The sequence below is a fragment of the Sciscionella marina DSM 45152 genome (assembly GCF_000379465.1).
Lineage (GTDB): Bacteria > Actinomycetota > Actinomycetes > Mycobacteriales > Pseudonocardiaceae > Sciscionella > Sciscionella marina.
Genome location: NZ_KB905391.1, coordinates 1 through 56,467, shown reverse-complemented (window position 1 = coordinate 56,467; position 56,467 = coordinate 1). Strand labels below are relative to the sequence as shown.

The 56,467-nt window shown below is 69.1% G+C and carries 58 protein-coding genes and 1 pseudogene (1 of these 59 cut by a window edge); 22 read left to right on the top strand and 37 right to left on the bottom strand.

Annotated features, from left to right (window positions below; translation table 11 throughout):
- Positions 1-505: the final stretch of a cytochrome P450 gene (locus A37U_RS0116555; RefSeq protein ID WP_020497770.1), read on the top strand. The gene continues 833 nt to the left of window position 1, outside the view; the window shows 505 of its 1,338 coding nt (coding positions 834-1,338); the start codon falls outside the window, past its left edge; it ends in the stop codon at positions 503-505.
- A 48-nt stretch (positions 506-553) separates the two neighbouring features.
- On the opposite strand, the gene fabI is transcribed toward A37U_RS0116555, so the two are convergent.
- The 8 genes from fabI to A37U_RS0116515 form a co-directional block, all read right to left on the bottom strand.
- On the bottom strand, positions 554-1,321 hold the full coding sequence (gene fabI, locus A37U_RS0116550; RefSeq protein WP_020497769.1) for an enoyl-ACP reductase FabI: 768 nt from the start codon (positions 1,319-1,321) through the stop codon (positions 554-556).
- A 41-nt stretch (positions 1,322-1,362) separates the two neighbouring features.
- Positions 1,363-2,061, bottom strand: a complete 699-nt coding sequence (fabG, locus tag A37U_RS0116545) for a 3-oxoacyl-ACP reductase FabG (protein ID WP_020497768.1) — start codon at positions 2,059-2,061, stop codon at positions 1,363-1,365.
- A gap of 91 nt (positions 2,062-2,152) precedes the next feature.
- Positions 2,153-3,136 carry a VWA domain-containing protein gene (locus A37U_RS0116540; RefSeq protein ID WP_020497767.1) on the bottom strand — a complete coding sequence of 328 codons (984 nt, stop codon included), beginning with the start codon at positions 3,134-3,136 and terminating at the stop codon, positions 2,153-2,155.
- Positions 3,136-4,077: a DUF58 domain-containing protein gene (locus A37U_RS0116535; protein ID WP_026197284.1), complete on the bottom strand. Its 942-nt coding sequence runs from the start codon at positions 4,075-4,077 to the stop codon at positions 3,136-3,138. Before A37U_RS0116535 ends, A37U_RS0116540 begins: the two co-directional genes overlap by 1 nt.
- A 5-nt stretch (positions 4,078-4,082) precedes the next feature.
- Positions 4,083-5,189 carry an AAA family ATPase gene (locus tag A37U_RS0116530; protein WP_020497765.1) on the bottom strand — a complete coding sequence of 369 codons (1,107 nt, stop codon included), beginning with the start codon at positions 5,187-5,189 and terminating at the stop codon, positions 4,083-4,085.
- Between the two features lie 113 nt (positions 5,190-5,302).
- Positions 5,303-6,058, bottom strand: coding sequence for a 3-oxoacyl-ACP reductase FabG (gene fabG / locus A37U_RS0116525; RefSeq protein WP_020497764.1), 756 nt, complete (start codon positions 6,056-6,058; stop codon positions 5,303-5,305).
- 26 nt (positions 6,059-6,084) lie between these two features.
- A complete protein-coding gene (locus tag A37U_RS0116520) occupies positions 6,085-7,296 on the bottom strand; it encodes an acyl-CoA dehydrogenase family protein (protein WP_020497763.1) in 1,212 nt (403 codons plus the stop codon).
- A gap of 68 nt (positions 7,297-7,364) precedes the next feature.
- Positions 7,365-7,628 carry a hypothetical protein gene (locus tag A37U_RS0116515; RefSeq protein WP_020497762.1) on the bottom strand — a complete coding sequence of 88 codons (264 nt, stop codon included), beginning with the start codon at positions 7,626-7,628 and terminating at the stop codon, positions 7,365-7,367.
- A 247-nt stretch (positions 7,629-7,875) separates the two neighbouring features.
- Here A37U_RS0116515 and A37U_RS0116510 point away from each other — a divergent pair, with 247 nt between their 5' ends.
- The gene (locus A37U_RS0116510; RefSeq protein ID WP_020497761.1) at positions 7,876-10,014 is read left to right on the top strand and encodes an EAL domain-containing protein; all 2,139 of its coding nucleotides are present in this window, start codon (positions 7,876-7,878) and stop codon (positions 10,012-10,014) included.
- An 11-nt stretch (positions 10,015-10,025) separates the two neighbouring features.
- Here A37U_RS0116510 and A37U_RS0116505 read toward each other — a convergent pair whose 3' ends face one another.
- Genes A37U_RS0116505 through A37U_RS0116490 form a run of 4 tightly spaced genes read right to left on the bottom strand, consistent with a single transcriptional unit; the run spans position 10,026 to position 14,684 of the window.
- Positions 10,026-12,416, bottom strand: coding sequence for an ATP-binding cassette domain-containing protein (locus A37U_RS0116505; RefSeq protein ID WP_020497760.1), 2,391 nt, complete (start codon positions 12,414-12,416; stop codon positions 10,026-10,028).
- The gene (locus tag A37U_RS0116500) at positions 12,413-12,823 is read right to left on the bottom strand and encodes a VOC family protein (protein WP_026197282.1); all 411 of its coding nucleotides are present in this window, start codon (positions 12,821-12,823) and stop codon (positions 12,413-12,415) included. Before A37U_RS0116500 ends, A37U_RS0116505 begins: the two co-directional genes overlap by 4 nt.
- A gap of 5 nt (positions 12,824-12,828) precedes the next feature.
- On the bottom strand, positions 12,829-13,272 hold the full coding sequence (locus A37U_RS0116495; RefSeq protein WP_026197281.1) for a helix-turn-helix transcriptional regulator: 444 nt from the start codon (positions 13,270-13,272) through the stop codon (positions 12,829-12,831).
- Positions 13,273-13,307: 35 nt separating this feature from the next.
- The gene (locus A37U_RS0116490; RefSeq protein WP_020497757.1) at positions 13,308-14,684 is read right to left on the bottom strand and encodes an MFS transporter; all 1,377 of its coding nucleotides are present in this window, start codon (positions 14,682-14,684) and stop codon (positions 13,308-13,310) included.
- A gap of 58 nt (positions 14,685-14,742) precedes the next feature.
- On the opposite strand from A37U_RS0116490, the gene A37U_RS0116485 reads away from it, so the two are divergent.
- On the top strand, positions 14,743-15,255 hold the full coding sequence (locus tag A37U_RS0116485; protein ID WP_169526885.1) for a MarR family winged helix-turn-helix transcriptional regulator: 513 nt from the start codon (positions 14,743-14,745) through the stop codon (positions 15,253-15,255).
- A gap of 11 nt (positions 15,256-15,266) precedes the next feature.
- On the opposite strand, the gene A37U_RS0116480 is transcribed toward A37U_RS0116485, so the two are convergent.
- Positions 15,267-16,037 (bottom strand): ABC transporter permease, encoded by a 771-nt coding sequence (locus tag A37U_RS0116480; RefSeq protein WP_020497755.1) that lies wholly within the window; start codon positions 16,035-16,037, stop codon positions 15,267-15,269.
- Positions 16,034-16,981 carry an ATP-binding cassette domain-containing protein gene (locus A37U_RS0116475; RefSeq protein WP_020497754.1) on the bottom strand — a complete coding sequence of 316 codons (948 nt, stop codon included), beginning with the start codon at positions 16,979-16,981 and terminating at the stop codon, positions 16,034-16,036. The genes A37U_RS0116480 and A37U_RS0116475 overlap by 4 nt, the downstream gene beginning before the upstream one ends.
- Before the next feature lie 76 nt (positions 16,982-17,057).
- Between A37U_RS0116475 and A37U_RS0116470 the strand changes: the two genes are divergently transcribed.
- Positions 17,058-17,813 carry a TetR/AcrR family transcriptional regulator gene (locus A37U_RS0116470; protein ID WP_020497753.1) on the top strand — a complete coding sequence of 252 codons (756 nt, stop codon included), beginning with the start codon at positions 17,058-17,060 and terminating at the stop codon, positions 17,811-17,813.
- Between the two features lie 14 nt (positions 17,814-17,827).
- Here A37U_RS0116470 and A37U_RS0116465 read toward each other — a convergent pair whose 3' ends face one another.
- A complete protein-coding gene (locus A37U_RS0116465) occupies positions 17,828-19,033 on the bottom strand; it encodes an LCP family protein (protein WP_020497752.1) in 1,206 nt (401 codons plus the stop codon).
- Between the two features lie 180 nt (positions 19,034-19,213).
- Between A37U_RS0116465 and A37U_RS0116460 the strand changes: the two genes are divergently transcribed.
- The gene (locus A37U_RS0116460; protein ID WP_020497751.1) at positions 19,214-20,050 is read left to right on the top strand and encodes an alpha/beta fold hydrolase; all 837 of its coding nucleotides are present in this window, start codon (positions 19,214-19,216) and stop codon (positions 20,048-20,050) included.
- A gap of 11 nt (positions 20,051-20,061) precedes the next feature.
- Complete coding sequence (locus A37U_RS0116455) at positions 20,062-20,790, top strand: MgtC/SapB family protein (protein ID WP_020497750.1); 729 nt, start codon at positions 20,062-20,064, stop codon at positions 20,788-20,790.
- Positions 20,791-20,797: 7 nt separating this feature from the next.
- Here A37U_RS0116455 and A37U_RS0116450 read toward each other — a convergent pair whose 3' ends face one another.
- Positions 20,798-21,022, bottom strand: a complete 225-nt coding sequence (locus A37U_RS0116450; protein WP_020497749.1) for a helix-turn-helix domain-containing protein — start codon at positions 21,020-21,022, stop codon at positions 20,798-20,800.
- A 199-nt stretch (positions 21,023-21,221) separates the two neighbouring features.
- On the opposite strand from A37U_RS0116450, the gene A37U_RS0116445 reads away from it, so the two are divergent.
- Both A37U_RS0116445 and A37U_RS0116440 read left to right on the top strand, forming a co-directional pair.
- Entirely contained in the window at positions 21,222-22,001 is a 780-nt protein-coding gene (locus A37U_RS0116445) for an ArsR/SmtB family transcription factor (protein WP_020497748.1), read from the top strand.
- Between the two features lie 47 nt (positions 22,002-22,048).
- A complete protein-coding gene (locus tag A37U_RS0116440) occupies positions 22,049-23,422 on the top strand; it encodes an MFS transporter (RefSeq protein WP_051111656.1) in 1,374 nt (457 codons plus the stop codon).
- Positions 23,423-23,432: 10 nt separating this feature from the next.
- Here A37U_RS0116440 and A37U_RS0116435 read toward each other — a convergent pair whose 3' ends face one another.
- The 6 genes and pseudogenes from A37U_RS0116435 to A37U_RS44030 form a co-directional block, all read right to left on the bottom strand.
- On the bottom strand, positions 23,433-24,221 hold the full coding sequence (locus A37U_RS0116435; protein WP_020497746.1) for an SAM-dependent methyltransferase: 789 nt from the start codon (positions 24,219-24,221) through the stop codon (positions 23,433-23,435).
- Positions 24,218-24,520, bottom strand: coding sequence for a class I SAM-dependent methyltransferase (locus tag A37U_RS0116430; RefSeq protein ID WP_020497745.1), 303 nt, complete (start codon positions 24,518-24,520; stop codon positions 24,218-24,220). Before A37U_RS0116430 ends, A37U_RS0116435 begins: the two co-directional genes overlap by 4 nt.
- 80 nt (positions 24,521-24,600) lie before the next feature.
- Positions 24,601-24,901: pseudogene (locus A37U_RS54890) on the bottom strand (SAM-dependent methyltransferase).
- Positions 24,902-24,989: 88 nt separating this feature from the next.
- Positions 24,990-26,618, bottom strand: a complete 1,629-nt coding sequence (locus A37U_RS0116425; RefSeq protein WP_020497744.1) for an ABC-F family ATP-binding cassette domain-containing protein — start codon at positions 26,616-26,618, stop codon at positions 24,990-24,992.
- Between the two features lie 178 nt (positions 26,619-26,796).
- Positions 26,797-27,210: a hypothetical protein gene (locus A37U_RS44035; protein ID WP_157182869.1), complete on the bottom strand. Its 414-nt coding sequence runs from the start codon at positions 27,208-27,210 to the stop codon at positions 26,797-26,799.
- 103 nt (positions 27,211-27,313) lie between these two features.
- On the bottom strand, positions 27,314-27,928 hold the full coding sequence (locus A37U_RS44030; RefSeq protein ID WP_157182868.1) for a hypothetical protein: 615 nt from the start codon (positions 27,926-27,928) through the stop codon (positions 27,314-27,316).
- Positions 27,929-28,071: 143 nt separating this feature from the next.
- Here A37U_RS44030 and A37U_RS0116410 point away from each other — a divergent pair, with 143 nt between their 5' ends.
- Positions 28,072-29,076: a helix-turn-helix domain-containing protein gene (locus A37U_RS0116410; RefSeq protein WP_020497742.1), complete on the top strand. Its 1,005-nt coding sequence runs from the start codon at positions 28,072-28,074 to the stop codon at positions 29,074-29,076.
- Positions 29,077-29,086: 10 nt separating this feature from the next.
- Here the strand turns inward: A37U_RS0116410 and A37U_RS0116405 are convergent, their stop codons facing one another.
- Together A37U_RS0116405 and A37U_RS0116395 are read right to left on the bottom strand one after the other, a co-directional pair.
- Positions 29,087-30,625, bottom strand: coding sequence for a deoxyguanosinetriphosphate triphosphohydrolase family protein (locus A37U_RS0116405; protein WP_020497741.1), 1,539 nt, complete (start codon positions 30,623-30,625; stop codon positions 29,087-29,089).
- Between the two features lie 143 nt (positions 30,626-30,768).
- Positions 30,769-31,476 (bottom strand): class I SAM-dependent methyltransferase, encoded by a 708-nt coding sequence (locus A37U_RS0116395; RefSeq protein ID WP_020497739.1) that lies wholly within the window; start codon positions 31,474-31,476, stop codon positions 30,769-30,771.
- A gap of 472 nt (positions 31,477-31,948) precedes the next feature.
- Between A37U_RS0116395 and A37U_RS0116390 the strand changes: the two genes are divergently transcribed.
- Positions 31,949-32,545 (top strand): TetR/AcrR family transcriptional regulator, encoded by a 597-nt coding sequence (locus A37U_RS0116390; protein WP_020497738.1) that lies wholly within the window; start codon positions 31,949-31,951, stop codon positions 32,543-32,545.
- Between the two features lie 39 nt (positions 32,546-32,584).
- On the opposite strand, the gene A37U_RS0116385 is transcribed toward A37U_RS0116390, so the two are convergent.
- The 8 genes from A37U_RS0116385 to A37U_RS0116350 all read right to left on the bottom strand — a co-directional run bounded on the left by A37U_RS0116385 (position 32,585) and on the right by A37U_RS0116350 (position 39,655).
- Positions 32,585-32,989 (bottom strand): metal-sulfur cluster assembly factor, encoded by a 405-nt coding sequence (locus tag A37U_RS0116385; RefSeq protein WP_020497737.1) that lies wholly within the window; start codon positions 32,987-32,989, stop codon positions 32,585-32,587.
- Positions 32,990-32,997: 8 nt separating this feature from the next.
- Positions 32,998-33,447 carry a Fe-S cluster assembly sulfur transfer protein SufU gene (sufU, locus tag A37U_RS0116380; RefSeq protein ID WP_020497736.1) on the bottom strand — a complete coding sequence of 150 codons (450 nt, stop codon included), beginning with the start codon at positions 33,445-33,447 and terminating at the stop codon, positions 32,998-33,000.
- Between the two features lie 16 nt (positions 33,448-33,463).
- Positions 33,464-34,741, bottom strand: a complete 1,278-nt coding sequence (locus tag A37U_RS0116375) for a cysteine desulfurase (protein ID WP_020497735.1) — start codon at positions 34,739-34,741, stop codon at positions 33,464-33,466.
- Positions 34,738-35,511 carry a Fe-S cluster assembly ATPase SufC gene (gene sufC, locus A37U_RS0116370; protein WP_020497734.1) on the bottom strand — a complete coding sequence of 258 codons (774 nt, stop codon included), beginning with the start codon at positions 35,509-35,511 and terminating at the stop codon, positions 34,738-34,740. Before sufC ends, A37U_RS0116375 begins: the two co-directional genes overlap by 4 nt.
- Positions 35,512-35,552: 41 nt before the next feature.
- On the bottom strand, positions 35,553-36,704 hold the full coding sequence (gene sufD / locus A37U_RS0116365; protein WP_020497733.1) for a Fe-S cluster assembly protein SufD: 1,152 nt from the start codon (positions 36,702-36,704) through the stop codon (positions 35,553-35,555).
- Positions 36,705-38,168: a Fe-S cluster assembly protein SufB gene (gene sufB, locus A37U_RS0116360; protein WP_020497732.1), complete on the bottom strand. Its 1,464-nt coding sequence runs from the start codon at positions 38,166-38,168 to the stop codon at positions 36,705-36,707.
- Positions 38,165-38,920, bottom strand: a complete 756-nt coding sequence (locus A37U_RS44025) for a helix-turn-helix transcriptional regulator (protein ID WP_020497731.1) — start codon at positions 38,918-38,920, stop codon at positions 38,165-38,167. Before A37U_RS44025 ends, sufB begins: the two co-directional genes overlap by 4 nt.
- Positions 38,921-39,013: 93 nt before the next feature.
- Positions 39,014-39,655, bottom strand: coding sequence for a GntR family transcriptional regulator (locus A37U_RS0116350; RefSeq protein ID WP_020497730.1), 642 nt, complete (start codon positions 39,653-39,655; stop codon positions 39,014-39,016).
- A gap of 134 nt (positions 39,656-39,789) precedes the next feature.
- Here A37U_RS0116350 and A37U_RS0116345 point away from each other — a divergent pair, with 134 nt between their 5' ends.
- The 7 genes from A37U_RS0116345 (at position 39,790) to mptB (ending at position 47,088) form a co-directional block, all read left to right on the top strand.
- Positions 39,790-40,542 carry an HpcH/HpaI aldolase family protein gene (locus tag A37U_RS0116345; protein WP_020497729.1) on the top strand — a complete coding sequence of 251 codons (753 nt, stop codon included), beginning with the start codon at positions 39,790-39,792 and terminating at the stop codon, positions 40,540-40,542.
- Positions 40,539-41,873: an MFS transporter gene (locus tag A37U_RS0116340; RefSeq protein ID WP_020497728.1), complete on the top strand. Its 1,335-nt coding sequence runs from the start codon at positions 40,539-40,541 to the stop codon at positions 41,871-41,873. Before A37U_RS0116345 ends, A37U_RS0116340 begins: the two co-directional genes overlap by 4 nt.
- A 12-nt stretch (positions 41,874-41,885) precedes the next feature.
- On the top strand, positions 41,886-42,686 hold the full coding sequence (locus A37U_RS0116335; protein WP_020497727.1) for a carbon-nitrogen hydrolase family protein: 801 nt from the start codon (positions 41,886-41,888) through the stop codon (positions 42,684-42,686).
- Positions 42,687-42,833: 147 nt separating this feature from the next.
- The gene (locus tag A37U_RS0116330; RefSeq protein WP_020497726.1) at positions 42,834-43,436 is read left to right on the top strand and encodes a TetR/AcrR family transcriptional regulator; all 603 of its coding nucleotides are present in this window, start codon (positions 42,834-42,836) and stop codon (positions 43,434-43,436) included.
- Positions 43,433-44,599 carry an NADH:flavin oxidoreductase gene (locus A37U_RS0116325; protein ID WP_020497725.1) on the top strand — a complete coding sequence of 389 codons (1,167 nt, stop codon included), beginning with the start codon at positions 43,433-43,435 and terminating at the stop codon, positions 44,597-44,599. Before A37U_RS0116330 ends, A37U_RS0116325 begins: the two co-directional genes overlap by 4 nt.
- A gap of 18 nt (positions 44,600-44,617) precedes the next feature.
- Complete coding sequence (locus A37U_RS0116320) at positions 44,618-45,391, top strand: SDR family oxidoreductase (RefSeq protein ID WP_020497724.1); 774 nt, start codon at positions 44,618-44,620, stop codon at positions 45,389-45,391.
- A 53-nt stretch (positions 45,392-45,444) separates the two neighbouring features.
- Positions 45,445-47,088, top strand: a complete 1,644-nt coding sequence (gene mptB, locus A37U_RS0116315) for a polyprenol phosphomannose-dependent alpha 1,6 mannosyltransferase MptB (RefSeq protein WP_240437598.1) — start codon at positions 45,445-45,447, stop codon at positions 47,086-47,088.
- Here mptB and A37U_RS44020 read toward each other — a convergent pair.
- From A37U_RS44020 to A37U_RS0116305, 3 genes are read right to left on the bottom strand one after another with little or no spacing between them, the layout of a single operon-like run.
- Positions 47,072-48,286 (bottom strand): glycosyltransferase, encoded by a 1,215-nt coding sequence (locus A37U_RS44020; RefSeq protein WP_020497722.1) that lies wholly within the window; start codon positions 48,284-48,286, stop codon positions 47,072-47,074. The two genes, mptB and A37U_RS44020, sit on opposite strands and share 17 nt — an antisense overlap.
- A complete protein-coding gene (locus A37U_RS44015) occupies positions 48,255-49,166 on the bottom strand; it encodes a DMT family protein (protein ID WP_020497721.1) in 912 nt (303 codons plus the stop codon). The genes A37U_RS44020 and A37U_RS44015 overlap by 32 nt, the downstream gene beginning before the upstream one ends.
- On the bottom strand, positions 49,163-49,819 hold the full coding sequence (locus A37U_RS0116305) for a DUF998 domain-containing protein (RefSeq protein ID WP_157182867.1): 657 nt from the start codon (positions 49,817-49,819) through the stop codon (positions 49,163-49,165). The genes A37U_RS44015 and A37U_RS0116305 overlap by 4 nt, the downstream gene beginning before the upstream one ends.
- 141 nt (positions 49,820-49,960) lie before the next feature.
- Between A37U_RS0116305 and A37U_RS0116300 the strand changes: the two genes are divergently transcribed.
- The 3 genes from A37U_RS0116300 to A37U_RS0116290 are packed head-to-tail and all read left to right on the top strand — an operon-like array spanning position 49,961 to position 52,637.
- Positions 49,961-50,887, top strand: a complete 927-nt coding sequence (locus tag A37U_RS0116300) for an ABC transporter ATP-binding protein (protein WP_020497719.1) — start codon at positions 49,961-49,963, stop codon at positions 50,885-50,887.
- Complete coding sequence (locus A37U_RS0116295; protein WP_020497718.1) at positions 50,884-51,657, top strand: ABC transporter permease; 774 nt, start codon at positions 50,884-50,886, stop codon at positions 51,655-51,657. The genes A37U_RS0116300 and A37U_RS0116295 overlap by 4 nt, the downstream gene beginning before the upstream one ends.
- Before the next feature lie 26 nt (positions 51,658-51,683).
- Entirely contained in the window at positions 51,684-52,637 is a 954-nt protein-coding gene (locus A37U_RS0116290) for a COX15/CtaA family protein (RefSeq protein ID WP_020497717.1), read from the top strand.
- A gap of 9 nt (positions 52,638-52,646) precedes the next feature.
- On the opposite strand, the gene A37U_RS0116285 is transcribed toward A37U_RS0116290, so the two are convergent.
- The gene (locus A37U_RS0116285) at positions 52,647-52,955 is read right to left on the bottom strand and encodes a hypothetical protein (RefSeq protein WP_020497716.1); all 309 of its coding nucleotides are present in this window, start codon (positions 52,953-52,955) and stop codon (positions 52,647-52,649) included.
- Between the two features lie 50 nt (positions 52,956-53,005).
- Between A37U_RS0116285 and A37U_RS0116280 the strand changes: the two genes are divergently transcribed.
- On the top strand, positions 53,006-53,980 hold the full coding sequence (locus tag A37U_RS0116280; protein WP_020497715.1) for a quinone oxidoreductase family protein: 975 nt from the start codon (positions 53,006-53,008) through the stop codon (positions 53,978-53,980).
- Between the two features lie 305 nt (positions 53,981-54,285).
- Complete coding sequence (locus A37U_RS49740; RefSeq protein ID WP_240437597.1) at positions 54,286-55,125, top strand: C40 family peptidase; 840 nt, start codon at positions 54,286-54,288, stop codon at positions 55,123-55,125.
- Here the strand turns inward: A37U_RS49740 and A37U_RS0116265 are convergent.
- A complete protein-coding gene (locus A37U_RS0116265; protein ID WP_026197276.1) occupies positions 55,101-56,345 on the bottom strand; it encodes a glycosyltransferase in 1,245 nt (414 codons plus the stop codon). The genes A37U_RS49740 and A37U_RS0116265 overlap by 25 nt on opposite strands.
- Positions 56,346-56,467: the final 122 nt, after the last annotated feature.

Here is a 56,467-nt window from a genome sequence, read left to right as displayed (position 1 = left end):
GTGGCAGGACGCCTGCCGCGAGGAGGCCTTCGCCATCGGGGAGGACACACTCGGCTACGACCACCTCGAGGAGTGCGTCTCGGCGGGGCTGGCCATGAAGGAGGCGAACCGGCTGGTGACCCCGGTGCCCTCGCAGGCGCGGCAGACGATCGCGGACACCGAGATACTCGGGCATTTCATCCCGAAGGGCACGCTGCTGGCCCTGGACACCTTGTTCACCCACCACATGGGCGAGTACTGGCCGGATCCGGAGCGCTTCGACCCCGGCCGGTTCGCCGAGGATCGCCGCGAGGACAAGGTGCACCGGCACGCCTGGGTGCCCTTCGGCGGCGGGGTACACAAGTGCATCGGCATGCACTTCGCCGGAATGCAGGTCAAGGCGGTCATGCACCAGCTGCTGCGTCACTACCGCTGGTCGGGGCCGTCGGACTATGTGCCGGACATCGATTACACCGCGCTCCCGGTGCCCAAGGACGGCATGCCGGTGCGCCTGGAACACCTCTGAGCCGGTCCCCCGGTGCTCGGGGAACCGACCCTCGCCAACACAGCCGGCTCAGCTGCCGAGAGAGTGCACTCCCCCGTCGGCCATGACCATGGAACCGGTCGTGGCGGGCATCCAGTCGGACATCAGTGCGCAGATGGTGCGCGCGACCGGGCCCGCGTCGGTGGTGTCCCAGCCGAGCGGGGCGCGGTCGCCCCAGCTGTCCTCGAGCTCGCTGAACCCGGGGATGGAGCGGGCCGCCATGGTCTTGACCGGACCGGCCGCGACCAGGTTCACCCGGATCCCCCTGGGGCCGAGTTCCCGTGCCAGGTAACGGTTCGTGGACTCCAGCGCGGCCTTGGCAACGCCCATCCAGTTGTACGCGGGCCAGGCCACACGGGCGTCGAAGTCCATGCCGACGACCGAGGAACCGGAGCCCAGCAGCGGGAGGCAGGCATTGGCCACGGCCTTGTAGGAGAAGGCCGACACCTCGACGGCCTTCGCGACATCCTCGGCGGGCGCGTCCAGGAAGGGCGCGCCGAGGCAGCTCTGCGGCGCGAAGGCAATCGAGTGCAGCACCCCGTCGAGCCCGTCGACATGCTCGCGCACCCGGTCGGCGAGCGTGTCGAGGTGCTCGGTGTCCTGTACGTCGAGCTCCACCAGCGGTGCCGGGGTCGGCAGCCGCTTGGCGATGCGCTCGACGAGCGAGAGCCTGCCGAAGCCGGTGAGTACCACCTCGGCGCCCTGTTCCTGCGCCTGCTTGGCCGCATGGAAGGCGATCGAGGACTCGGTGATCACCCCGGTGATCAGCAGCCGCTTGCCCTCAAGCAGTCCGGACACGGTTGATTCCTCCAGTCTGTGCGCTAGTTCGTTCCGAAAACCTAGTGGCCCATGCCCAGGCCGCCGTCGACGGGGAGTACCGCCCCGTTGACGTAGGACGCACCGGCGAGGAACACCGCGGCCTCGGCGACCTCCTCGACATCGCCGAGCCGGCCCGCGGGGACGTTGCCGAGGATCTCCTCGTGCCTGCGGTCGGTGACGTCGTCGATCATGGCCGTCTTGATGAACCCGGGAGCGATCACGTTGGCGGTGATGTTGCGGCTGGCCAGTTCGCGGGTGATGGAGCGGGCGACGCCGATCAGCCCGGCCTTCGAGGCCGCGTAGTTGACCTGGCCCGGCGAACCGGACATCGCGACCACCGAGGAGAGGAAGATCATCCGTCCGTACTTCGCCCGCAGCATGCCGCGGGTGGCCCGTTTGGCGACGCGGTAGGCACCGGCCAGGTTCGTGTCCAGCACGCTGGTGAACTGCCCCTCGTCCAGGCGCATCAGCAGCGTGTCGTCGGTGACTCCGGCGTTGGCGACGAGCACCTCGACCGGTCCGTGCGTGGCCTCCACCTCCTTGAACGCCGCGTCGACCGATTCGGCGTCGGTCACATCGCAGGTCACTCCGAACAAATCCTCCGGCGCACCCGAACCCCGGTGCGTCACGGCCACCTTGTCCCCCTGCTCGGCGAACGCGCGTGCGATGGAAAGCCCAATTCCCCTGTTACCGCCGGTGACGAGAACCGACCGTGCCACGTGTTGTCTCCCTAAGGTTGTTCACTCCCGATACCGCGCGTCAGGTTATCGGGTTGAGCTACCGGCCGGTCATGTAGGAACTGCACAACAATCACGGTACGCGTTGGTTCAGCCCGATCGCGCCCGCGGCGGCGATGATCGCAAGCGCCGTGCCGAAGATCAGCCAGGGCCTGCTCGCATCGGCGACCCGCTTCTCATAGCCGATCTGCTCGCCGATCGTGTCGTAGACCTTCTTCAGCTCATCGGCGCTCGCGGCCTTGAAGAAGTTGCCCGCGGAGAGGTTGGCGATCTCGTGCAGTGACTCGTCGTCCACGTCCACCGGAACCGGGGTGCCGTCCACGTCCACCGAGGCTCCCACGGTGCCGAAGGAGATCGTGGACACCGGAACGCCCTGCTTCTTGGCCGCGCGCGCAGCGGTGTATCCGCCCCGCGGATCGTCCGGATTCCAGGTCGGCACCGTCTGCTTGCCGTCCGACATGAGCACGATCCGGGCCGGCGGCGGCCCGTTCGGCCCGGCGACCACCTCGCCGAAGCTCTTGATGGTGTGCAGCGCGGAGAAGATCGCCTCACCGGTGGCCGTGGAATCGGCCAGCTTCAGCGAATCGATCGAGCTGACCACCGGGCCCCGGTCGGTCGTCGGGGACACCAGGGTCACCGCGGAACCGGCGAACGAGATCAGCCCGAGGTTGATCCCCGGGGTGAGGTCGGTGACGAAGGACTTCGCCGCGACTTTCGCCGCCCCGATCCGGGTCGGCCGCACATCCGTGGCCTTCATCGACTGCGAGGTGTCGACCACCAGCATCACGATGGCCCGGTTCCGCGGCACCTTCTGCTCGGCGGTCGGCCCGGCCAACGCCACCGTGAGGACCAGCAGGGCGACACCGAGCACCGCCGCGGGACCGTGCCGCCACCAGTTCTGGCGTTTCGGGGCGACCTTGTCCAGCATCGCCAGATTGGTGAACCGCATGACGTTCCTGCGCCTGCGCCGCTGCACCAGCACGTAGCCGAACACCAGCGCGGCCACCGCCAGCAGCAGCAGGAACCACCACGGGTCGGCGAATCCGGAAAGACTCATCAGGCTCCGCTCCACCTTCGCTTGCGGGCCATCACGAACCGGACCATGTCGGCGATCCAGTCCGAATCGGTACGCAGCACCAGGTGCCCGGCGCCCACCGTGCGCAATGCCGAGGCGACCTCGGTCCGGTGCGCGGCCGCCGCGGCGGCGAACTCCTTGCGCAACAAGGGGGTGGTGTGCACCTCCCGTTGCCGGCCGCTCTCCGGATCGGCGAGTACTACGCTGCCGACATCGGGCAGCTCCACGTCCCGGGGATCAAGAATTTCGACGGCGAGCAGTTCGTGCCGGTTGCTCAGCCCGCGCAGCGCGCGCAGCCAGTTCACCTCGCCGAGGAAATCGGAAACGACCACGACCAGGCCCCGCCGCCTCGGTGGCCTGCGCAGTGCCTCGAGCACCTCCGCGAGATCACCGCGGGTGCCTTCCGGGGCCAACGGGGTCTCGGCGACCTTGCGCAGCAGCCCGCGGGCGTGCGCCAGCCCGCCGCGGGCCGGGTACCGGTCGGTGCGCTGGCCCGTCGCGACGACCGCGCCGATCCGGTTGCCGCCGCCCCTGGTGAGGTGGGTGACCGCGGCGAGCGCGCAGATCGCCAGGTCCCGCTTGGCGCACACCGCGGTGCCGAAGTCCAGACTCGGCGAGAGATCCATGCCGACCCAGGTCTCCAGCTCCCGGTCGGCGATCGTCTCCCGGATGTGCGGCTGGGTCATCCGCGCGGTGACCGCCCAGTCCATCCGGCGCACATCGTCACCGGGCTGATAGGGCCGTGCCTCCCCCGCCTCGCTTCCCGGCCCGGGAACCAGGCCGAGATGGTTGCCCTGCAGCAAACCGTCGAGCCGGCGCCGGACGTCGATCTCCAGGTTGCGCAGCCCCGCCTCCAGCCGGTCCCCGCTGAGCACCGGTGGCGCCCAGGGAGCCGCCCTTCGCTGCCGCGCCTGCTCCGCCACCAAGCTCAGGACCTGCCCGGAGCCTGCTGCGTCTGGGGCATCATCGCCTGCTGTGGCTGCTGCGGCTGGGCCTGCGGAGCCTGCGGGCGCGCGGCGACCTGCGGCAGCGGCACGGTCTGCAGGATGCGGGTGATCAGGTGGTCGAGCGGAACCCCATCGGCGAGCGCGTCGTAGGAGAGCACGATGCGGTGCCGGAGCACATCCGGGACCACGTCGACCACATCCTGGGGAAGCACGTAGTCCCGCCCGCGGACCAGCGCGAGCGCGCGGGCGCTGGCGATGATGCCGAGGCTCGCACGCGGCGAGGCTCCGTAGGCGATCCACTGCGCCACATCGGCCAGCCCGTGCTCGCCCGGCGCCCTGCTGGACGCGACCAGGCGCACTACGTAGTCGACGAGCGCGTGGTGCACGAAGACGTTGCTCGCCACCTCCTGGAGGCGGGTCAGCTGCTGCGGGGAGAGCACCTGCTGCGGGCTGGGCGGGGTGACGCCCATCCGGTACACGATCTCCCGCTCCTCCTCGACCGTCGGGTACTCCACGACGATCTTGAACAGGAACCGGTCACGCTGCGCCTCGGGCAGCGGGTAGACGCCCTCGTTCTCGATCGGGTTCTGGGTGGCGAGCACCAAGAAGGGATCCGGGGTCTTGAAGGTCTCGCCGCCGATGGACACGTGCCGCTCGGCCATCACCTCGAGCATCGCCGATTGCACTTTCGCCGGGGCGCGGTTGATCTCGTCGGCGAGCACGAAGTTGGCCATCACCGGGCCGAGCTCCACGTCGAAGCGCTCGCTGCCCTGCCGGTAGATCCGGGTACCGAGGATGTCCGCGGGCACCAGGTCGGGCGTGAACTGCACGCGTGCGAAGGACCCGCCGACCACCCGGGCGAAGGTTTCCACCGCGAGGGTCTTCGCGACACCGGGAACGCCTTCGAGCAGCAGGTGCCCCCTGGCGAGCAGACCCACGAGCATCCGCTCCACCAGCCGGTCCTGCCCGACGATGACCCGCTTGACCTCGAGTACCGTGCGCTCGAGCAGCTGCGCGTCGGCCGCCGGTGTGGCAACCGGGCCGCCCGCTTCCTGGCCCGTCCCGACTTGTTGGCCCTGATTGGTCACCGCGAAGTCCTCCCCGGATACGAGTGCCGCGACGGTTCCAGCGAAACCTACGCGGGGTGTAACGGGCGTGAACTGCCGCCCGCGCCCGTCACCCTAATAAGTCCGCGCCGCGTTCAGCAGAGGGGGCCACCGGCCACATAGATCACCTGGCCGGACACGAAACCCGCGCCCTCGCTGACGAGAAAGGACACGGTGTGCGCGATGTCCTCGGGCTGGCCGACCCTGCGCACCGGGATCTGCTCCGCCGAGGCCTTCTTGAAGTCCTCGAAGCCGACCCCGACCCGTTCCGCGGTCGCCGCGGTCATATCTGTCTCGATGAAACCGGGTGCGACCGAGTTCGCGGTGACCCCGAACCTGCCGAGCTCCTTGGCCAGCGTCTTGGTCAGCCCCTGCATGCCCGCCTTGGCCGCGGAGTAGTTCGCCTGGCCACGATTGCCGAGCGCCGAGGAGGAGGACAGGTTCACGATCCGGCCGTACTCGGCCTCCACCATGTGCTGCTGGACGTGCTTGGACATCAGGAAGGCCCCGCGCAGGTGCACGCCGAGCACCGTGTCCCAGTCGTCCTCGGTCATCTTGAACAACAGGTTGTCCCGGATCACCCCGGCGTTGTTGACCAGTACGGTCGGCGCCCCCAGCTCCTCGGCCACCTTCGCGACCGCGGCCTGCACCTGATCGTCCTTGGACACGTCCGCGCCGAGCGCGACGGCCTTGCCGCCCGCACCGGTGATCGCGGCGACCGTGTCCGCGCAGTTGGCCTCGGCGATGTCGAGCACCCCGACGGCCATCCCGTCGGCGGCCAGCCGTTTCGCGGTCCCCGCGCCGATCCCCCGCGCCGCTCCGGTGACGATCGCTACCCGCTGCTCTGCCATGTGTTCTCCTTACTCCATACCGTTGTTCAGCTGTACTGCTTGAGTTCCCGCCGGGCGAGGGATCGTTTGTGCACCTCGTCCGGGCCGTCGGCGAAGCGCAGGGTCCGTGCCTGCGCCCAGAGGAAGGCCAGCGGGGTGTCCTGGGATATCCCGCAGGCCCCGTGCGCCTGGATGGCCTTGTCCAGGATCCACTCCACCCCGGCGGGGGTGGCGATCTTGATCGCCTGGATCTCGGTGTGCGCGCCCCGATTGCCCACCGTGTCCATCAGCCACGCGGTCTTGAGCACGAGCAGGCGCAGTTGCTCGACCCGCACCCGAGCCTCGGCGATCCAGTCGGTGATCACCCCCTGCGCCGCGAGCGGTTTGCCGAACGCCTCGCGCCCGAGCACCCGCTTGCAGGTCAGCTCGATCGCCCGTTCGGCCATCCCGATCAGCCGCATGCAGTGGTGGATCCGCCCGGGCCCCAGCCTGGCCTGCGCGATCGCGAAGCCCTCACCCTCCCCCGCGATGATGTTCTCCGCGGGGACGCGCACGTTCTCGAACACGATCTCGGCATGCCCACCATGCGGGCCGTCGTCATAGCCGAACACCCGCATGCCGCGTTCCACGCGCACACCGGGAGTGTCCCGCGGCACCAGCACCATCGACTGCTGGCGGTGCCGCTCCGCGCCGGGATCGGTCTTGCCCATCACGATGAAGAGGGCGCAGTCCGGGTTCATCGCGCCGGAGGACCACCACTTACGCCCGTTGATCACGTACTCATCGCCGTCGCGTGCGATCCGGGTGCCGATGTTCGTGGCGTCCGAGGAGGCCACATCCGGCTCGGTCATGCAGAACGCCGAGCGGATCCGCCCGTCGAGCAACGGTTCGAGCCAGCGGCGCTGCTGTTCCGGGCTGCCGAACTGAGCGAGTACCTCCATGTTCCCGGTGTCCGGGGCGGCGCAGTTGAGCGCCTCGGGGGCCAGGTGCGGGCTGCGCCCGGTCAGCTCCGCCAGCGGCGCGTACTGGAGATTGGTCAGCCCGGCCCCGCGTTCGTCGTGCGGAAGGAAGAGGTTCCACAGCCCGCGTTCCCGGGCCGCGGACTTGAGGTCCTCGATGACCGGCGGCCGCGCCCACCGATCCGCTGCCGTGGCGACCTGCTCCGCGAAGGCGGGCTCGGCCGGGTAGACGTGCTCGACGAGAAAGCCGCTCAGCTTTTCCCGCAGCGCCTCCGTCTTGTCGTCATAACCGAAGTCCATGACCGGAGCATACTGACTAGTCGGTATGGCGCATAGTCACCGCAGCGCGTTCCCCACTCCGGAGCGGTTCAGTCCATCAGGAAGTACGCCCAGTCGCCGGTATCATCCCGGCCGAGCACATAGCGCGATTCGATCTTGGGCCCGCCGTGCAGATACACGTGCGTGAGCACCTGGCCCTCCTCCGGCTGGTGCAGCTGCTGGCTCCGTCCGTCCAGCGGCCCGCCGAGGCAGCGCGCGCTCGGTTCCGGGTCCACCCGTTCCGGGGTCCCGGCCGCGTTCGCGGCGAGTGCTGCCCAATCGCCGAGCTCTCCGGCGATGTCGTTGTCGGCCATGACTCCAGCCTGGCATGGTCCCCCAGGGCGCGCCAACCTCCACGGGAATGCGCACTCTTGGTGCCAGCGGGTAACCACTCAGAAGATCGTCTTCACTCGAACGGACCAACATCGTCCTTCGGGGTTCGCCGGATTAGGCGCCACGCCCGGTAGGTCCTAGAATCAACGGGCCTTGACCCGACCGTGTGTTTCATTCCTCTGGGTAAGACGGCCCCTACCGAACATATTTGAGCGAGAAGGATTTTCGTTGCACGGTGAAGCGCCCGCCGGCCACGACGACGGTCCCACCAGCGAAGTGATCGAGTCATTCGCCTCCTCGATCGCCAGCCTCGCCGCGGTGGACAGTAACCTCGCCGTACCTCCCGCGACGCTGCGCTCCCTGCTCACCGCGCAGTTCACCCGGCTGGTGGCCGCACTCCGGGAACCCGGCGACGACAAGCCCGCCGACCACGAGCTCGGCTACCGGATGGGTGCCGAAGTCCTCACGGTGAACCTCAACGGTCCGACCGCGTTACCGACCGTGCTCGCCGCCCTCCAGGCCGACGTCCTGTCACTCGCGGGTGTCCCGGACGGGGAGGACAATCAGTCCCGGCTGCGCACGATCACCGGTGGGTTCGCCGCCGGCTATGTACACGCGGTCCGGGAACGGCTGCTCGATGAGCAGGAGTCGATCAAACGCTCGGCGCTGCTGGCCAACGAGGCGGCGGAACGCTCCCGCCGCCGTTCCGAGGCACGGTTCCGCGCGGTGTTCACCAGGACCGGGATCGGCATGGCGCTCGGCGACGTGGAGGGCCGGTTCGTCGAGGTCAACCCGACCATCTGCCAGATCTTCGGGCGCAGCGCGGAAGAACTCGTCGGCCACGCGGTGCTCGAGTTCACCCACCCCACGGACAAGAAGCGGCTCACCGACTTCTACCAGGAACTCGTCACGGGCAAGCGCGAATCCTTCGCCGACGAGTTCCAGGTGATGAACGGCCAGGGCGAACCGGTGTGGACGCACGTGACCATGACGATGATGCCCGAATCGGAGAGCGGCGAGCGCTACGCGATCGGGACCGTGGAGAACGTGACAGATCTGCAGCTGCTGCGCGCGGAACACAACCGCACCGTCGAACACGACCGGCTGACCGGTCTGCCGAACAACGACCGGTTGCGCACCAGGATGAACGACCTGCTCGAGGACGCCGAACAGGGCGAGCAGGTCGCGCTGTGCTTCTTCGACATCGACGGGTTCAAGGTCATCAACGACGGACTCGGCGGAGAGGTCGGCGACAAGATGCTGCTGTCGCTGGCCACCGCGCTGCGATCCAAGTTCGGCGGCACCCGCAACACGGTCGCGCGGGTAGCCGGTGACGGTTTCGCCGCGCTCGTCCGCAATCCCTACTCCAGCAAGTGGCTCATCGATCAGGTCCAGGATCTGCAGTCGCTCGTCGGCGAGCCGTACTTCGTGGACAAGAAGCAGGACGGCGTCGCGCTCTCCCTCTCGACGGGCATCGTGATCCACGAGGCCACCACCATCGGACCCGATGAACTGATCCGCGCCGCCGAGATCACGCTGCACCGGGCGAAGGCCAAGGGCAAGGCGCAGTGGATGTTCTACGACGCCGAGCAGGACGCGATCGATCGCAGGCGGTACCACCTCGGCGCGATCCTGCCCGGCGCGCTCGAATCCGGCGAGTTCTCGCTGTTGTTCGAACCCGCGAAGCGGCTGGCGAGCAACGAGGTGCAGGCCTACATCGCCTCGCTGCGGTGGTGGCGGCGCGACACCGGATACCTGCGCGGTGAGGACTTCATGCCCCTTGCCGAGGAGACCGGCATGGTGGTCGAGCTCGACCGATGGGTGATCAACGAGGTCTGCGGGAACATCGCACGCTGGCAGAACGAGTTCGAGACACCGGTCCCGCTCATCTCCATCCCGATCGCCTCGCGCACCGCCCGCGATCAGGATCTGGTCGGCATCGTGCGGGAAGCCTTGCGCGCCAACAAACTCTCCGGCGAGGCGCTCGGCATGCTGGTGCCCATGCACGAACTCATCGATCCCGAATCCGATGCCGTCGAATCGGTCGAGGTACTCACCGATCTCGGTGTGCGGGTCAACGCCGACGGCTGCGGTGGCGGTCCGAGCCTGTTCGACCTGGAAAACGTTCCGGTGCGCACCCTGCGGCTGATTCCCGAGGTCGCCGCGCGCGTCACCACCCCATCCGTGCGGGCCGGGGTGGAAGCTTTCGTGACCATGGCGCACGGTGTCGGCCGCACCGTCGCGGCCAGCGGGGTCGACACCACCGAACAGCTCGAGGCGATGCGCGAGATCGGCGTGAATGTGGCCTGTGGCACGGCGATCGGCCAAGCCCTCTCCGCCCCGCAGCTGGCGGCCGGCCTCGGCTGAGGGCGCCGGGCTCAGCCGCCGACGTACTCCGCGAGGTGCTCGCCGGTACGGGTGGACCGGCCGGCCACGAGATCCCGCGGGGTTCCCTCGAAGACGATCCGTCCGCCGTCGTGTCCCGCACCCGGACCGAGGTCGATGATCCAGTCGGCGTGGGCCATGACGGCCTGGTGGTGTTCGATCACGATGACCGATTTCCCGGCGTCGACGAGCCGGTCGAGCAGTGCGAGCAACTGTTCCACATCGGCGAGGTGCAGTCCGGTGGTGACCTCGTCGAGAACATAGATCCCGCCTTTACCGCCCAGATGCGTGGCCAGTTTGAGCCGTTGCCGCTCGCCGCCGGACAGCGTGGTCAGCGGCTGACCGAGCCGCAGGTAGCCGAGCCCGACATCGGTGAGTCGCTCGAGGATGGCGCCCGCGGCCGGGGTGCGCGCCTCGCCCGCACCGAAGAACTCGGCGGCCTGGGCCACCGACATCGCGAGCACCTCGCTGATGTCGCACCCGCCGAGGTGGTGTTCGAGCACCGAGGCATCGAACCGCTTGCCCTCGCACTCCTCGCAGGTGGTGGCGACCCCGGCCATCATGCCCAGATCGGTGTAGACGACACCGGCTCCCTTGCAGCCCGGGCAGGCACCCTCGGAGTTCGCGCTGAACAGGGCCGGTTTCACGCCGTTGGCCTTGGCGAACGCCTTGCGGATCGGGTCGAGCACCCCGCTGTAGGTGGCCGGGTTGCTGCGCCGGGAGCCCTTGATCGGCGCCTGGTCGACCGCGACGACCCCGTCCCGCCCGGAGACCGATCCGTGGATCAGCGAGCTCTTGCCCGAGCCGGCCACCCCGGTCACCACCGCGAGCACGCCGAGCGGGATGTCGACGTCCACGGACTGCAGGTTGTGTTCGCTCGCGCCGCGAATCTCCAGCGTTCCCGTGGGCAAGCGGACCGTTTCCTTGAGTGCGGCCCGGTCGTCGAGGTGGCGTCCGGTGACGGTGTCACTGCCCCGCAGGTCCGCGACCCCGCCCTCGAAACAGACGGTGCCACCCGCGGTACCCGCGCCCGGGCCGAGGTCCACGACGTGATCGGCGATCGCGATGGTCTCCGGCTTGTGTTCCACGACGAGGACGGTGTTTCCCTTGTCCCGCAACCGGAGCAGCAGTTCGTTCATACGCTGGATGTCGTGCGGGTGCAACCCGATCGTCGGCTCGTCGAACACGTAGGTGACATCGGTGAGCGCGGAACCCAGGTGCCGGATCATCTTGGCGCGCTGTGCCTCGCCGCCGGACAGTGTGCCCGCCGGGCGGTCGAGGCTGAGGTAGCCGAGTCCGATCTCCACGAAGGAGTCGAGCGTCTCCCCCAGTGCCACGAGCAGCGGGCCGACCGAGGGCTCGTCCAGCGAACGCACCCACTCGGCGAGATCGCTGATCTGCATCGCGCAGGCCTCGGCGATGTTCAGGCCCGCGATCCTGGCGGACCGGGCGAGCTCGCTGAGCCGGGTTCCCTCGCATTCCGGGCAGGTGTCGAAGGTGATCGCCCGGTCCACGAACGCCCGGATGTGCGGCTGCATCGACTCGCGGTCCTTGGCGAGCATCGATTGCTGGATCCGCGGGATCAGGCCCATGTACCAGACGTTGACGCCCTCGACCTTGATCCTGGTCTGCTCCTTGTAGAGCAGATCGTTCAGCTCGCGCTTCGTGTACTGACGGATCGGCTTGTCCGGGTCGAGGTAACCCGAACCCCGGTAGATGCGGCCGTACCAGCTGTCTCCGGTGTGATTGGGCACGAGCAGCGCGCCCTCGCTCAGTGATTTGCTGTCGTCGTAGAGCTGGGTGAGGTCGAAATCGGAGACCCGGCCCATGCCCTCGCAGCGCGGGCACTGGCCACCGGTGACGCTGAAGCTGCGGCGCTCCTTCACAGTCCGGCCACCGCGTTCGAAGCTGACCGCCCCCGCCCCACTGAGCGAGGCGATGTTGAAGGAGAACGCCTTGGGGGACCCGATCTGCGGTTCCCCGATCCTGCTGAACAGCACCCGCAGCATGGCGTTGGCGTCGGTGGCGGTGCCGACCGTGGATCGGGCATCGGTGCCCATCCGCTCCTGGTCCACGATGATCGCGGTGGTCAGCCCGTCGAGCAGGTCGACTTCCGGGCGGGCGAGCGTGGGCATGAACCCCTGCAAAAAGGCACTGTAGGTCTCGTTGATCATCCGCTGCGATTCCGCGGCGATCGTGCCGAAGACCAGTGAGCTCTTGCCCGAACCGGAGACCCCGGTGAACACCGTCAGCCGCCGTTTCGGGAGTGCGACGCTGATATCGGCGAGATTGTTCTCCCGCGCACCGTGCACCCGGATCAGGTCATGGCTGTCCGCCACGTGCCCGGCGGACGAGCGCTTCGCTGTTCGGGTGGCTGTGCTCATGGCCGCTCCTGGATACGGATCATGTTGCCGGCGGGGTCACGGACCCCGCAGTCGCGAACCCCGTACGGCTGCTGGGCCGGTTCCTGGACGATCTCGGCGCCGCCGGCCTGGACCCGTTCGAACGTGGTGTCCAGGTCCGGGGTGGCCAGCAGCACCATTCCGTAGGTGCCCTTGGCCATCATCTCCGCGATGGTGTGCTGTTCCTCCTCGGTGACCCCGGGGCTCGCAGCGGGCGGGTACAGCACGATGGAAGTGTCCGGCTGGCCCGCGGGACCGAGCGTGATCCAGTGCATACCGCCGTACTCCACGTCCATGCGGACCTCGAAGCCGAGGGTGTCGCAGTAGAAGGCCAGCGAGGCCTCCGGATCGGTGTGCGGGAGGAAACTCGAGTGGATGCTGATGTCCATGCCGGTCACGCTAGTTGCGGCGCACCGGAGGGCGCTTCTCGATTCCTGATCGGTCTGGTGACCTGTTTCGCCACGCACGAGGGCATTCCTTCCGTCGCGGAACCCGCCTCGTTCCGGTAGGTACTCGGTGACATGCCGACCAGTTCGGTGAAGCGGCTGCTGAAGGTGCCGAGCGAGGAGCAGCCGACCGCGAAGCAGACCTCGGTGACGCTGAGATCGCCCCGGCGCAACAGCGCCATGGCGCGTTCGATGCGCCGAGTCATCAGATAGGAGTAGGGCGACTCCCCGTAGGCGCGGCGGAACGCGCGACTGAGATGCCCCGCCGACATGTGCACACCCCTGGCGAGCGCCTCCACATCCAGTGGCTGCGCGTACTCGCGGTCCATCCGGTCCCGAACCCGGCGCAGCAAGGTCAGGTCGCGAAGGGACTGAGCAGGTCTGCTGGTCACACCGCGAATCCTGCCATACGGCGGTCCGTTTCGGGTCAGTTCGTCCTGGCCGCGGCGAGGACCACGAGCACCGCCGCGAAAGCGAGCACCCCGAAGCCGTAGACCGCGAGCGCCGAAACCGGGGCGAGGCTGACCACCAGCGTCACCACGCACACCCCGAGTGCGGTGCCGATCCCGCGCGCCATGTTCACCATCCCCCCGGTCAGTCCGGAGAAACTGGCCGGGACCGCGGACATCACCAGGGCGTTGTTCGCCGGGGTGAACAGGCCGAGCCCGATACCGAGCACGAACAGACCGACCGCGAGCAGCCAGACCGGCGTCGCCGCGAACACGAGCACAAGCAGCGCCAGCACGCACAGCACACCGCCCGCGACCCCGCGCCGCCTGCTCGACCAGGCCTCGGGCAGCAGCCGGGAACCGAGGGTGGCCGCGACCGCGAACCCCGCGGGCAGCGCCGTGGTCACCGCGCCCGCGAGTCCGGCGTCCTCGGGCAGCAACGCGGGCACCAGCACCAGCGGGCCGAACAGCACGAGATAGCCGACCAGTGCCCCGCTCAGCCCGGCCCGCACCACCCGGGTGGAGAACAACCACGGCGGTACGAGCGGAATCCGCGAGCGGCGCTGCCGCAGCACGAAGCCGGCGAGGGCCAGCACCCCGAGCGCGAGCGCGCACGGCGGAACCGCAGCGGGCACGTCGAGCCCGGAGACCGAGGAGAGGCCGAACAGCACCAGACCCGCCCCGAGCGCGAGCAGCACCGGATCGGTGATCGCGACCGGACCGGGCGCACAGCGTTCCCTGGTGCGCGGCAGCAGGAGATAACCCGCGACGAGACCGAGCGCCCCGACGGGCAGGTTCACCAGGAACACCCAGCGCCAGCCGAGCCCGTCCACCAGTACCCCGCCGATCAGCGGACCGATGGCCAGACCCAGCGCCTGTGCCGCCGCCTGCATGCCGAGGGCACCGCGCCTGCGTTCGGCGGGCACCGCGGTGGAGACCAGGGCGACGCTGTTGGCCTGCAGCAGTGCCGCCCCGCAGGCCTGCAACACGCGGAACACGATGAGCCAGCCGAGACTCGGGGCCATCCCGCAGGCCGCCGAGGCCGCGGTGAACACGGCGAATCCGTAGAGGTAGAGCTGCTTGCGGCCGAACCGGTCGGCGAGCCGCCCGACCGGGACGAGCAGCGCGACCAGGGTCAGCAGATAGGCCAGCGAGACCCACTGCACGGCGGCGAGGCTGGACCCGAAGGAGTCCCGGATCCCGCCGAAAGCCAGCGTCACGATCGAGGCGTCGAGCTGCCCGAGAAACGCCCCGAAGCAGACCGCGCCGACCGCGAGCCAGGGTGCCGAGCGCAATGCCACGATGCGGCGCGGCCGAGGTGCTTCGGTTCGCAACACTTCGAGCAGCGCACTCACGCTCCCAAGAATACCTCGATCTCCGATGTATTTGGAGGGGTGCTCGTATTCTGTAATCGTGACAACACCATTTGTGGGGCCATTCGAGCCGAACGAACCCGCCGAAGTCGACGCCCGGCGCCTCACCGAGGTCGTTACCCGGCTGCGCAGGGCGCTGCGGACCAGCATCCGGAGCGATTACCCGTGGGAATCCCGTCCCATGGCGCAGGTCGAGCTGCTCATGACGCTCGCGGACAACGCCCCGGCACGCGTCGGTCATCTCGCCGAACTGCTCCAGCTCGCGCCCAACACGGTCAGTGGGCTCGTGCAGCAGCTCGTGGACGCGGGGCTCGCCTCCCGGCAGACCGATAAGGGCGACCGCCGCGCCGCGAGCATCACACTCACCCCGGAGGGTGAACGTGAGCTGCGCGGCTGGCGCCAGGCACACGAGCAGCGGATCGGTTCCGCGCTGGACCGCCTGGCCATCGACGACCGAGAGGCCGTACTCGCCGCGCTGCCCGCGCTCGATGAGCTGGTCGACCAGCTGGTCGCCGTCTCCGGGGTCAGCGGGGTCCGGCCGCTCGCCTACTAGCCGCGGCCGGTTCAGCCCCGCCGGTACCGGCGTACCGCGAGTGGCACGAACACCAGGAGCAGCAGCACCGGCCAGCACCCGGCGAGCACGACCGGATGCTGACCTGCCCAGGTCTGCGCACCCCAGCCGGGGTTGCCGAACAGTTCCCGGGCGGCGGCCGCGGTCGCCGAGAGCGGGTTCCACTCCGCGATCGCGCCCAGCCAGGGCGGCATGGTGGACGGGGACACGAACACGCTCGAGCAGAAACCGAGCGGCCACACCAGGATCTGCACCGCGGTGACCAGTTCGGTCCGGCGCACGAGCAGCCCGAGGTAGATACCGAGCCACACGAGCGCGAACCGCAGCAGCAGAAGCAGCGCCACCGCGGCGAGCGCAGGCCCGATCCCTTCGTGGGCCCGCCACCCGACGAGCAGTCCGCAGCCGAGCAGCACGGCGAACCCGGCACAGGAGTTCAGCATGTCGGCGGCCGCACGAGCGGTGAGAATCGCCGTCCTGCGCACCGGCATGGCGCGGAACCGATCGGTCACACCCCGGTTCAGGTCCGCGGTGACCGCGCCGAGCGTCGACTCCAGGCCGAACATCATCGCCAGCGCGTACACCCCGGGCATGAGGTAGTCCAGATAGGATCCGTTCGGCACGGTGAACGCGCCGCCGAACAGGTAACCGAAGATCAGCACCTGCAGCACCGGGAACAGCAACGCGATCACCACCGGGGCGGGCTGGTGCACCCAGCGCTGTACTTCCCGCCTGGTCAGCAGGTATCCGTCGAGCAGTGCGGTCATCGGCGATCCCCGTCCCCGGTCAGCGCGAGGAAGGCCTCGTCCAGGGTCGGCTGACGCAGTTCGATATCGGCGAGCTCCACCGGGGCCGAACGCAGCGCCCGCACCAGGTTGTCCAGAGCGGCCAGCCGGTCGGTCACCCCGATGCTGGCGGTGTTCGTCTCCGGATCGAGGTGCACCGCTCCACCGACCGCTCCGGTCAACAGCTCCCCCGCGCGTTCGAGCTGCCCGGGTTCGCGCACGATCACGTCGATCCGGTCCCCGCCGAGCCGGGACTTGAGTTCCCGTGGCGCCGCCTCCGCGATCACCCGGCCCCGGTCCAGCACCGTCACCCGATCGGCCAGCTGATCGGCCTCGTCCAGGTACTGCGTGGTGAGCAGCACCGTGGTGCCCTCGGCAACCAGTTCGCGCACGGAGTCCCAGACCTGGCCGCGCCCGCGCGGGTCGAGCCCGGTGGTCGGTTCGTCGAGGAACAGCACACTGGGCGCCCGCACCATGCTGGCCGCGATGTCCAGCCGCCTGCGCATCCCGCCGGAATAGGTGCACACCCGCCTCCCGGCCGCCTCGCCGAGCCCGAAACGTTCGAGCAGTTCCCGTGCACGTGTCCGGGCCCGCCGCGCGGGCAGATGATGCAGCCGCGCGTAAAGCTCGAGGTTCTGCCATCCGGTCAGTTCCTCGTCCACCGTCGAGTACTGCCCGACGAGCCCGATCCGCATCCGCACCCGCGCCGGGTCCGCGCGTACATCGATCCCGTCCACCAGGGCACTGCCTTCGTCCATCGCCGTCAGAGTGGTCAGGATCCGTACCACCGTCGTCTTGCCCGCCCCGTTCGGCCCCAGCAGGCCGTGCACCCGGCCGGGTGCCACCTCCAGCCGGATCCCGTCGAGCGCCGTCTTCGATCCGTACCGCTTTCGCATTCCGTCGACTGAAATCACCACGCCGTACACTGTACCGTACAAAGTACTGAACAGAGTGAACTACGCTGGCGCGCGGCCACACGCAGGACGAGATGGGTTAGGTCGGATGCCCGAATTCGTAGGCGCCTCGGACCCGGCGCGCAGCATGGCGCTTCTCTGGCGCGGTGCCGAACAGGGGAAACGCAAGGGCGGCAAAGACATTTCGGTGGACAAGGTCCTTGCCGCGGGCATCGAGATCGCCGATGCGCACGGGCTGGGCCTGCTGTCGATGCGCAAGGTCGCCGAACACCTCGGCGTCGGCACCATGTCGCTGTACACCTATGTGCCCGGCAAGGCCGAGCTGCTCGACGTCATGGTCGACGCGGTGCACGCGGACTGCACCGGCCCCTATCCGGAGGACGCGGGCTGGCGGGACCGGCTGCGCCAGGTCGCGGAGGAGAACTGGGCGCTCTACCAGCGGCACCCGTGGCTGCGGCACGTCGCCTCACCACGTGGCGGCCTCGGCCCGAACGTGATCGCCAAGTACGAGCACGAACTGCGTGCGGTGGACGGCATCGGGCTCAGCGATATGGAGATGGACCTGGTGATCGGCCAGATCGGCTGGCACGTGCACAGCGCGGCGCGCGAGCACCTGGACGCGGCCGAGCTCGAGGCGCACTCCGGGGTCAGCGACATGGAGTGGTGGTCCACCGCGGGCCCGCTGCTGTCCAGGGTGCTGCCCGCGGACCGGTTCCCGGTGGCCACCAGGGTGGGCACCGCCGCCGGTGAGGAGAACCAGGCCGCGAGCAACCCGAAGCGGCTGCTCGCCTTCGGCCTGGAACGCATCCTGGACGGGATCGAGGCGCTGCTCGCCGACCGCTGAGCCAGCGGCAGATCTCAGGAACCACCGGCTCCGGTGGAGATCAGGCTCTGCGGGACATCCTGGTCCGAGTTGAGCGCCTCGAACATCTGCTTCGCCTTCGACTTGCTCCACACGACCGAACCGCCGGAACTGCCCGAGACCGGGACGATCGTGGTGTTCACCCCGCCGCTGGAGATCCCGCGCAGGTCCCAGGCGAGCCCGATCAGGTTCCACACGTGGTCGGTGTCGTCCACGGTGAGCGAGCCGGGCAGATCGGCGAGCAGCGGGAACAGCCGGAAGGGGTTGAGGAAGGTCGCCGGGCTGGCCATCTGATCGGCCAGCGCCCCGATGAACTCGCGCTGGTGATTGGTGCGCGCGTAGTCACTCGCCGCGAAGGCGTGCCTGCTGCGGACGTAGCCGAGCGCGTGCTGGCCGTCCAGGTCTTGGCAGCCTGCCTTCAGGTTGATGCCCGCCATGTCGTCCTTGGCCGGCTCCTTGAGGCACATGTTCACCCCGCCGACATCGTCGACGATCCCGGCGAAGCCGCCGAACCCGATCTCCATGTAGTGATCGAGGCGCATTCCGGTGTTCTGCTCCACGGTCTTCGCGAGCAGTTGCGGGCCGCCGTAGGCGAAGGCCGCGTTGAGCTTCGTCCTGCCGTGGCCGGGGATGTTCACCAGCGAATCGCGCATCAGGCTGATCAGCGTCGGCTTGGTGCCGTTCGACGGCAGGTGCAGCAACATCATCGTGTCGGTGCGCTTACCGCCCGCGTCCTGCGAGGTCCCGGTGTGCAGCTTCGCCGCCTGCTCCTCGTCGAGACCCTCACGGCTGTCCGAACCGACGATCAGCCAATTGGTGCCCTCACCGGCCGCGGGCTTGCCCGAGTAGTCGGTGATCGCGTCAACCCGGTTGAGCGAGGTGTCGATGTACACCCCGAAGCCGACGATCAGCACCACGAGCAACAGCACGATCAGGCCGATGATCCGGCGCGGCCGCCACCGGCGCCTGCGCTTGCGCGCCGTGGGCGGACGGCGACCGTAGTCCTCGCCGCCGCGCGGGCGCCCGCCACCCGGATCGCGCTCCGTGCGCGCGGGCGGACGGTACCCCTCGGGTGTGACACGCCCGCGCGCTCCCTCGGGAGCCGCGCGCCCGCGGGGCGGAGTCGGCCGGTACCCCGGTGGCCGGTAGCCACCTCCCTGGTTGCCGTATCGATCCACGATGCCTCGCTGACCACCGTTCATACTCGAAAGGACGTGTCGGCGCGCTACGGGTTGTCACCGAGCGGCCGCGTGCAGGCGGCCAGTGTAGGGCACGCCACGTCACGCTAACGTTGGCCTCGTGACGCTGCTTTCCCGATCCGGCCCTTCCTCCGCTCCTCGAGCCGCAGGCGGTCCTGCGATGCCCGGAAAGGACCGCCTCTCGTGACCGAGCATCTGAGCATTCCCACGCCCGCCGGCTCCTTCGACGCGATCGCGGCCGGCCCGGAGGACGGACGCGGCGTACTGCTGCTGCACGGCTTTCCCCAGTCCTCGCTGGAGTGGTCGCACCAGCTGGCCGAGCTCGGCACGCACGGCTACCGCGCGATCGCCTTCGACCAGCGCGGCTACTCCCCTGGCGTGCGCCCCAGCGAGGTGGCCGAGTACACCGATGAGCAGCTGTGCGCGGATGTTCTCGCGGTCGCCGATGAGCTCGGCTGGAGCCGGTTCGACCTCGTCGGGCACGACTGGGGCGCCTACGTCGCCTGGGCGACCGCGGCCGGAAGCCCGGACCGGGTGCGCACCCTGACCGCGGTCTCGGTCCCGCATCCCGCGCCGTTCCGCGAGGCCGTGCGCACCGACGAGGACCAGCAGACCCGTTCGCGGTATATGCAGACCTTCCGTCAGGCCGGGGTGACCGAGCGTGCCTTCGCGGAGAATCCACAGGCCTTCGCCGCCCTGTTCGAGCGCGCCGTCCCGCACGATCACGTGCGCGAGTACCTGGAACGGCTCGCCGAACCGGGCGCCCTGACCGCCGCGCTGAACTGGTACCGCGCCATGCACCTGAACGGACCGGTGGATCCCGTCACGGTGCCCACGATGTACGTGTGGAGCACCGAGGATGTCGCGGTCGGTTCCACTGCGGCACTGGCCACCGAGCACTACGTCACCGGGCCCTACCGGTTCGAGATGCTCGAAGACCTGACGCACTGGTTGCCCGAGCAGGCCGCCGAACGGCTCTCCGCCCTCCTGCTCGAACACCTCGCGGCACATCGCGCGTAATCTGCACCCACATGACGCTGTTCGAACCGACCGGTCAGGGCTGGACCCAGATCCTCGAGCTGCTGATAGCGCTCGTGCTGTGTTCGCTGATCGGCCTCGAGCGCCAGATCAAGCAGAAGAGCGCCGGGCTGCGCACACACACCCTCGTCGGACTGGGTTCCGCGCTGTTCGTGCTGTTCTCCAAGTACGGATTCGCCGATGTGCTCGCCGAGGGGCGCGTCGTGCTCGACCCGTCCCGGGTGGCCGCGCAGATCGTGTCCGGCATCGGCTTCATCGGCGGCGGGCTGATCTTCGTCCGCCGCGATGTGGTGCGGGGGCTCACCACCGCCGCCGTGGTCTGGGTGTCCGCCGCCGTCGGCTGCGCCTCGGCCGCCGGGCTGCCGCTGCTGGCCGCCGTGGTCACCGGGGCGCACTTCCTCGTGGTGTACGGCTATCCGCCGATGGTGCGGATACTGATGAAGGCCCGCCCGTCGAGCACCGTGGTCCGGGTGCGCTACGCCGACAGCAGAGGTGTGCTGCGCGTGGTGCTCGGCATCGCGACCGGTGCCGGGTTCACCATCGGTGATCTGAGCACGCGCCGGGACGAGGACCCGCTCACCGGAGGGGTGGACGTGCGGATCCGGGTCACCGGGACCACGCCGGTACACGAACTGGTCAGCTCGCTGTCCGAGGTGGACGGCGTGTATTCGGTCCGCACCGAGGACGACGACGCGGACGAAGAGGAGGAAGAGACCGACTAGGCGCGGTCTAGGCCTGCTTGGCCCGCCCGGTCCTGGTCTTCGTGGCACCGCCGCGCCCACGCAGCTGTGCACCGGACTCGCAGAGCACCCGGTGCACGAACCCGTAGGAGCGTCCGGTCGAGGCGGCGAGCACCCGGATGCTCGCCCCCTTTTCGTACTTTTTCTTCAGGTCGGTGGCAAGCTTGGTTCGGTGATTGCCGGTGATACGGGCACCCTTTTTCAGTTCAGCCACTTTTCCCCGCCTCCAGAAGGTCGCGGCTTGTTCCCGTCAGCAGACATGATCGAACAATGACCTAGATCACGCCAGGCGAAACTGGGAAATCCGCCTCCGATGGCCATATCGCTCACCCGGTTGGCGCAGTTCGGCCTACCCAGACGCGTCCTGCCTCGTTTCGGTCCGGACCGAAACGAGGGCGCCGTACGGTGACCGTATGACGGACCCACGACTGGCGACCAGACTCGGTGGTGAGGCCGACTTCGCGGTACCCGCGGAGCTCATCGGCCACCCGGCACGCGCCGCGATGCTGCTCGCGCTCGTCGACGGGCGCGCGCTGCCGATGTCGATGCTCGCCAGCGAGGCGGGGATCGCCGCGTCGACCGCGAGCGAGCATCTCGGCAGGCTCGTGGACGGTGGCCTGCTGCACACCCGTAAGGAAGGCAGGCACCGCTACTACGAGCTGGCCTCCGCGGCGGTGGCCGAGGTACTCGAACAGCTCGCCCGGCTCGCCCCGCCGCGCCCGGTGCGCTCGCTGCGCGCGGGCACTCGGGCGGCCGCGCTGCGGTTCGCGCGCAGCTGCTACGACCACATCGGCGGGCACCTCGGGGTCGCCCTGATGCGCTCGCTGCTCGACCGGCAGGCGATCGTGGGCGGGGACGGCAGGCACCACGAGGGCGACGGCGACCGGCTCTCCGCGCCGGGGCGGGTGCTCGAATACCGGCTCACCGGCACCGCGCACACCCTGCTCACCGAGCTCGGCACCGAACTGCCGATGACCGGAAGGCGCACCGTCGGTTACTGCGTCGACTGGACCGAACAGCGCCACCACCTCGCCGGTACCTTCGGCGCGGTACTGCTGCGCACCTGCGAGGACCGGGGCTGGATCGTCCGGGATGTGCGCGGTATCCGGCGGGCGATCGGCGTCACCGAACCGGGCAGGCGGGCGTTCGCCGAGCATTTCGGCATCGATGTGAACGCGCTCACCACCGGCTGAGCACATTTCGGCCGTACCCGAATATCCGTGGCCCTAGCGTCGATCGCATGCAAGGGGTCACCACACAGCGATCGGCCGGACGACAGGGACGGGTGCTCAACGCCCGGCTGCTCACCCTCAGCCTCGGCTTTTTCGTGGTCATCATGGACGCCACGATCGTCAACACCGCGAATCCCACCATCGGGGCGCAGCTGCACGCGGGACTCGGTGCGCTGCAATGGGTTCTGGACGGCTACACCCTGGTGTTCGCCTGCCTGCTGCTCACCGGGGGAAGCCTGGCCGACCGGTTCGGCGCGCGCCGGGTGTTCCTCACCGGGCTGCTGCTGTTCGCCGTCGCCTCGGCCGGCTGCGGTCTCGCCACCGATGTCACGGTGCTCAACCTCGCCCGCGTGCTGCAGGGCATCGCCTCGGCCTTCGCGCTGCCCAGCTCCCTCTCGTTGATCGCGGCGAGCTTCCCCGATGCCACCAGGCGCGCCCGCGCGATCGGCATCTGGGGCGCGGTCGGCGGGATCGCGGCCAGCACCGGACCGCTGGCCGGTGGCGTGCTCACCGGGACACTCGGCTGGCGGCCGATCTTCCTGATCAACATCCCGATCTGCCTGATCGCCGCGCTGCTGACGATCCGAACCATTCCCGCACCGGCCCCGCGCGCCGGGGTCGGCTTCGACCTGACCGGCCAGCTGACCCTGGTACTGGCCTCGGCCGTGCTCGTTTTCGGGCTGATCAACGGAAAACACGGCTGGGCGGATCCGCTCACCCTCGGCCCGATCGCGCTCGGCCTCGCGGGGTTCGCGGTGTTCGGCCTGGTGGAACGCCGGGTGCGCACACCGATGTTCCCGCTCCCGCTGCTGGGTCACCCCGGCCTCCGGCACTCGCTGCTGGTGGGTTGCGCGATCAACACCGGGCTCTACGGGATCCTGTTCGTGCTGACGTTCTTCTTGCAGCACACCAGGAATCTGCCTCCGCTGCTCGCCGGTCTCGGGGTCGCTCCGCTCGCGGCGATCACCTTGTTCGGCTCCGCGTTCTCCGGCCGGGCCATGGTGCGGTTCGGCACGAAACCGGTGCTGTGCACCGGGGTTTCTCTCGCCGCCCTCGGCGCCGGATGGCTCGCCGCGACCGCGCACGCCCCGTACCCGGCCCTGCTGCCCGGCATGGTGCTGCTCGGGTTCGGCGTCTCGTTCACGATGCCCGCGGCCACCGCGACCGCGATCGGCTCGGTCCCCGCGGAGCGCGCCGGGCTCGCCTCCGGGGCGCTCAACGCCAGCAGGCAGTTCGGCAGCGCGATCGGGGTCGCGGTGCTCGGTTCACTGAGCGAATCCGGCGGGATGGCGCTCGCCGGGATCGCCGGCGCCCTCGCCCTGCTCCTCGCCGTGCCCTCGGCGCTGCGGGCCGGTCGGTCCCGCGCGGGGACTGCCGCGTAGGCCCCGGTGCTCAGCGCTTCCTGCCGACCGCGGCGTACATCGCGGACGCTTCCGGATCCTCGGCTTCCACCGGATCATCGGGGCGCCACTGCTTGGTCCACACCACGCCGGGCTCCACCAGTTCATAGGGCCCCAGCATCGCGGTGAAGCGTTCCTTGCTCCGCAGATGCCCGGAACGGTTCGCCGAGGCCGTGTACCGCGCGGCCACCGCTGCCGTCCGCATCCCCGCTGTTCCCTCGGCGGTGGCGTGCGAGACGATCACGTGGCTTCCCGGAACCGTGGCCGCGGCGTACCGGGCGAGGATCCCGTCCGGGTCCTCCTCATCCGGGACGAAATGCAGGATCGCCAAGGCCATCACCGTGACCGGTTCGGTGAAATCGAGCAGTTCCCCGGCCTTCTCGATCACCTCGTCCACGTCCTGCAACCGGGCCCGCACGGATACGGCCCGCTCGTCCCCGGCCAGCTTTCGCACGCCGTGGGCGGCCGCGATCGGTTCACTGTCCACGTATACGATCTTCGCGTCCGGGTGCACCACGCGGGCCACCTCGTGGGTCGGGTGCGCCGTCGGGATACCGGCGCCCAGATCCAGGAACTGCCGGACCCCCTGTTGCGCGGCGAACCGCACCGCGCGGCCCTGGAACCGGCGGTTGGCGATGGCCGCGATCCGAGCCTCGGGCAGGATCGCGAGCATCGTGTTCGCGAATTCCCGGTCGGCCTCGAAGTTCGCGCCGCCACCGAGGTAGTAGTCGTAGACCCGCGCCACGTTCGGCGTCGTGGTGTCGATGTCCTGCTCGTTCATCTGGTCACGACTTCCTGCCTACAGCGGCGTAGATGGCGAGGTGATCGGCGTCCCCGGGAACGTCCCGGTTGTCCTCCGGGGGCCACTGCGCCGTCCACGTGATCCCCCGGTTCCACGAGGTCGTGGGGCGCCAGGATCGCGGCGAGCTCCTCCTTGGTGCCCACGTATGCCGAATAGTTGGTCCTGCCCTGATACCCGACGGCCACTTTCCGGACCCGGTCGGCGCCCACGCCTTCCACGGTGCCGTGCGAGGCGATCAGGCAGCTGCCCGGCACGGTGGCCTGCACGTATCGGTTCATCGGAGTCCAGCAATGCCCCGGCCAGTGCCGGAACCGTGTCGACGTCTTGGAGTTCCGCCTGCACGACAAGGGAATTCCCGTCATCCTCCAGCCTTCGGCGGGCGTATCTCATGCGTCGGATCCACATTCGGAATACCGGCGCCCAGATCCAGCAACTGCCGAACCCCCTGCTCCGCCGCGAACCGCGCCGCACGCCACAGACAATCCCGGTTCCTCGGCCGCGGCCCGGCCCTCCGGGAGGACCTGCAACACCCGCTGCGCGAGTTCCCGGTCCGCCTTGAAGTTCGCGCCGCCACTCAGGTAGTAGTCATGGGCCCGCGCAACATCGCGCGTCCTCGAATCGATCCCAGCCGAATGGTCTGGTGACCGTTCCTCGGTCATGACTACTCCGTCCGTCGACGTGTCGCGGAGCCCCATGTTGGCACAGCCGGCCACACGCCGTCGCACGGCCGGAGTACCGGTTCAGTATCTAGGCGAGTTCGATGAGCTCGCGGTACTCGTCCGACCAGAAGTCCTCGGTGCCATCCGGCAACAAAATCACCCGTTCGGGTTCGAGCGCGTCCACGGCGCCCGGGTCGTGCGTGACCAGCACGACCGCACCCGCGTAGGAGCGCAGCGCGGAGAGCACCTGCTCGCGAGAGGCCGGATCCAGGTTGTTCGTCGGCTCGTCGAGCAGCAGCACGTTCGCCTGGCTGGACACCAGTCCGGCGAGCGCCAGCCTGGTTTTCTCCCCGCCGGAAAGCGTGCCCGCCGGTTGTTCGAGCTGCTCGCCGGTGAACAGGAAGGTGCCGAGCAGGGTACGCAGCCGCTGCGCGTCGATGTCCGGGGCGAGGTGACGGATGTTCTCCCACACGCTCGCGGCGTGGTCGAGCGTCTCGTGTTCCTGGGCGTAGTACCCGATCCGCAGGCCGTGCCCGGGAACAAGGGAACCCGAGTCGGACTTCTCCATCCCGCCGATCAGCCGCAGCAGGGTGGTCTTGCCCGCGCCGTTGAGCCCGAGCACCACGACCCGTGAACCGCGATCGATGGCGAGGTCCACCCCGGTGAAGATCTCCAGCGAGCCATAGGACTTGGACAGGTTCTCCGCCTGCAACGGGGTTTTCCCGCATGCGGCCGGTTCCGGGAAGCTGATCTTCGCGACTTTGTCGCTGACGCGTTCCTCATCCAGGTTGGACAGCATCTCCTCGGCACGGCGGGCCATGTTCTTGGCCGCGACCGCCTTGGTGGCCTTCGCGCCGAGTTTCGCCGCCTGCGCTTGCAAGGCCGTGGCCTTCTTCTCGGCGTTCGCCCGCTCCCGGCGGCGGCGTTTCTCATCGGTGGCGCGCGCGTCGAGATAGCGTTGCCAGCCCATGTTGTAGAGGTCCACCTCGCCGCGCTGGGCGTCGAGGAACCACACCTTGTTCACCACATCGCCGAGCAGTTCGACATCGTGGCTGATCACCACCAGTCCGCCGTCGTGCTGCTTGAGGAAACCGCGCAGCCAGGAGATCGAGTCCGCGTCGAGGTGGTTGGTCGGCTCGTCGAGCAGCAGTGTGGTGCTCGATCGCCCGCTGGCCCCGGCCTGGGCGGCGGCGAACAGGATGCGCGCAAGCTCGACCCGGCGCCGCTGCCCACCGGAGAGGGTGCGCAAGGGCTGCGGGAGGATGCGGTCCTCGAGGCCGAGGTTCGCGCAGATCCGGGCGGCTTCGCTCTCCGCGGCGTATCCGCCGAGCGAGGCGAACCGCTCTTCGAGCTTGCCGTAGCGGACGATCGCCTTGTCCCGTGCGGAATCGTCGGCGAGCTCGGCCATCTCGGTCTGCGCCTTCTCCATCCGGCGCAGCAGTTCGTCGAGCCCGCGCGCGGAGAGCACCCGGTCCTTCGCCGAGGTCTCCAGGTTGCCCTCGCGCGGGTCCTGGGGAAGGTAGCCGAGTTCCGCCGTGGGGACCACGGATCCCGAATAGGGTTCGCCCTCCCCGGCGAGTACGCGCAGCGTGGTGGTCTTGCCCGCGCCGTTGCGCCCGACGAGGCCGATGCGGTCGCCGGGCTGCACCCGCAGGTTCGCGCCGGAGACGAGGATGCGTGAGCCCGCGCGCAGTTCGAGCTCGGTTGCCGAAATCATGGTGAAAACTCCCGGAAAATGGTCAGGTCAGTGGGCAGGCTTCTCCCCGGATACGGGTCAGCCGGCTATTCGACCCAGACCATCGAGCGGGCGCAGGGCCCGAATTCCACCAGAATCACGAGTTCAGTTTACGTGCCGGGGGCAACGGATTTATCGCTCGGGTGAGCGGTCTCATGAATCAGGATCTCCACCCCGGTCGCCGCCCGGGCGACCTCGTCGAGCAGTTCCCGCCGCGGTTCGCCGATCTGCGGCCGCCACGGTTCGGCCAGCGCAGGCTCTCGTCCCCGGCGAGGACTACGGCGTCCAGCCGGTCCAGTTCGGGGACCAGCACGCGGCGGATGTCCTCGGCGGCCGCGCGCAGCGAGGCCCTGGCCTGCCGGTCGGTGGAGGATCGCCGCACGATCCCGTCCTCGGCGATCCCGAGACTGTGCGCGCGGCTGCGCACCAGAGCCAGGCCGATCCGGCGCGGCCGTTCCAGGTGCGCGAGCAGCGGGCCGAGCTCCAGTCCGGGTTCGGTCCGCTCCGCCTGCCCGAACGGGCCGTAGGGCACCGGTATCTGCGCATAGCTGCCGTCCACGGCGGTCACCCGCACGCTGCGCGCGGTGATCGAGGTGCTTTCCGCGCCCCATGGCCCGCCGTGAACCGCTCGAACCAGCCACGCACCCGCGGGCGCGCCACCCTGATCCGTCTCCCGTTCACGGCCGGACGCCGAGCCACAACGGCACGGGGTGACCGGTCTGCGCGGGCCCCGAGACGCGCACCTTCGTGAACCCCGCCTCGGCGAGCAGCGAACGCACTTGTTCGGCGGGAAGCACCCGGTGCACCGTGGTCGCCGTGTCCACAAGCACCCAGCGGCCACCGGTCTTGCGCAGCCGCAGCACATCGATACTGTACGAGCTGCCGTCCGCGGACCACTCCCACATCGAGGTGATCAGCTCGCGGCCACCGTCATGGCGCAGTACCCGCGGCGGTGCCGTGACCGGGCGCGGTTCGCGGAAGACGGGCACCGCGGCAACGAGCACCCCGCCGGGGCGCAGTGCGGTCAGCGTGGCGCGCAGGAAACCGGGAAGCGTTCCGTCCGCGGCGCGCCGGGGAAAGACGTCCTCGGCGCAGTGCACCGCGTCGAGGCTGCCGTAGGAGCCGTGTTCTCCGGACTCGTCGAGCCGCCCGATCCGGTTCGGCCGCTCCCCCAGCTCCGCGATCGTGAGTGCCAGGACCGCGTCCGCGGGTGCCTCCACGGCGCCGTCACCGCGCTGCACCGGCACTGGGGGCGCCTCGGCTGACGCGAAGCTGCGGGGATCGCGAGACACGGCGACACCGTATGTCCTCGCCTCACCGGGACCAAACAGGCGCCCGTCACGTGTGTCGCACCCTTCGATCGTAGGTACCCGAATCGGGGTCCGTGTGGGTAAATACTCGATGCGTACTACGACCGCGACAGCGGGGAGTCAGCATGACAACGGCGGTGCCGCGACCCGGCATCCACGGCATGGATGGCGTTAACGCTATCGACCAATCGGCTCACGAGGCCGGTAAGCTCCACGAACTGCTCGAACGCGGACCGTTCCCGGACGCCCTGCGCGCCGCGATCGCCGCGAGCGGGCTGAGCCTGGACCGGGTGCAGTATCGGCTGCGCCGTCGTGGTGTACGGGTCAGTGTGGCCACACTCAGCTACTGGCAGTCGGGACGGCGGCGTCCGGAACGCCCGACCTCCCTGGATGCGCTCGCCCATCTCGAGGCGGTGCTCGACCTGGCCCCCGGGGCGCTCTCCGCGCTGCTCGGGCCGCCGCGTCCGCGGGGAAGGCGTGGCCAGGACGGACTGCCCACGATCGAGTCGTTCTGGGGATCGCGTTCCACGGTGAGCCAGCTGCTCTCCGACTTCGACACGACCACCGATCTGCAGCTGCGCAGGCTCTCCCAGTACGACTACGCCACCATCGGCGCCAACCGGGTGATGCGCTCGCACTTCTCCCGTCAGGTCATGCGCGCCGAGCACGACGGCCCGGATCGCTGGCTGCTCGTCTACGACTGGGGCGAGGATGTGCGCGGGCTCGAACGGCCCCGGCCGGAGATCACCCATGTGCGCAACTGCAGCATCGGCGCGGTGCGCACCCATGAGGACACCAGCCTGTTCTGCGTGGAGCTGGTGTTCGCCCGCCCGCTGCGCCGCGGCGAGACCCTGCTGTTCGAATACGAGCTGCGCAATCCCGGCGCGGACCGGACCCTCTCCGAACCGGTGGACCACGTCGCGCGGAAGTTCCGTACCCCGTGCCGGGAGTACTTGCTCGAGGTCCGGTTCGATCCGGGTGCCGTTCCCGCGCGGTGCCAGCAGTACAGCGTGCAGCACGAGGATTTCGTGCGCCGTACCCGCAATCTGGCGGTGGACGAGGACGGCGGGGTGCACACCCTCGCGATGGACTTCGGCGCCGGGGAGTTCGGCGTGCGCTGGGATTGGTGAGCCCTTCTCGCTAGAGCACGAGGGTCTCGGTCCACGGGGTTCCGGTGCGCCCGGTGATCGCGTCCAGCAGCGCCACTGCCTGTGAATCGGTCACCGAGGCCACGTAGTCGAGCACGGCGCGCCCCCTGGCGAGTTCGCGCACCGCCCCGGGCACCTCGGAACGTTCCCTGGTGGTGCTCATGAGCAGTTCGGGCGCCTCCTTGGCGATCGTGGCGTACTCCCCCGCGGCGAGCTCCACGAGATCACGCAGCCGTGCGGGCAACCGGTCGACCTCGTGCCGGTCGGTGAGCCACGCGGTGAGCTCCTCGACCAGGGTGGTCAGCAGCCGAGCCTGACCGCGCTGGTGCATCGCGAAATCCGCGCGCCGCAACACGAACCGCTCGTGCACGAACTTCAGCACCTGTGCCTCGTGCCAGGGTTCGGCATCGAAGAGCACGTGCCCGGAGCGCACCGGCGGCCGCGCCACGAGCCGCACCCCGTCCACGAGCCGGGCGGCCCAGGTGCTGAAGAACCGCGCCACCGCCTGCTCGGCCCCGGTCGATCCGTCGAACGGGCTGGTGAGCAGGCCGTCGACCAGCTCGGTCCGTACCCGGCCCACCGCGGCGGCGAATGCCTCGTCGTCCACCGCCCAGGAGTCCTTCGCGTGCAGCCGCCTGCGCAGTGCCTCGAGCGCGCTGCCCGGGCGGACCCCCGGTGGCTCCAGTGCCTCGGCGGGCAGCGCCGCGAACTGCTCCGCCCCGGAGAGCCATCCGGACAACTCCGCCGAGACGCTGGTGTGCTGCAGCACCCCGATCCGGTAGAAGTCCTCGACATCGTTGATGGCGTTCGCGATGTCATCGGCGGTGTCCATCACCGAAGCCTCGACGGTCTGTCTCCAGGGCTCGATCAGCTTCGCGAACGGCGCCCGCGCGGTGCGCATGTCCTCGAGCTCGGTGACATAGGCACCGAACTTCGCCGAGCCCGCGCTGTCCGGTGCCGCCGCACCGCGCGGAAGCGGGCGCATCGTGCTCGGATGCGGCTGCGGATCCGAGCGCCTGCTCCACGGATACTTCAGCACCGCGGCCCTGGTCGCCGCGGTCAGATCCAGCCCGGCAGCGATCGGGCCCGTGGTGTCGATACTGGTGATGATCCGGAAAGACTGGGCATTGCCCTCGAAGCCGTCCGGTAGCCCGAACCGGTCGCGGGCCATCCGGTCGAGCACCTCCTCGCCGAGATGCCCGAACGGGGCGTGCCCGAGATCGTGCGCCAGCGCGGCCGCCTCGGCGACGTCCGGGTCACAGCCACCGAGCTGAGCGGCCAGAGCCGCCGCCGATTCGTCCGCGCACAGCCGCTCCGCGATCACCCGCGCGATCTGCGCGACCCGCAGACTGTGCGTCAGCCGGTTGTGCAGCAGCAGGCCCGAACCACCCGGGCTCACCACCTGGGTCACCCCGCCGAGCCGGGAGAAGTACGGCGAGGAAGCCACCCGGTCGCGGTCGACGCGGAAAGGATCTGCGGCCAGATCGCGCGCCGGGGCGGTCACATTGCGGCTCTCCCGCTGCTCATTCATCGGATGCGACCTTACCCGCAGCGGAGGCTAAGGAATCGTAGGCGTTTTGTCGGATACCGCCCGCATCATCCGCCCCATGAGCGAACTCGCGACCGAAGCCGCCGGGCCGCTCGCAGTCTTCGGCCCACTCACGATGCGCCGGTTCAATCGCCAGACCTGACCGCCCTCGTGGCGAAGAAGAGGAACCGCGGCTTCGTACTGATGGTCCGGTATTCCTCGGGGAACAGCTCCCGGCACTCGGGCACCGGGGCCGGTTCGGTGAGCCGCTCGATCGCGAACCCGGAAACCCGCAGGGCCTCGGTCATCGCGGTGAGCGGGCGGTGCCAGAACCGCATCGTCACCATTCGGTCCCCCGCGGGCCAGTCCTCGGTGGAGGCATAGGTCGCGAAGTAGTCCTCGCCGCTGGACTCCGCGAAGTCCATCGTGGGGTGATGGGTGGAGAACACCAGCCGTCCCCCGGGCTCGAGCACCCGGTGGAACTCCCGCAGCGTCGGCTCCCAGTCCCGCAGATAGTGCAGTACCAGTGGCGCGATGACCAGGTCGAAACCATTGTCCGGCAGCGGAAGCGGCTCTGCGAGATCAGCGTGCAGCAGCAACGCCTGCGCACCGAGCCGTTCCCTGGCGAGCGCCAGGATCCCCGCACTCGAGTCGATGCCGGTCACGCTCGCACCCCCGGACGACAGCGCTTCGGCGTGCGCCCCCGATCCACAGCCCGCGTCCAGCACCCGGAGGCCGCGCACATCCCCGGCGAGCGCGAGGGTCGCGGGCCGCTCGTAGTAGGCGTTGTACGCGTTCCGCTCGTTGTGCCGCGCGTAATCCTCGGCCAGCACGTCATAGTCGTTGAAGCTCACAGCGGTCGAGACTAATCGGGCAGGTCAAACCGTTTGCCCGCGCGAAACCGGCGATTCCCGGCCGGACATCCGGAGATGCGCTCTGTCAGCGCGTCCAGCCTCGACCAACCCGTTCGGGTAGCCGATCAGGTCAGGACACCAGCACTCTCCGTATCTCCGCTGACCGGGCAGATAACGCCGGTAGCGGCACTCGGCACGTTTCGCTTCCCGGCACCGCGGCCACCACCCCGCCGACCATCCACAGTGGACAGATGGCGCTAGGTTCCGGCTATGGCACGGACCCGCTGCTTCGAACGAGCTCCCGAGCCGGGCACCGCGACCGAGAACCTGCCGAATCCACCCGGCTATGCCATCCGGATATATACCGGCGGTCGCGCGAATGTCACAACTGTTAGCTTTCCGCCAAGTACACCCGATCGGGTAATGCGCTGCCCAAAGACACGTGTTTCAGTACCACGCTAGTCTCACGCCCATGGGCAATCGCGAGGACCTGATGACCGGAGCGCTGCAGTGCTTGCGTGAGAAGGGGTACGCGCGCACCACCGCCAGAGACATCACTTCCGTCGCCGGGACCAGCCTCGCCGCGATCGGTTACCACTTCGGTTCCACGCAAAATCTACTCAACGAAGCCGCGAAGTCACTCGCCGAACAGTGGTTCGCCGCCCGCACCCGGGCCCGTGAAGCGACCACCGGGATCGAGGACCCGGCGGAACGGCTACTCGCCTTCTTCCGGGAAGTGGTCGAGACGTTCACTAGTGACCGGCCCATGACCAAGGCGATCGTGGACATGATGCTGCAGGTCGATCACGTCAAGGAGATCCGTGAGGTCGCCCTGGCCACCTTCCGGCCCGCGATCATCGACTACCTCGTCGCGTTCGAGGGAGTCTCACCCGAATCCGTGGACGAACACACCATCCGCACCGCGGGCAACGTCTACCTCGCGGTGTTCCACGGCCTGATGCTGCACTACGTACTCGACCCGGAAAGCGCGCCCAAACCCGAGGATTTCGTGGCCGGAATGCGCGCGATCGCGGCCCGGCTCGCTCCCGCGAACATGGAACGAGCCTGACCGCGATCAGCACACGCCGCCGGAATACGCTTGACGGCCTCAGATGGTGAAGCCAAGGGCGCGCAACTGCTCGCGCCCTTCATCGGTGATCTTCTCCGGGCCCCAGGGCGGCATCCAGACCCAGTTGATCCGGACCTCGCCGACGACACCGCCACCCGGGCCACCGGTCAGGGCCGACATGGTCTGGTCCTCGATGACATCGGTGAGCGGGCAGGCCGGCGAGGTCAACGTCATGTCGAGGGTGACGCTGTTGTCCGGCTCGACGTGCACGTCGTAGAGCAGCCCGAGATCGACCACGTTGATGCCGAGCTCCGGGTCGACCACATCACGCATGGCCTCTTCGATCTCGTCGATCCGCGCGGCCTGGTTCCCGGCATCGCCCGGCTCGGGCATGTCCGCAGCGGTGCGGCCGTCACGGCTGGTTTCGGTTTGCGTCTCGCTCATCGGTATACCTACTTTTCCGCGTCGACTGCGTTAGCTTTCACGAGCGCGTCCTTGAACGCCATCCACCCGAGGAGGGCACATTTCACTCGCGCCGGGTACTTGGCTACCCCGGCGAACGCGATGGCGTCCTCGAGCACATCCTCGTCCGGCTCGACCTTGCCCCTGCCCTGCATGAGCTCCACGAAGGCGTCCATCGTGGCCAGCGCGTCCTTGGCGGGCCTGCCGATGACCAGGTCGGTGAGCACCGAGACAGCAGCCTGGGAGATCGAGCAGCCCTGACCATCGTAGGACACATCGGCGACCTGCTCGCCGTCCAGCCGCACGCGCAGGGTTATCTCGTCCCCGCAGGTCGGATTGACCTGGAAGGACTCACCGTCGAACGGCTCGCGCAGCCCGCGGGCGTGCGGGTGCTTGTAGTGGTCGAGGATGATCTCCTGGTACATCGAGTCCAGCTGCATGAACCAACCAACCTGCCTAGACCTTGAAGAATTCCTGCGCCGCGCGAACACCCTCGAACAGCGTGTCCACTTCGGACAGTTCGTTGTACAAGTACGGCGTGGCCCGCACGGTCGCCGGGATACCGAACCGCTGGTGCAGCGGCCATGCGCAGTGGTGCCCGACGCGGACGGCGACCCCGTAGGAGTCGAGCACCTGACCGACATCGTGCGGGTGCACCCCGTCCACGGTGAAGGACACGACCGCGCCGCGCTGTTCGGTGGTCTCCGGCCCGACGATGGTGACCCCGGGGATCTCTCCGAGACCGCGCAACAGCGCCGCGGTGAGCTCCCGCTCGTGTTCGGCGATCGCACCCATGCCGAGCAGCTTCAGATAGTCCACCGCCGCGCCGAGACCGACCGCCTGGGCGATCATCATGCTGCCCGCCTCGAACCGCTGCGGCGGCGGCGCGAACGTGCTTCCGGCCATCCGTACCATCTCGATCATCGAGCCACCGGTGAGGAACGGGGGCATCGCCTGGAGCAGTTCGGAACGCCCGTAGAGCACACCGACCCCGGACGGTCCGAGCATCTTGTGCCCGGAGAACACCGCGAAATCCACCCCGAGCGCGCCGAAGTCCACCCCGCTCTGTCCATGAACCCCGTGCGGCACCGACTGGCAGGCATCGAGCACGGTCAGCGCGCCGACCTCGTGGGCCTTGCGCACCAGCGTCTGTACCGGGTTGACGGTGCCGAGCACGTTCGACTGGTGGGTGAAGGCGAGGACCTTCGTCCGTTCGGTGACCAGCTCGTCGATGTTCGAGAGGTCGAGCCTGCCTTCCCCGGTGACCCCGAACCAGCGCAGCGTGGCACCGGTCCGCTGGCACAACTGCTGCCACGGCACCAGGTTCGCGTGGTGCTCCATCTCGGTGACCACGATCTCGTCACCGGGACCGAGCGCGAACCGCTCCGCCTCCGGACCGGAGGTCGAGGCGTTCCCCATCGCGTAGGCGATCAGGTTGATGCCCTCGGTGGCGTTCTTGAGGTACACCACCTCGTCCGGCTTCGCCCCGACGAACGCGGCGATGTTCGCGCGCGCGTCCTCGTAGGCATCGGTGGCCTCCTCGGCGAGCTGGTGCGCTCCCCGGTGCACGGCGGCGTTGTGCTGCTCGGTGTACTCCCGCTCGGCCTCGAGGACCTGGTTCGGCCGCTGCGAGGTAGCGCCCGAATCCAGGTACACCAAGGGTTTCTCGTCGCGCACGGTGCGCGCGAGGATCGGGAAATCCTTGCGTACCCGTGCGACGTCGATGGCGGTCATACCGTGGCGGCTTCCTTCTTGTTCCCGGTGTAGGCCACGTAGCCCTCTTCCTCGAGCTTGTCGGCCAGCTCCGGGCCGCCGGACTCGACGACCTTGCCGCCGGCGAACACGTGCACGAAGTCCGGCTTGATGTGCTTGAGGATCCGCGTGTAGTGGGTGATCAGCATGATGCCGTGCCCACCGTCCTCGCGGTAGCGGTTCACGCCTTCGGAGACCACGCGCAGCGCGTCCACGTCGAGGCCGGAGTCGGTCTCGTCCAGGATCGCGAACTTCGGGTTGAGCAGGTCGAGCTGCAGGATCTCGTGGCGCTTCTTCTCACCGCCGGAGAAGCCCTCGTTCACGCTGCGCTCGGCGAAGGCCGGATCGATGTCCAGCGCGCCCATCGACTCCTTGACCTCCTTGACCCAGTGGCGCAGCTTCGGGGCCTCGCCACGGACCGCGGTCGCGGCGGTGCGCAGGAAGTTCGACATGGAGACGCCGGGAACCTCGACGGGGTACTGCATCGCGAGGAACAGCCCGGCACGGGCGCGCTCGTCCACGCTCATCTCGAGGACGTCCTCGCCGTCCAGGGTGACCGAGCCGGAGGTGACTTCGTACTTCGGGTGCCCGGCGATCGCGTAGGACAGCGTGGACTTGCCGGATCCGTTCGGGCCCATGATCGCGTGGGTCTCGTCGGACTTGATGGTCAGGTTGACCCCGTGCAGCAGTTCCTTCTGCCCCTCGTCGGTGTTCACCGCGACGTGCAGGTCCTTGATCTCAAGGGTGCTCAATGTTCGTTCCTTCGTTATCGCTTGTGGTGGTTCGGGCCGGCTCAGGCACCGACTGCTTCCAGCTCGGCCTCGATGGCGCTCTCCAGCCGCTCCCGGACCTCCGGGACGTCGATCTTCATCAGCAGCTCGTGGAAGAAGCCGCGCACGACCAACCGCCGCGCCTGGTCCTCCGGAATCCCGCGGGCCTGCAGGTAGAACAGCTGTTCGTCATCGAACCGGCCGGTGGCCGAGGCGTGCCCGGCGGAGACGATCTCCCCCGTCTCGATCTCCAGGTTCGGCACCGAGTCGGCGCGCGCGCCCTGGGTGAGCACCAGGTTGCGGTTCAGCTCGAAGGTCTCGGTGCCCTCGGCGGCCGCCCGGATGAGCACATCGCCGATCCAGACGGTGTGCGCGTCCACGCCCTGCAGAGCGCCCTTGTAGACCACGTTCGAGCGGCAGTTCGGCACCGCGTGGTCCACGAACAACCGGTGCTCGAAGTGCTGGTGCGCGTCCGCGAAGTACAGCCCGTCGAGTTCGGCGTCCGCACCCGGCTGGCTGAACTGCACGGTCGGCGAGACCCGCACCAGGTCGCCGCCGAGGGCGACGAGGGTGTGCCGCAGCGTGGCATCCCTGCCGAGCTTGGTGTGCTGCGCGGAGACGTGCACCGCGTCGTCCGCCCAGTCGGTGACCACCACGACCGAGAGCTTGGCTCCGTCCCCGGCGACGATCTCCACGTTGTCCGCGTAGATCCCGCTCCCCCGGTGGTCGAGCACCACGGTCGCCTCGGCGAACCGCTCGGCACGGACCTGGATGTGCCCGTAGGCGACCTGGTCCGTCCCCGGGCCGGTGACCGTCACGGTGACCGGTCCCTCGAGCTTGGTCTCCGCGGGCACGCTCACCACGGTCGCGGTCTCGAACGCGGAGTACGCCTGCGCGGCGATCCGGTCGCCGGGGATGCCCGCCTCGCCGAGCCGGGAGTCCGTGCGGTCCACGGTCTCCACGCTCGCTTCGCCGATCACCTCGACCGTCGCCGAACCGCTCGGCTCGGCGCTCCCGTCGTGCAGGCCGCGCAGCCTGCGCATCGGGGTGAACCGCCAGTCCTCCTCGCGGCCGCCGGGTACCTCGAACGCGTCGACGTCGTACGAGCGGAACCGCTCTCCCTTGGAAACTTCCGGGACGACGGCTTCCGCCGCCTCCGCAACGTTGGTCGACATCTAGCCGACTGCTCCTTCCATCTGCAGTTCGATCAGCCGGTTGAGTTCGAGCGCGTACTCCATCGGCAGCTCGCGGGCGATCGGCTCCACGAAGCCGCGCACCACCATCGCCATCGCCTCGTCCTCGGTCAGGCCGCGGGACATCAGGTAGAACAGCTGGTCCTCGCTGACCTTGGAGACGGTCGCCTCGTGACCCATGGACACGTCGTCGTTGCGGATGTCCACGTACGGGTACGTGTCACTGCGGCTGACCGTGTCCACCAGCAGCGCGTCGCACTTCACCGTGGAGGCCGAGCCCGTCGCCCGCTTCGCGACCTTGACAAGACCGCGGTACGAGGTACGCCCGCCACCGCGCGCGATCGACTTGGAAACGATCTGCGAGGAGGTGTTCGGCGCCAGATGCTCCATCTTCGCGCCCGCGTCCTGGTGCTGGCCCTCACCGGCGAACGCGACCGAGAGCACCTCGCCCTTGGCATGCTCGCCCATCAGGAAGACCGAGGGGTACTTCATGGTGACCTTGGAGCCGAGGTTGCCGTCGATCCACTCCATGGTCGCGCCCTCTTCGGCCTTGGCGCGCTTGGTGACCAGGTTGTACACGTTGTTCGACCAGTTCTGGATGGTCGTGTACCGGCAGCGGCCGCCCTTCTTGACCACGATCTCCACGACCGCGGAGTGCAGCGAGTCGCTGGAGTAGATCGGCGCCGTGCAGCCCTCGACGTAGTGCACGTAGGCGTCCTCGTCGACCACGATCAGGGTGCGCTCGAACTGCCCCATGTTCTCGGTGTTGATCCGGAAGTACGCCTGCAGCGGGATGTCCACGTGTACGCCCTTCGGCACGTAGATGAAGCTGCCGCCGGACCACACGGAACTGTTCAGCGCGGAGAACTTGTTGTCCCCGGACGGGATCACCGAGCCGAAGTACTCCTCGAAGATCTCCGGGTGCTCGCGCAGACCGGTGTCGGTATCGAGGAAGAGGACGCCCTTCTCCTCGAGGTCCTCACGGATCTTGTGGTAGACGACCTCGGACTCGTACTGGGCGGCCACACCGGCGACCAGCCGCTGCTTCTCCGCCTCTGGGATACCGAGCTTGTCGTAGGTGTTCTTGATGTCCTCGGGAAGGTCGTCCCAGGTCTGGGCCTGCTTCTCGGTGGACCGCACGAAGTACTTGATGTTGTCGAAATCGATCCCGGACAGGTCGGCGCCCCAGTTCGGCATCGGCTTGCGCTCGAACAGCCGCAACGCCTTCAGGCGCTGCTCGAGCATCCACTCCGGCTCGTCCTTCTTGGCCGAGATGTCGCGGACGACGTTCTCATCGACACCACGTCGTGCGCTGGCACCCGCCACATCGTCATCGGCCCAGCCGTACTGGTAGTTACCAAGCGTGGCAAGGGTTTCCTCTTGCGTCAGTGCCTGGTCCGGCTGGGGCTGCGCTGTGGTGGTGCGCTGCTCTGCAGCGGCAGTCATGCGGGTGTTCCTCCATCCTGAGCGTTCGACATCTCAGTTCCTGTTGCGGGACTCTTCGTCCCCTTGGGTACCGCGGGTACGTGCGTCGTACAGACCGCGTCGCCGCGCGCGATGGTGGCCAGCCGCTGTACGTGCGTGCCGAGTGCTTCGGCGAACGCGGCGGTCTCGGCCTCGCAGAGTTCGGGGAACTCCGCGGCAACGTGCGCGACCGGGCAGTGGTGCTGGCAGAGCTGCTCACCAGAACCGAGCGTCCTTGTCGACGCCGCGTATCCCTCTCGGGAAAGCAGGTTGGCAAGGGCGGTGACCCGTTCCTTGTCGTTCTCGCCGGCGAAACGCTTCGCGAGCGAACGGCGCGCCTCGACGAGCGCAGACATCCGCGAGGCCGCGAACGCCCGTACCGCCTCCTCACCGCCGTGTTCACGGAGGAACCGCAGCGCGGAGACCGCGAGATCGTCGTAGGCGTGACCGAACCTCGCCCGTCCCGCCTCGGTGAGCGAGAAGTGCTTGGCCGGCCTGCCACGACCGCGGTGCCCGAGCGTCGGCGCCTGCCGCTCGCACGCCTCACCATCGGCGAGCAGGGCATCGAGATGCCTGCGCACCGCGGCGGCACTGAGCCCGAGCTCCTCGGCGACCGCGGCCGCCGTCACCGGGCCCTGTTCGAGCAGCAACCGTGCGACAAGGTGCCGAGTGCCGCCATCGGGCGCGGTCTCCCCGCGTCCACTGCCAGCCTCGACGTTTTTCACAACACCCATGTTACGTAATTCGGTCAAGCCTGGCCAAGAGGGGTCGGGTTGTCCGTTGTGTCACACCCGGACCGGTTCAGTACTGGAGAGACTCCAGCCGCCTCACCCCGGCAGGACGGACACCACCTCGGGCACCGGTTTGAGGTGTTCGGTCAGCACCCGCACCGCTTCCGCCTCGTCGTTCACGTCCAGCGCGGCGACAAGGGCGCGGTGTTCGGCATCGATCACGCTGAGCCGTTCCGGTCGCGCGCGCATGGCTCGGACGGCCACTCGCTGCTGCCGGGAGCGCAGTGTGTCGTAGAGCTCGGTGAGCACGGTGTTCCCGGCCGCGGCGACCATGCTGCGGTGGAACGAGCGGTCGAGGCTGGACACCTGGAACCAGTCCTGCGCCTGTTCGGCCTCCTCCATGGGACCGACCAGCTCGGCCATCTCCCGCGGAGCACCGGCACCTGCCGCGCACAGCGTGCTGATCGCGTGCCCCTCGATGAGCCGCCTGCTCTGGTAGACCTCCTCGAGCTCACGCGCGGTCACGGTGCGCACCTGGGCACCCTTGCGCGGAAGCAGGGTGATGAACCGTTCTGCGTGCAGCCGGTGGAACGCTTCGCGCACCGGTGTCCTCGAGACCCCGGTCTCGCCGGAAACCCACTGCTCATCGAGGAATTGACCGCCGTCGAGCGTGCCCTTGATGATCGCGTCCCGCAGCCATTCGTAGACGCGTTCCCGCGCCGGGCGTCCTTCGCCCACCGTCACCTCCGTGTCGCCGGAAACAGATCGTAACAACACCCTGGACACTTCTGACATCCCTCGTGTATACACGGCGAATACCTCAGCCTATGAGGCTTGAGCCAACCCATTGAGTGAATTACGAGGAGTGTGCAATGGCGCCCGAACCAGCCGACCGCCGCTATGCGATCTGGCTTTCCGACCCGAGCTTCGCCGCGGTGGAGATCGCCCGTGGCCTCGGCTATGGGGCCGTGGTCCTGGACATCGAACACGGTGCGTTCGACCTCGCCGATCTCGAACGGTTCATCCCCTTCTGCCGGGCGACCGGGCTGGAAGTTCTCGCCAAGGTGCTCGGCCCGGAGCGCGGACCGATCCAGCAAGCGCTCGATTTCGGCGCCGATGCCGTGGTGATCCCACACGTGGCGAACGCCGAGCACGCGCGCGAAGTGACCGGCTTCGCGAAGTTCCCGCCGCGCGGCGACCGCAGCTTCGCCGGTGGGCGTACCGCGGCCTACGCGGGGATGAGCGACGCCTGGATCACCGAGCAGGACGCCAAGACCCGGTGCCTGCCGATGATCGAGGACGCGGGCGCACTCGAGGAGATCGAGGCGATCCTCGCGCTGGACACGGTGGACGGCGTCTTCGTCGGGCCCTCGGACCTCTCGCTGCGCAGGGAGCGCGGGGCCTACACGCGGGAGGCCGGGGACTTCGCCGATCTGGGCCGGGTCGCCGAAGCGGCGAAGACCGCGGGCAAACCGTGGATGCTGCCCGCGTGGAGCACCGAGGAGAAGGAGTTCGCCGCACGCAACGGGGCGGACCAGCTCGCGCTGATCATGCAGCACGGCGCGCTCTCCGCCGGATTCGCCGGCCCGCTGCACGAGATGCGGGCGCTCGAGGCCAAGCCGTGACGGCCGGGCCCGGGACCTCCAGCGAGACCCCCGCCCGTGCCTCGCGCATCGGGCGGGCCCGCTGGGGCATCGCGGGGGTCATCGGCCTCGGCATGTTCGTCAACTACATCGACCGGGTCAACCTCTCGGTCGCGACACCGGAGATCATGCGCGATTTCCACGTCAGCGCCGGGCAGATGGGCATCATCTCCTCGGCCTTCCTGTGGACCTACGCGATACTGCAGATGCCGATCGGCTCGATCATCGACCGCATCGGCGTGCGCTGGGTGAACCGGGCCGCGGCGGCGCTGTGGGCGGTCGGTTCCTTCCTCTCCGCCGCCGCGGGCGGGCTCGGCCTGTTACTGATCTCCCGGCTCATCCTCGGCATCGGCGAGGTGCCGACCGTGCCCGCGGGGTGGAAGGCCATCGGCCAGTGGTTCCCGCAGCACGAACGGGGCAGGGCGACCTCGATCTTCGACGGCTGCGCGAAGATCTCGAACGTGGTCGGCATACCGGTCATGGCGTTCCTGGTGACCACGTTCAGCTGGCATGCCGCGTTCATCTTCACCGGAATCCTGAGCCTGCTGTACCTGCTCGTGTGGTGGCTGCTCTATCTGACGCCGCGCCAGTCGCTGGCCAAGGGCAGGCTCGGACAGGCGGAGTTCGACTACATGCGCTCCGGCGGTGCCCAGGACGAGCGGGTGACCGGCGCTGGTTCGTTGCGCGGTATCGGCTACCTGCTGCGCCGCCGCAAGACCTGGGGCATCGCACTCGGCTACGCGGCCTACACCTACTCGTACTACGTGCTGCTCACCTGGCTGCCCGGCTATCTCGGCAAGCAGTTCGGGGTGAACCTGCTCTCCGGCGGCGTCTACACGATGATCCCCTGGCTGATCGCGGTCATCGCGCAGTTCGTGTTCGCCGGGGTCGTCATGGACCGCTGGATCAAGCGCACCGGGAACGAGACCAAGGTCCGCCGCGTCGTGCTCGTCACCAGCATGCTGGTCTCGCTGACCGTAGCCGGGGCGGCATACGCGGGATCGATCGCCGTCGCCCTGGTGTTCCTCTCGATCGGCGCGGCCGGTCTGGCCGTCTCGAATCCGGCGGGCGCCACGATCATCGCGCTCGTCGCCCCGGAGGGATACACCGGTTCGCTCGGCGGGATCGTCAACTTCATCGCGAACCTGATCGGGATCGCCGCACCGATCGTCACCGGCCTCGTCGTGGACGCCACCGGGTCCTTCGCCGGCGCCTTCCTGGTCACCGGCCTCGTCTTGATCGCCGGGATTCTTTGTTACACAGTCGTTCTCGGCAAGGTCGAGCGGATGCCCGCCCCTGCCACGGATCATTAGGAGGAGACAACCATGGTCGCTGTCGCGGTCGCCCAGTTCAACGCAACCGAGGACAAGGCGGGCAATCTCAAGCAGATCACCGATCTCGTCGACCGCGCGGTCTCCAGGGGCGCGCATGTCGTCGTGCTCCCCGAGTACGCCGGGTTCACCGCGCCGCGGATGGACGACCGGTTCGTACGTTCCGCGGAACCGATCGACGGACCGTTCGTGACCGCACTGCTCGGCAAGGCGCAAGAATCGGGCGCGTACCTGGTCGCCGGGTTCAACGAGGCGATCCCCGGAGCGGAACGGGTGCACAACACCCTGATCGCCGCCGCGCCCGACGGATCCATCGCGGCCGCCTACCGCAAACTGCACCTCTACGACGCCTTCGGTTACGCCGAATCGGACCACATCCAGCCCGGGGACATCGAGGCACCGGAGACGTTCACCGTCGGCGGGCACACCTTCGGCCTGCAGACCTGCTACGACCTGCGCTTCCCCGAGGTGACCAGGCGGATCGTGGACGCGGGCGCGGACACCCTGCTGCTTCCCGCCGAATGGGTCCCCGGACCGCTCAAGGAGAACCACTGGATCACGCTGCTGCGCGCCCGCGCCATCGAGAACACGATCTTCCTCGCCGCGGCCGACCAGAGCGCGCCGACCGGGGCGGGCAACAGCATGATCGTGGATCCGATGGGCGTAGTGCTCGCCTCGCTCGGCGAGTCGGTGGGCACCACCGTGGCCGAGCTGTCCACCGAGCGGCTGGCCGAGGTGCGCACGAAGAACCCGGCACTGTTGCTGCGCCGGTTCTCGGTCACCCCGGCGGAGTAGCCCACAACCCCGGGTTCTCCTTGCTCTGCCCATTCGCGGGAGCGGCGGTACGGCTGCTGCTCCCGCGGATTTTTTTGACCCCGGATTTTCAATCACTGATTGAATCATAGGTTGATACGGCGACCGGCAAGTGATCTAATCCCCGGCATGGCTGCGACGACGAGTTCTCCGACGGTCGAGCATCTACTGGCTGTCGCCGAGACACTTCTGCTCGAACACGGCTACGAACACGTCTCGGTGCGCGCGATCAACGCGGCCGCGGGAATGAATCCGGCGGCGGTGCACTACCACTTCGGGTCCAAGGCGGCCCTGGTCGGCGAGCTGCTCGAGCGCCGCCTCGGACCGCTGTGGCAGGATCGGCTCGCCGAACTCGCCGCGCGCAGGCGCAATGGCTGGACGCCGACCGTCGGGGAACTCGTCGATGTCGCGCTCGACCCCCTCGCCGAGCTCGCCGCTGATCCGGTCGGCAGGCTCCGGCTGCGGCTGCTGGCCACGGTCGTGCTCGCCCGGGTCGATGTGCAGTGGCATTCCCAGTGGTTCAGCCTCGCCCCGTGGGCCCGGCTGCTGCGCACCGCCTGCCCCAGGCTGAACCAGCGAGAGGCCGAACGCCGCTGGGCCCTCGCCTTCGAACTGGTGTTGCGCGCCTTCGGCCAGCCTGCGGGCGAACCGCCACGCCGGGGCCGGGCCGCCTTTCGCACCGTGCACGCCTTCGTCACCGCGGGCCTCACGGCCGAAGAGGAGACGCCGTGACCGCACCGGACGTGTTCTCCTCCGCCCGCATCGGCCCGGTGCGGCTGCGCAACCGGATCATCAAATCGGCGACCTTCGAGGGAGTCACCCCGGACGCGCTGGTCACCGGGGAACTGATCGATTTCCACACCCGGGTCGCCGAAGGTGGTGCGGCCATGACCACGGTCGCCTACTGCGCCGTCGCCCCGGAAGGGCGTACCGATCGGCACCAGATCTGGATGCGCCCGGAAGCCGTCCCCGGACTGCGCAGGCTCACCGAGGCGGTACACGCCCAGGGTGCGGCGATCAGCGCACAGCTCGGGCACGCCGGACCGGTCGCGAACGCGGCATCCAACCGGGCGCCGGCGCTCGCCCCGATCCGGCTGCCGAGCCCCTTGGGGATGCGCGTCATGCACGCGGCGAGTCCCGGCGATCTCGAGCGCATCATCGCCGCGCACGCCGAGGCCGCGCGGCTGGCCGAACGGTCCGGCTTCGACGCCGTCGAGCTGCACTTCGGGCACAACTATCTGGCCAGTTCCTTCCTGAGCCCGTTGCTGAACCGGCGCGCCGACGAGTACGGCGGCAGCCTGCGCAACCGGGCGCGGCTCGCCCTGTCCATCGCCCGCGCGGTGCGCGAAGCGGTCGGCGGGCGGCTGGCGATCACCGCGAAGCTGAACATGGACGACGGGGTGCCCGGCGGTCTCTGGCTGGACGAGAGCCTGCGGGTGGCGGAGTGGCTCGAAGCCGAGGGCACGCTCGACGCGCTCGAGCTGACCGCGGGCAGTTCCCTGCTCAATCCGATGTACCTGTTCACCGGGCAGGCACCGGTGCGCGAGTTCGCGGCGGCGTTTCCCACGCCGCTGCGGCTCGGCCTGCGGCTTGCCGGAAAACGGTTCCTGCGCGCCTATCCGTACCGGGAGGCATATCTGCTCGAAAAGGCCGAGCAGTTCCGCGCCCGGCTCGATATACCGCTGATCCTGCTCGGCGGGATCAGCCAGGCGGACACGATGCGGCTGGCCATGGAGCGCGGATTCGAGTTCGTCGCCATGGCGCGTGCGCTGCTGCGCGAACCCGACCTGCCCGCACGGCTGCGCACCGAACCGCGGACGCGTTCTCTGTGCGTCCACTGCAACAAGTGCATGCCGACGATCTATCGCGGAACCCATTGCGTGCTCGCACGCTGAACGAGTGAGGAGATGCCCATGGCTCCGATCGCGGTCACTGGAGCCGCCTCCGGTATCGGTGCGGCGACCACCGAGACCCTGCGCGCGGCCGGGCACGAGGTGATCGGCATCGATCTGCGGAACGCCGAGGTGTGCGCCGACCTCGGCACGCGGACAGGCCGGGAGGGTGCCCTCGCCGAGCTGCACGAACGCTGTGCGCACGTGCTCGACGGGTTCGTCTCCTGCGCCGGGCTCGGCCCGCACATCGACGATCCCGCGCTGATCTCCTCGGTCAACTACTTCGCCGCCGTGGCCATGCTCGACGGACTTCTCCCGGCCCTGCGCTCCGGCACCGACCCGGCCGCGGTCGTGGTCTCCTCGGTGGCCTCCGTCCAGGTGCGGTGGTCGGAGAACCCGATCGCGCCTGCCATCGAATCCGGGGACGAATCCGCGGTGACCGCCGCGGTCGCCGCGGCCGGGGACTATCGCGGTCACTACGCCTATGCCGCCGCGAAGAACGCGCTCACCGTCGCGGTGCGCAGGCGGGCCGGCGACTGGGGCGCGGCCGGGGTCCGGCTGAACACCGTCGCCCCCGGGGTGGTGGACACCCCGCTGCTGCGGGACGGCCTCGCAGACGAGCGCTACGGTGCGGCGATGGAGGCCTTCCCCACCCCGGTCGGCAGGCGCGGGCAACCGCAGGACGTCGCCACCCTCATCGCCTACCTGCTCAGCGCCCAGGCGGGTTTTGTGCACGGGGCCCAGTTCGTGATCGACGGCGGGGCGGACGCGCTGACTCGGCCCGAACAGTTCTGAGCCGCCCCGAACCCGTGCGGGGCCACCCCGCCACCGGCCGCTAGCCTCTCGGTGTGGTTGCCCAGGACACAGCGACGCCGATGGCGGGCGGAAGCGAGCCCGCCGAAGCGGACCGGGCCACGGCCAAACCACCGCTGAACGACACCGAGCGGCGCCAGTTCGACCTGGTCCGCCGGTTCGGCACGCTCGGCGCGCTGCTGCTCGCCTGCGGATCCCTCGGCGCGGGGGCCGCCCCGGTGTTCAACCCGGTCCCCGATATGCCGGTGATCGGACTGTTCGCGCGGCTGCCCTCGGTGGCCATCGCCTGCTCCTACACCGGGCTGTTCGCGATCCTGGTCGCCTGGCTCTGGCTCGGCCGGTTCACCCGCCCGGACAAACCGCGGTTGGCCACCACCCGCCAGCTCAACCGGGTCATGCTGCTGTGGACCGCGCCGCTGGTGTTCATCCCGCCGATGTTCTCCCGGGATGTGTACTCCTATCTGGCGCAGTCGAAGATCTTCCTGCTGGGCATGAATCCCTACGAGGTCGGGCCCGCCCCCGGTCTCGGCACCGCCGACCTGCTGGCGCGCAATGTGCCCAATGTGTGGCGTGAGACCCCGGCGCCGTACGGGCCCGCTTTCCTCGCCGCGGGCCGGGCGATCACCTCACTGGTCGGCGGGGACCATGTCATCTCGGCGGCACTGCTGCACCGGTTCCTCGAACTGATCGGCGTGGCGCTGTTCGTCTGGGCACTGCCCCGGCTCGCCCGGCGCTTCGGGGTGCAGCCGGTCAGTGCCCTGTGGCTGGGCGCGCTGAACCCACTGGTGCTGTTCCACCTCATCGCGGGCGCGCACAACGAGGCCCTGATGATCGGCTTCATGCTCGCCGGGATCGAGGTGGCGCTGACCAAGATGCCGCCGGTTCCGCTGCCCGGTGAACCGGTGGCCCCGATCACTCGCGCCGAACTCGGCTATTTCCTCGGAGGCGCCCTGCTCGTCTCGGTCGGCGCGGCGATCAAGTTCACCGCCCTCGTCGGGCTGGGTTTCCTCGGGGTGCACGCGGCACGAAGACTCGGCGGCACCTGGCGGCGGCTGATCCAGGTCGGTGTGGTCAGTATGCTGGTCTCGGGTGTGGTGCTGGCCGGGTTCTCGATGATCGGCGGGCTCGGCTTCGGCTGGTTCTCCGCCGCGCTGAGCACGCCCGGCCAGATCAAGACCTTCCTGGCACCGATGACCGATATCGGCAACGTCACCGGGCAGATCGGCATCGCGCTGGGATTCGGCGACAACACCGACGCGGCCATCGACCTGTTGCGCCAGTTCGGCATGGTGGCCAGCGTGCTCATCGCGGCCGCCGTGCTGCTGCTCTCCTTCTACGGCAAGGTCCGCCCGCTCACCGGGATCGCACTGGCCTTCGGGGCGATCGTGTTCTTCGGCGCCTCGGTGCAGCCCTGGTACCTGCTGTGGGCGATGATCCCGCTCGCCGCAGGGATCGCCGCGCCACGGTTCCGCATCTGGGTCGCGCTGATCGTCACCGCGGCCACCCTGGTGTCCCCGATGCCGACCGGGAGCAGCCCGACCGGGGGCGGGTTCGTGGTCCCCGAATCCATCGTCCTCGCCCTGATCGTGCTCGCGGTACTGCTGCTCCTGGTCCGCAACCGGATCCCCGTGCTCGGCTTTTCCCTGTGGCGCAAGCGCTCGCTCACGCCACGGGACTGAGCACGCGCGCCGGTTCGCGCGGCGACGGCAGCTGGGCGGTGTAGATCTCCTCGAAGGTGGCGAGCGTCTTCTCCAGCGCGTGCCCCGCGGCCAGCCGTCCGCTCGCCTCGCCCATCCGCGCACTGGTGCCCGGGGTGCCGAGTACCGCGCGCAGTTTCTCCGCCAGTTCGGTGATGTCGCCGGGAGTGAACAGCCAGCCGTTCTCTCCCTCGCGCACCAGGTGCGGCAGCGCGACCGCGTTCGCGGCCAGGATCGCGGTACCCGAGGACATCGCTTCCAGCGTGGCCAGGCTCTGCAGTTCGGCGATCCCGGGCATGCAGAACACCTCGGCCCTGGCATAGGCCGCGCGCAGTTCCTGTTCGGAGACGAAACCGTGGAAGCTGACGCGCTCGGCGATCCCGAGCTCCCGGGAACGCCGCTCCAGTTCGGCACGGCAGGATCCGTCCCCGATGATCTCCACCCGCGCCGCGATTCCCGGTTCGATCCTGGCTACTGCGGCGAGCAGTTCCTCGACCCGCTTCTCCTGGTCCAGCCTGCCGACGAACAGCACCGTGCCCGGCCGCACCGAACCGTGCCCGCGGTACGACTCGGTGTCGATACCACAGGAGACCGCGCGAACCGATCCGGGGAACCCGTTGTCCCGCAACAGTTCCGCAGCCAGCTCGGTCGGTGTGGTCACAGTGCTCGCCGTGCCGAACACCCGGCCGAGATCCCGCCAGGCCAGGCGCATCGCGGTGCGGTGCAGCATTCGGGGCAAGTGCGCGTAGGCGAGCAGGTTCTCCGGCATGAAGTGATTCGTGGCCACCGCGGGAATCCCGTTGCGTTCGGCGGCGCGCAACAGCGCCCGGCCGATCAGGAAGTGCGACTGGGCGTGCACGATGTCCGGCCGCGCCCGCTCGAGGATGCGGTCCGCGGCCGCGTTCGCCTGCCACGGCAGGCAGATCCGGAAATCCTCGTGCACCGGTATTCTCCGGGACCGGATCCGGTGCACCGTGGCCCCGCCGAAGGATTCGACGCGCTCGGCCCCGTCGGCACTCGGACAGGCCACGTGCACCTGGTGCCCACGCCGGGCCAGCCCGGTGGCGAGCCGTTCGGTGAACCGCGCCGCCCCGTTGACGTTCGGCGCGAAGGTATCGGCAGCAATCAGCACCCGGAGGGCGCGATTCTCATGCGGCGCCGCGCTGGACGAAACGATCATCAGTAACCCCTGCTTTCGGTTGATCGACCAAAGTCGTGACTGAAGCGGGACGAGCCGGATGGCCGGCCCGATCCCTGGCGAGTACGGTGATCCCGGCCACCGCGAGGACCGCGGAACCCACGATCACCGCCATGGAGCCGGAACCGGTGCGCATCGCCTCACCGAGCACCCCGAATCCGAGCCCGACGGCCATCGCCGGATCACCGACGGTCTGGCAGGCGAGCACCAGATCGGGAGAACCGGCCGCGTAGGCGTGCTGGATGAGCCACCCACCGGCCAGCGCGGAGACCACGGCCGCTGCGACGACGGCGAGCACCGCGAGGCTCAGGCCACCGGAACCGAGGGTGATCGCCGCCGCCCTGGTGAGCACCGAGACCAGGGCATAGCAACAGGCCCCTGCCGCGGCGAAACCCAGACAGCGCGCCACCCCGCCGCAGAACAGGCCGAGCAGCACGCATCCGGCGACCGCGGCGAGCACGACGCCGCCCGCCACCACGGTGTCGAGCAGTCCGGGCGGGGCCGCGCTCACCGCCGGTGCGCCGAACCCGAGGAACCCGGCCAAACCGAGCACCACGAGCCCGACCCCGGTCACTTCCGCACCGCGGGCCCGGCCGCGCCTGGCGTGCACGGCGAACCCGGTCGCCCCCGCGAGGGCCAGCACCCCGATCGGCTGGACCACCGCGAGCGGAGCGACCGCGAGGGCGACGGCGTGCAACGCGGACGCGGACACCAGGCAGCCGAGCCCGAGCAGCCAGCGCCGGTCCGCGAGTAATGCCCGCACCCGAGTGCCGCGCCGGTCGACCGCCCCGTGCTGCATCAGGGCCGCGACCGCGAACCCCGCCGCGGCCAGGACCGCGAGCCCGATCCCCAGCGCGATCACCGGGCACCCCGCAACAGCCGGCGCGGCAGATACACCAGCTGACCGAGCAGCACCAGCTCGGCCAGGTACAGCACCCGTTCGAAGAGCCCGAGTCCCTGGCGCAGCAGCTCCGGCGCCGCCGAAAGATGCGCGGAGAGAAAACACCCCAGCAGTCCGGCCACGACCCCCGTGGTGCTGCGCAACATCGCCGCATACCGGCTCATCCGCTCCCGCCGGACCACCGCAACCGCGGCACACAACGCCAGTGCCGGGATCCCGAACAGCAGCAGCCCCGAGGAATACTGATGGATGTAGGCCGGAACCGTCTTCAGCGCGCCGTGGTCGGTCGGGAACATCCCGGCGAGCAACGCCCCGAGCAGCAGTGCTCCGAAGGCGAGCCGCACCGGCAGCGGGCGGTCCAGTCCGGCCCTGGAGAACCCGAGCAGCGTGGCGAACCCGGCCACCGCGATCCCGAGCGCGCTCAACCCGAGCAGCCAGCCGCCCGGCACGAACACGTACTCGCTGATCGTGTTCCGCAGCGGATCCAGCTGCCCGCCCGCGAGTACGTGCAGCGCGGTCACCAGTGCGGCGGCGGTGCCGAGCGCACCGAGGCCCACGGTCACGGGTGCCCCGCAGGCCCGCCTGCCGTACTCGAGTTGCCTGATCTCGGTCACCAGGAAACCTTTTCGCGGAACGCGGTTCGCCACCATCGGGAGACCTCCCGATTTCGGGTTCCGGTTTTCCCTGACCGAGCTGGGGGTTGTCCCTACCCCCTCACCCCGTGTGACCTCACCCACCGGCCTAGCATCGACGCCGTGACCGAGCCGGCGCTGCAGATCGAGAATCTGGTGAAGACCTACGGGGCCACTACCGCGCTCGCGGGCATCGACCTGCATATGCCCGCCGGTTGCGTACTCGCGCTGCTCGGTCCGAACGGGGCGGGCAAGACCACGACCGTCGAGCTCTGCACCGGATTCGGCACCCCGGACTCGGGGCGGGTGCGGGTGCTCGGCATGGATCCGGCCACCGCGTCCGGCAAGCTGCGGGAACGTATCGGCGTGATGCCCCAGGGCGGCGGCGCCTATCCCGGAGTGCTGGCCGCGGAGATGCTGCGCCTGGTCGCGGCCACCGCGCGCCATCCGCTCGATCCGGAATGGCTGCTGCGCGTGCTCGGGCTCGACGCGGCCCGGCGCACCCCGTACAAACGGCTCTCCGGTGGCCAGCAGCAGCGGCTCTCGCTGGCCTGCGCGCTGGTGTCCCGGCCGGAACTGGTGTTCCTCGACGAACCGACCGCGGGCATGGACCCGCAGGCGCGGCACCTGGTGTGGGAACTGGTGCGGGCCCTGCGCGCGGATGGGGTCGGGGTGCTGCTCACCACCCATCTCATGGAGGAGGCCGAGGCGCTCGCCGATGAGGTGGTGATCGTGGACCACGGCACGGTGGTCGCCGCGGGGACTCCGGGCGAGCTCACCGCGGCCGCCCCGGACACCCAGCAGCTGACCTTCCGCGCCCGCACCGGCCTGGATCTCGACCTGCTCACCGCGGCGCTGCCCGAGGGGTACACCGCGGACGAGACGAAACCGGGCGCCTATCTGGTGTGCGGGGCGATCGACCCGCAGGTGGTCTCGACCGTCACCGCATGGTGCGCCCAGCACGGGGTGCTCGCCGAGGAGCTGCAGGTCGGCAAGCGCACCCTCGAAGACGTCTTCCTCGAACTGACCGGACGGGAGCTGCGCTCATGAGCGAGCCGACCTTCGCCGCGGGTACCTTCCGCCCCGATCCCGGCCGGGCCGGGCTCGCCCGGATCCTCGGCGTGCAGGCGCTCACCGAGACCAGGCTCGCGCTGCGCAACGGCGAACAGGTGCTGCTGACCCTGCTGATCCCGATCGTGTTGCTCATCGGGCTCGACCTGGCCGGTTTCATCCCGGTGCCCGCACCCCGCGTCGACACCATCGCGCCCCGGATCCTGGCACTGGCCATCATGTCGAGCGCGTTCACCAGTCAGGCGATCAGCCTCGGCTTCGACCGCCGCTACGGGGTACTGCGCAGGCTGGCCGCGACCGCGGTGCCGCGCTGGTCGATCGTCGGCGGCCGGATGCTCGCCGCGCTGGCCGTGGTGATCATCCAGCTGGTGGTCCTCTCGGTGATCGCGCTGCTGCTCGGCTGGTCCCCGGCAGCGAGCGGGCTCCCGGCCGCGGTGCTGCTCGTGCTGCTGGGTACCGCTGCCTTCGGTGCACTCGGCGTGCTGCTCGGCGGGGCGGTACGCGCGGAGATCGTGCTTGCCGTGGCGAACCTGGTGTGGTTCGTGCTGTTGCTCGCCGGCGGGATCGCGGTCGGCGCGCGGGACGGGTTCGCCGCGATCGTGAACTTCCTGCCGTCCGGGGCACTCGCCGAGGGTCTGCACACCGCGCTGGCCTCCGGTGGCTGGCCCGGATGGCAACCGATCGCCGTGCTCGCCGTCTGGGCTCTGGTCGCGGGCGGGGTGGCCACGCGGACCACCCGGTTTGTGTGACGGATCACCGGCCTACCATCGACCTCGTGCCGTCCCTCTCCCGCCTCGCCCCCTCGTACCGGCTCCAGCACCTTTCCGCGGTCGTACTCGTCGGGCTGCAATGCCTCATCGCCGTCACCGGCGCGGTCGTGCGTGTCACCAGTTCCGGGCTCGGCTGCCCGACCTGGCCCCGGTGCACCGCGAGCAGTCTCGTCCCGATCGCGCATTCCGGTATCGATCCGGCGAACACCTGGATCGAGTTCGGCAACCGGATGCTCTCCGGCGTGGTCGGCGTCGTCACCCTGATCGTGTTCCTGCTCGCGGTGCTCGCCAAACCGCGCCGCAACCGCCAGGTCATGCTCGCCGGGGTGATGCTGCTCGGCGTGGTCGCCGAGGCGGTCATCGGCGGGATCACCGTGCTCACCGGGCTGAGCTGGTGGATCGTGTGCGTGCACTTCCTGGTCAGCCCGGCCTTGGTCTGGCTGTCCATCGTGCACCTGCGCACGATCGACGAGGGCGATGCCAAACCGCGCTGGCTGCTCCCGCTTCCACTGCGCGGCCTGCTCGTCGCGCTCTCCGTGGTGTTCACCGTGCTGCTGATCGCGGGCACCCTGGTCACCGCGGCCGGTCCGCACGGCGGGGATGCCCGTTCGCCACGACTCCCGCTGCCCGTCGCCTCGCTCACCCAGCTGCACGGTGATCTGCTGGTGGCTTTCCTCGCGATGCTCGTCGCGCTCGGCTTCGCCTTGCGCGCGTTCTCCGCGACCAGGCAGATGTGGCGCCGCTACTGGACGCTGCTCGCGGTCACCCTGATCCAGGGGCTGATCGGCTTCGTGCAGTACCTGCTGAGTGTGCCCATGGCGCTCGTGGTCGTGCACGTGATCGGCGCGGTCGTGGTCACCGCGAGCACCGCCGCATTGTGGTGCGCGGCGCGCGATCGCGGCCCACGCCTCGGCGCACCCGCTCCCGAAGCCGAGAAGCTGGACGCCCAGCAGGTCTGAAGGGGCACGCTACCGGCCGGCCCGCGGACCGGCCATCGCCCTGCGGTGCGCCGAACCGATCTGCACCGCGGCCACCGTCGGGCCGTCCCAGCTGCCCGATTCCAGTCCGCTCGCGGCCACGAGTGCCTCGGCGGCCTCGACTCCCCCGCGCACCACGACGTCGCCGAGCGCTCCGTCCTCGCCGACCAGCACCACCCGGGCGCCCGCCTTGCCGATGTTCTCCACCACCGCGCGAACCTGTTCACCGTGTGCCGCGATGAACCCACGCACCGCGGCCAGCTCACGCTGGTTCGGTGCGGCTGTCTGCTCGTCTGTCATGCGTGCCACCCTAATCGCCGACAACACTCGGTTGAGGAGGATTCCGGGAAGTGACAGCGAACGTGACGAACGCAATCCGGGTACACGAGACCGGTGGTCCCGAGGTGCTCCGGCTCGATGAGGTCACCCGCGAGGCGGGGGCCGGGCAGTTGCTGGTCCGGGTCGAGGCCGCCGGGGTGAACTTCATCGACACTTATCAGCGTTCCGGGGTGTACTCCGTGGAACTCCCGCACGCGCTCGGGCTCGAGGGGGCGGGGACCGTCGAGGCGGTCGGCGACGAGGCGAGTGATTTCACCCCCGGTGACCGCGTTGCCTGGGTCTGGGCGGCGGGCAGCTACGCGGAACACACCGTCGTTCCCGTGGAGCGGGCCGTACGCATCCCGGACGACGTGGACACGAAGACCGCGGGCGCGCTGATGCTGCAGGGACTCACCGCGCACTACCTGCTGCGCTCTACCTATCGGGTGGACGAGACGGACACGGTTCTCGTGCACGCGGCCGCGGGCGGAGTCGGCCTGCTGCTCGTGCAGCTCGCCAAATCACTCGGCGCCCGGGTGATCGCGACCGCCTCCACTGCCGAGAAGCGGGCACTGGCCACCGGGGCGGGTGCGGACGAGGTGCTCGGCTACGAAGGCTTCGACACCAAGCTGCGCGAGCTGACCGGGGGAATCGGGGTCTCGGTCGTCTACGACGGGGTCGGCAAGGACACCTTCGACGCGAGCTTGGCCAGCATCCGCCCACGCGGCTACCTGGTGCTCTTCGGCGGATCGAGTGGCCAGGTGCCGCCGTTCGACCTACAGCGGCTCAATGCGGCGGGTTCGCTGTTCGTCACCCGGCCTTCCCTCGGCCCGTACATCGCCGACCGTACCGAGTACGAGTGGCGGGTCGGTGAGCTGTTCGAGGCGGTGGGGAACGGTTCGCTGAACGTCCGGATCGGCGGCAGCTACCCGCTGGCCGAGGCCGCGAACGCGCACCGTGACCTGGAAGGGCGCAAGACCACCGGAAAACTGCTCCTGGTCCCGTAACCCATCGCCCTGCGTGAGCGAGGCCACGATTATGCCGTGATCTGAGTCACAAAAGACAACCGGTGCGCCGCTCACACGTCGTTGATCTTCTCGGTGCTGACCTGCACAAATTCGAACAGAGCGAAACAGACCCGTCGACCGACACGGAACACCGATCGGGCGGCGGGTCTTTTCATTCCGGGTCCCCCCGTGTTTATCGTTCCGTGATCGGTTCGAGATCGCTCCCCCGAACCTTGGCGGCCTCGGCCCGATCACAAACGATGACCCCCGATAAACTCGTTTGATTGGACCTGGAGGGAATCTCCGTGCCAAGCCACAAGTGGACAGGTGCGTCCGAACAGTGGACCGTGTCCCTTCCGTACCGTCCGAGTGCTCCCCGCAGAGTCGGATCCGCGCTGCTGGTCGGCGCGGCGATCACCGGAGGTGTCGTGGCGAGCGCGACCACCGCCTCGGCATCGCCGAAGACCAAATCCGGCGGAATCACCACCACGCAGAGCATGGACACTGCCGAGAAATCGACCGTCACCGAGAATGCGAAGGTGAACTTCGGCGGAACCCTGAAATCCGGCGAAAGGCCACTCGCCGACCAGGAAGTCGAACTGCAATGGCGAACCGGCGACGGCGCCTGGCATGACGGCCCCACCGCCAAGACAGACGAAAACGGGCACGCCACCCTGTCCGCGAACGTCGCCGGCAGCTCCCAGTGGCGCATCTCCTTCCCCGGTGCCGGCTTCTACTCCGGAGCGTTGTCCAGCGTCTCGGTCGTCTACACCAAGAAACCGACACCACCCGAGTCCATCAACCAGCGAATCGTGAACGCCGCGGCGGCCCAGCACGGAAAGCCGTACAAATACGGCGCCACCGGACCCCGTTCCTTCGACTGCTCCGGGCTCACTCAGTTCGCGCACAAGGCCGTCGGCATCAACCTGCCCCACAGCTCGGGCGCGCAGCGCAACGCGACGCGGAGTATTGCCAAGGGCCAGGCCGCGCCGGGCGACATCATCTTCTTCGCCAACGGCCGCAGCGTGTACCACGCCGCCGTCTACGCGGGCAATCACAAGATCTGGACCGCCCCGGACTCCGGCGACGTAGTGAAGCTGCAGAACATCTGGACGAACAGCTACACCGTCGGCCGCGCCTGGTAGCGGTTCCGGTCGGCCGCGTCGCGAAGCAGCTTCGCGGCCACCGTCGCTCCATCGGTTCGGATCGTGCTCGCCGTGGTCCTGGCTCGCTTCTCGGTCGCGGGAGCCAGGACCACGGCGAGCACGGCAGTGAGCGATTCGACGGTCGGCCGCGAACCCTCGTGTGCCGCACCGATGCCCAGTTCGGCCACCCGGGCCGCCCAGTGCGGCTGGTCCGCGATCTGCGGCACGATCATCTGGGGCACACCGGCCAGGGCTGCCGTGGTCGTGGTGCCCGCCCCGCCGTGGTGCACGACGGCGGCCACCCTGCGGAACAGCTGCTGCTGGTTGACCTCACCGAGGACGAAGCAGTCCCCCGCCTCGTCGATAGGCGCCAACTCGGCCCAGCCTCGGGCCAGGACGATCCGGCGGCCCAGCGCGCGAACCGCCTCGATCGCCACCCGGGCCAGGTCCTCCGGGAGATATGCGGCCATGCTGCCGAAGCCCACGTACACCGGTGGCTCACCGGCTTCCAGGAACGCCTCCAGTCCGTCCGGAAGCGGCCGCTCGTCGGGCAGAATCCATGCCCCCGTCCGCACGAGCTCGAGCTCGGTGACGTCATCGGCCGGGCACAGTGGCCCGGCCGCGGCCAGCCACGGCCGTTCGGTCACCACGTGGTGGCGCACGTCGTCCACCGGCGGCAGCCCGATCTCCGCCCGATGGGTGTTGAGCGGTTCGCGATACATCGCGTTCACCCCCTGGGCGTCCAGCTCCCACAGCACCCGATTGTCGGTCTCCCCTTCCGAGCTGGGTGTGCCCGGACGTCCGAGCGGCGGGCGGTCTCGCGAGGGCAGCCCATAGCTGTGGAAACAGGCGAACACATAAGGGATGCCCAGTTTCTCGGCGACATCCCGGGCACCAGCGGGCAGCAGTCCGGTCGCCAGCAGCGCGTCACAACCCTGCGCGGCGGTCGTGAGTGTCTGGAATCGCGCGGCGACCAGTTCAGCGGCGAACCGGAACGCGTCCTCGGCCGTCGGGCGCTTCGTTCCGGCGACCACCGAGCGCACCGTCCGCGGGCTCAGCGGCACCAGTGGCACATCGATACGGGCCAGCAGCTTCGCGAAATCCTCGTCCGGTGGCGCGCACACCCGCACCTCCGAACCGAGTTCGCGCACCGCCGCCGCCAGCCCCACCAACGGTTCGACATCTCCGCGTGACCCCACCGTCGTCAACAGAACACGCACGTCGTGACTCCCCTAATGAGGGTTAGCGGGTCGGCTATCCGGCAGACTCGCGCCCGGTAGCTGCTGGCAGGTGAGCACTCTGATCCCCTGGACCCTTCACGGAGTCCTGAAAAAAGACTGTG

Bases quoted from the DNA above. Each gene is read 5' to 3' on its own strand.
- A37U_RS0116390 (WP_020497738.1), top strand. From the start codon at position 31,949: ATGGGCAATCGCGAGGACCTGATGACCGGAGCGCTGCAGTGCTTGCGT.
- A37U_RS0116465 (WP_020497752.1), bottom strand. From the start codon at position 19,033: ATGAACGGTGGTCAGCGAGGCATCGTGGATCGATACGGCAACCAGGGA.
- sufU (WP_020497736.1), bottom strand. From the start codon at position 33,447: ATGCAGCTGGACTCGATGTACCAGGAGATCATCCTCGACCACTACAAG.
- A37U_RS0116385 (WP_020497737.1), bottom strand. From the start codon at position 32,989: ATGAGCGAGACGCAAACCGAAACCAGCCGTGACGGCCGCACCGCTGCG.
- A37U_RS0116320 (WP_020497724.1), top strand. From the start codon at position 44,618: ATGGCTCCGATCGCGGTCACTGGAGCCGCCTCCGGTATCGGTGCGGCG.
- A37U_RS0116295 (WP_020497718.1), top strand. From the start codon at position 50,884: ATGAGCGAGCCGACCTTCGCCGCGGGTACCTTCCGCCCCGATCCCGGC.
- A37U_RS0116375 (WP_020497735.1), bottom strand. From the start codon at position 34,741: ATGACCGCCATCGACGTCGCACGGGTACGCAAGGATTTCCCGATCCTC.
- A37U_RS0116425 (WP_020497744.1), bottom strand. From the start codon at position 26,618: ATGATTTCGGCAACCGAGCTCGAACTGCGCGCGGGCTCACGCATCCTC.
- A37U_RS0116410 (WP_020497742.1), top strand. From the start codon at position 28,072: ATGACAACGGCGGTGCCGCGACCCGGCATCCACGGCATGGATGGCGTT.
- A37U_RS0116330 (WP_020497726.1), top strand. From the start codon at position 42,834: ATGGCTGCGACGACGAGTTCTCCGACGGTCGAGCATCTACTGGCTGTC.
- A37U_RS44025 (WP_020497731.1), bottom strand. From the start codon at position 38,920: ATGGGTGTTGTGAAAAACGTCGAGGCTGGCAGTGGACGCGGGGAGACC.
- A37U_RS0116405 (WP_020497741.1), bottom strand. From the start codon at position 30,625: ATGAATGAGCAGCGGGAGAGCCGCAATGTGACCGCCCCGGCGCGCGAT.
- A37U_RS0116455 (WP_020497750.1), top strand. From the start codon at position 20,062: ATGACGCTGTTCGAACCGACCGGTCAGGGCTGGACCCAGATCCTCGAG.
- A37U_RS0116345 (WP_020497729.1), top strand. From the start codon at position 39,790: ATGGCGCCCGAACCAGCCGACCGCCGCTATGCGATCTGGCTTTCCGAC.
- A37U_RS0116470 (WP_020497753.1), top strand. From the start codon at position 17,058: ATGCCCGAATTCGTAGGCGCCTCGGACCCGGCGCGCAGCATGGCGCTT.
- sufB (WP_020497732.1), bottom strand. From the start codon at position 38,168: ATGACTGCCGCTGCAGAGCAGCGCACCACCACAGCGCAGCCCCAGCCG.
- A37U_RS0116440 (WP_051111656.1), top strand. From the start codon at position 22,049: ATGCAAGGGGTCACCACACAGCGATCGGCCGGACGACAGGGACGGGTG.
- A37U_RS0116445 (WP_020497748.1), top strand. From the start codon at position 21,222: ATGACGGACCCACGACTGGCGACCAGACTCGGTGGTGAGGCCGACTTC.
- A37U_RS0116480 (WP_020497755.1), bottom strand. From the start codon at position 16,037: ATGACCGCACTGCTCGACGGATACCTGCTGACCAGGCGGGAAGTACAG.
- A37U_RS0116505 (WP_020497760.1), bottom strand. From the start codon at position 12,416: ATGAGCACAGCCACCCGAACAGCGAAGCGCTCGTCCGCCGGGCACGTG.
- A37U_RS0116430 (WP_020497745.1), bottom strand. From the start codon at position 24,520: ATGAACCGATACGTGCAGGCCACCGTGCCGGGCAGCTGCCTGATCGCC.
- A37U_RS0116335 (WP_020497727.1), top strand. From the start codon at position 41,886: ATGGTCGCTGTCGCGGTCGCCCAGTTCAACGCAACCGAGGACAAGGCG.
- A37U_RS0116500 (WP_026197282.1), bottom strand. From the start codon at position 12,823: ATGGACATCAGCATCCACTCGAGTTTCCTCCCGCACACCGATCCGGAG.
- sufD (WP_020497733.1), bottom strand. From the start codon at position 36,704: ATGTCGACCAACGTTGCGGAGGCGGCGGAAGCCGTCGTCCCGGAAGTT.
- A37U_RS0116435 (WP_020497746.1), bottom strand. From the start codon at position 24,221: ATGAACGAGCAGGACATCGACACCACGACGCCGAACGTGGCGCGGGTC.
- A37U_RS44020 (WP_020497722.1), bottom strand. From the start codon at position 48,286: ATGATCGTTTCGTCCAGCGCGGCGCCGCATGAGAATCGCGCCCTCCGG.
- A37U_RS0116515 (WP_020497762.1), bottom strand. From the start codon at position 7,628: ATGGCCGACAACGACATCGCCGGAGAGCTCGGCGATTGGGCAGCACTC.
- fabG (WP_020497764.1), bottom strand. From the start codon at position 6,058: ATGGCAGAGCAGCGGGTAGCGATCGTCACCGGAGCGGCGCGGGGGATC.
- A37U_RS0116285 (WP_020497716.1), bottom strand. From the start codon at position 52,955: ATGACAGACGAGCAGACAGCCGCACCGAACCAGCGTGAGCTGGCCGCG.
- A37U_RS0116540 (WP_020497767.1), bottom strand. From the start codon at position 3,136: ATGAGTCTTTCCGGATTCGCCGACCCGTGGTGGTTCCTGCTGCTGCTG.
- A37U_RS0116520 (WP_020497763.1), bottom strand. From the start codon at position 7,296: ATGGACTTCGGTTATGACGACAAGACGGAGGCGCTGCGGGAAAAGCTG.